46 protein-coding genes (2 of these 46 running past the window's edge) are annotated in these 57,671 nt (G+C 68.6%); 31 read left to right on the plus strand and 15 right to left on the minus strand.

Annotation, left to right across the window (positions count from 1 at the left end; translation table 11 throughout):
* Positions 1-188, minus strand: partial view of a DUF3073 domain-containing protein gene (locus tag ACWAT3_RS11030; RefSeq protein ID WP_429461679.1) — the 5' portion only. Its footprint begins 4 nt before the window's first position; the window shows 188 of its 192 coding nt (coding positions 1-188); its start codon is at positions 186-188; its stop codon lies off the left edge, out of view.
* A gap of 147 nt (positions 189-335) precedes the next feature.
* On the opposite strand from ACWAT3_RS11030, the gene ACWAT3_RS11035 reads away from it, so the two are divergent.
* Entirely contained in the window at positions 336-878 is a 543-nt protein-coding gene (locus tag ACWAT3_RS11035; RefSeq protein ID WP_460798383.1) for a universal stress protein, read from the plus strand.
* Between the two features lie 3 nt (positions 879-881).
* Here the strand turns inward: ACWAT3_RS11035 and ACWAT3_RS11040 are convergent, their stop codons facing one another.
* Complete coding sequence (locus ACWAT3_RS11040; protein WP_460798385.1) at positions 882-1,502, minus strand: PadR family transcriptional regulator; 621 nt, start codon at positions 1,500-1,502, stop codon at positions 882-884.
* Entirely contained in the window at positions 1,499-2,338 is an 840-nt protein-coding gene (locus tag ACWAT3_RS11045) for a DUF4097 family beta strand repeat-containing protein (protein WP_460798387.1), read from the minus strand. Before ACWAT3_RS11045 ends, ACWAT3_RS11040 begins: the two co-directional genes overlap by 4 nt.
* A gap of 160 nt (positions 2,339-2,498) precedes the next feature.
* On the opposite strand from ACWAT3_RS11045, the gene ACWAT3_RS11050 reads away from it, so the two are divergent.
* The 3 genes from ACWAT3_RS11050 to ACWAT3_RS11060 all read left to right on the plus strand — a co-directional run bounded on the left by ACWAT3_RS11050 (position 2,499) and on the right by ACWAT3_RS11060 (position 4,646).
* Positions 2,499-3,314 (plus strand): MerR family transcriptional regulator, encoded by an 816-nt coding sequence (locus tag ACWAT3_RS11050; RefSeq protein ID WP_460798389.1) that lies wholly within the window; start codon positions 2,499-2,501, stop codon positions 3,312-3,314.
* 148 nt (positions 3,315-3,462) lie between these two features.
* Positions 3,463-3,837, plus strand: a complete 375-nt coding sequence (locus ACWAT3_RS11055) for a hypothetical protein (protein ID WP_460798390.1) — start codon at positions 3,463-3,465, stop codon at positions 3,835-3,837.
* A 5-nt stretch (positions 3,838-3,842) separates the two neighbouring features.
* Positions 3,843-4,646: a nitroreductase family protein gene (locus tag ACWAT3_RS11060; protein ID WP_460798392.1), complete on the plus strand. Its 804-nt coding sequence runs from the start codon at positions 3,843-3,845 to the stop codon at positions 4,644-4,646.
* A 2-nt stretch (positions 4,647-4,648) separates the two neighbouring features.
* Here ACWAT3_RS11060 and ACWAT3_RS11065 read toward each other — a convergent pair whose 3' ends face one another.
* Complete coding sequence (locus ACWAT3_RS11065; RefSeq protein ID WP_460798394.1) at positions 4,649-6,175, minus strand: FAD-dependent oxidoreductase; 1,527 nt, start codon at positions 6,173-6,175, stop codon at positions 4,649-4,651.
* Between the two features lie 88 nt (positions 6,176-6,263).
* Here ACWAT3_RS11065 and ACWAT3_RS11070 point away from each other — a divergent pair, with 88 nt between their 5' ends.
* The 4 genes from ACWAT3_RS11070 to ACWAT3_RS11085 all read left to right on the plus strand — a co-directional run bounded on the left by ACWAT3_RS11070 (position 6,264) and on the right by ACWAT3_RS11085 (position 11,184).
* Positions 6,264-6,635 (plus strand): fluoride efflux transporter FluC, encoded by a 372-nt coding sequence (locus ACWAT3_RS11070; protein WP_460798396.1) that lies wholly within the window; start codon positions 6,264-6,266, stop codon positions 6,633-6,635.
* Positions 6,632-7,006 (plus strand): fluoride efflux transporter FluC, encoded by a 375-nt coding sequence (locus ACWAT3_RS11075; RefSeq protein WP_460798398.1) that lies wholly within the window; start codon positions 6,632-6,634, stop codon positions 7,004-7,006. The genes ACWAT3_RS11070 and ACWAT3_RS11075 overlap by 4 nt, the downstream gene beginning before the upstream one ends.
* Positions 7,007-7,084: 78 nt before the next feature.
* Positions 7,085-7,669, plus strand: a complete 585-nt coding sequence (locus tag ACWAT3_RS11080) for a TetR/AcrR family transcriptional regulator (RefSeq protein ID WP_460798399.1) — start codon at positions 7,085-7,087, stop codon at positions 7,667-7,669.
* 20 nt (positions 7,670-7,689) lie between these two features.
* On the plus strand, positions 7,690-11,184 hold the full coding sequence (locus tag ACWAT3_RS11085) for an efflux RND transporter permease subunit (protein WP_460798401.1): 3,495 nt from the start codon (positions 7,690-7,692) through the stop codon (positions 11,182-11,184).
* A gap of 43 nt (positions 11,185-11,227) precedes the next feature.
* Here the strand turns inward: ACWAT3_RS11085 and ACWAT3_RS11090 are convergent, their stop codons facing one another.
* Positions 11,228-12,124 (minus strand): aldose 1-epimerase family protein, encoded by an 897-nt coding sequence (locus tag ACWAT3_RS11090; RefSeq protein WP_460798403.1) that lies wholly within the window; start codon positions 12,122-12,124, stop codon positions 11,228-11,230.
* A gap of 242 nt (positions 12,125-12,366) precedes the next feature.
* Between ACWAT3_RS11090 and ACWAT3_RS11095 the strand changes: the two genes are divergently transcribed.
* Entirely contained in the window at positions 12,367-14,727 is a 2,361-nt protein-coding gene (locus ACWAT3_RS11095; protein WP_460798405.1) for a DEAD/DEAH box helicase, read from the plus strand.
* 106 nt (positions 14,728-14,833) lie between these two features.
* Here ACWAT3_RS11095 and ACWAT3_RS11100 read toward each other — a convergent pair whose 3' ends face one another.
* Complete coding sequence (locus tag ACWAT3_RS11100; protein ID WP_460798407.1) at positions 14,834-15,373, minus strand: YaeQ family protein; 540 nt, start codon at positions 15,371-15,373, stop codon at positions 14,834-14,836.
* Positions 15,374-15,422: 49 nt separating this feature from the next.
* A complete protein-coding gene (locus ACWAT3_RS11105) occupies positions 15,423-16,487 on the minus strand; it encodes an Rv2578c family radical SAM protein (RefSeq protein WP_460798409.1) in 1,065 nt (354 codons plus the stop codon).
* A gap of 110 nt (positions 16,488-16,597) precedes the next feature.
* On the opposite strand from ACWAT3_RS11105, the gene ACWAT3_RS11110 reads away from it, so the two are divergent.
* The 6 genes from ACWAT3_RS11110 (at position 16,598) to ACWAT3_RS11135 (ending at position 21,617) form a co-directional block, all read left to right on the plus strand.
* Entirely contained in the window at positions 16,598-17,518 is a 921-nt protein-coding gene (locus tag ACWAT3_RS11110) for a M15 family metallopeptidase (protein ID WP_460798410.1), read from the plus strand.
* A 485-nt stretch (positions 17,519-18,003) separates the two neighbouring features.
* Positions 18,004-19,167: an acyl-CoA dehydrogenase family protein gene (locus ACWAT3_RS11115; protein ID WP_460798412.1), complete on the plus strand. Its 1,164-nt coding sequence runs from the start codon at positions 18,004-18,006 to the stop codon at positions 19,165-19,167.
* Between the two features lie 164 nt (positions 19,168-19,331).
* Complete coding sequence (locus tag ACWAT3_RS11120) at positions 19,332-19,691, plus strand: PadR family transcriptional regulator (RefSeq protein ID WP_460798414.1); 360 nt, start codon at positions 19,332-19,334, stop codon at positions 19,689-19,691.
* A gap of 2 nt (positions 19,692-19,693) precedes the next feature.
* A complete protein-coding gene (locus tag ACWAT3_RS11125) occupies positions 19,694-20,065 on the plus strand; it encodes a DUF1048 domain-containing protein (RefSeq protein ID WP_460798416.1) in 372 nt (123 codons plus the stop codon).
* Positions 20,062-20,856 (plus strand): ABC transporter ATP-binding protein, encoded by a 795-nt coding sequence (locus ACWAT3_RS11130; RefSeq protein ID WP_460798417.1) that lies wholly within the window; start codon positions 20,062-20,064, stop codon positions 20,854-20,856. Before ACWAT3_RS11125 ends, ACWAT3_RS11130 begins: the two co-directional genes overlap by 4 nt.
* Positions 20,853-21,617, plus strand: a complete 765-nt coding sequence (locus ACWAT3_RS11135; RefSeq protein WP_460798419.1) for an ABC transporter permease — start codon at positions 20,853-20,855, stop codon at positions 21,615-21,617. The genes ACWAT3_RS11130 and ACWAT3_RS11135 overlap by 4 nt, the downstream gene beginning before the upstream one ends.
* Positions 21,618-21,733: 116 nt before the next feature.
* Here ACWAT3_RS11135 and ACWAT3_RS11140 read toward each other — a convergent pair whose 3' ends face one another.
* The 4 genes from ACWAT3_RS11140 to ACWAT3_RS11155 form a co-directional block, all read right to left on the minus strand.
* A complete protein-coding gene (locus ACWAT3_RS11140) occupies positions 21,734-22,609 on the minus strand; it encodes a siderophore-interacting protein (RefSeq protein WP_460798421.1) in 876 nt (291 codons plus the stop codon).
* Positions 22,610-22,618: 9 nt separating this feature from the next.
* Positions 22,619-23,446, minus strand: coding sequence for an energy-coupling factor transporter transmembrane component T (locus ACWAT3_RS11145; RefSeq protein ID WP_460798422.1), 828 nt, complete (start codon positions 23,444-23,446; stop codon positions 22,619-22,621).
* Positions 23,443-25,164: an ABC transporter ATP-binding protein gene (locus ACWAT3_RS11150; protein WP_460798424.1), complete on the minus strand. Its 1,722-nt coding sequence runs from the start codon at positions 25,162-25,164 to the stop codon at positions 23,443-23,445. The genes ACWAT3_RS11145 and ACWAT3_RS11150 overlap by 4 nt, the downstream gene beginning before the upstream one ends.
* A gap of 73 nt (positions 25,165-25,237) precedes the next feature.
* The gene (locus ACWAT3_RS11155) at positions 25,238-25,783 is read right to left on the minus strand and encodes an ECF transporter S component (RefSeq protein WP_460798426.1); all 546 of its coding nucleotides are present in this window, start codon (positions 25,781-25,783) and stop codon (positions 25,238-25,240) included.
* A 148-nt stretch (positions 25,784-25,931) separates the two neighbouring features.
* Between ACWAT3_RS11155 and ACWAT3_RS11160 the strand changes: the two genes are divergently transcribed.
* The 7 genes from ACWAT3_RS11160 (at position 25,932) to ACWAT3_RS11190 (ending at position 35,355) form a co-directional block, all read left to right on the plus strand.
* A complete protein-coding gene (locus tag ACWAT3_RS11160; protein WP_460798428.1) occupies positions 25,932-28,214 on the plus strand; it encodes a carbon starvation CstA family protein in 2,283 nt (760 codons plus the stop codon).
* A 1-nt stretch (position 28,215) separates the two neighbouring features.
* On the plus strand, positions 28,216-28,461 hold the full coding sequence (locus ACWAT3_RS11165) for a YbdD/YjiX family protein (RefSeq protein ID WP_460798430.1): 246 nt from the start codon (positions 28,216-28,218) through the stop codon (positions 28,459-28,461).
* 25 nt (positions 28,462-28,486) lie between these two features.
* Positions 28,487-29,674 (plus strand): sensor histidine kinase, encoded by a 1,188-nt coding sequence (locus ACWAT3_RS11170; protein ID WP_460798432.1) that lies wholly within the window; start codon positions 28,487-28,489, stop codon positions 29,672-29,674.
* Between the two features lie 4 nt (positions 29,675-29,678).
* Entirely contained in the window at positions 29,679-30,395 is a 717-nt protein-coding gene (locus tag ACWAT3_RS11175) for a LytR/AlgR family response regulator transcription factor (RefSeq protein WP_460798434.1), read from the plus strand.
* The gene (locus ACWAT3_RS11180) at positions 30,392-30,778 is read left to right on the plus strand and encodes a heavy metal transporter (RefSeq protein WP_460798436.1); all 387 of its coding nucleotides are present in this window, start codon (positions 30,392-30,394) and stop codon (positions 30,776-30,778) included. Before ACWAT3_RS11175 ends, ACWAT3_RS11180 begins: the two co-directional genes overlap by 4 nt.
* Positions 30,775-32,232, plus strand: a complete 1,458-nt coding sequence (locus tag ACWAT3_RS11185) for a sodium/solute symporter (RefSeq protein WP_460798438.1) — start codon at positions 30,775-30,777, stop codon at positions 32,230-32,232. The genes ACWAT3_RS11180 and ACWAT3_RS11185 overlap by 4 nt, the downstream gene beginning before the upstream one ends.
* 90 nt (positions 32,233-32,322) lie before the next feature.
* Positions 32,323-35,355, plus strand: a complete 3,033-nt coding sequence (locus tag ACWAT3_RS11190) for a S8 family peptidase (protein ID WP_460798440.1) — start codon at positions 32,323-32,325, stop codon at positions 35,353-35,355.
* 204 nt (positions 35,356-35,559) lie between these two features.
* On the opposite strand, the gene ACWAT3_RS11195 is transcribed toward ACWAT3_RS11190, so the two are convergent.
* Both ACWAT3_RS11195 and ACWAT3_RS11200 read right to left on the minus strand, forming a co-directional pair.
* Positions 35,560-36,468, minus strand: coding sequence for a pirin family protein (locus tag ACWAT3_RS11195; RefSeq protein WP_460798442.1), 909 nt, complete (start codon positions 36,466-36,468; stop codon positions 35,560-35,562).
* Positions 36,465-36,767 carry a GNAT family N-acetyltransferase gene (locus tag ACWAT3_RS11200; RefSeq protein WP_460798444.1) on the minus strand — a complete coding sequence of 101 codons (303 nt, stop codon included), beginning with the start codon at positions 36,765-36,767 and terminating at the stop codon, positions 36,465-36,467. The genes ACWAT3_RS11195 and ACWAT3_RS11200 overlap by 4 nt, the downstream gene beginning before the upstream one ends.
* Before the next feature lie 84 nt (positions 36,768-36,851).
* Between ACWAT3_RS11200 and recQ the strand changes: the two genes are divergently transcribed.
* Positions 36,852-38,855: a DNA helicase RecQ gene (recQ, locus tag ACWAT3_RS11205; protein WP_460798445.1), complete on the plus strand. Its 2,004-nt coding sequence runs from the start codon at positions 36,852-36,854 to the stop codon at positions 38,853-38,855.
* Between the two features lie 36 nt (positions 38,856-38,891).
* Here the strand turns inward: recQ and ACWAT3_RS11210 are convergent, their stop codons facing one another.
* Entirely contained in the window at positions 38,892-40,160 is a 1,269-nt protein-coding gene (locus tag ACWAT3_RS11210; RefSeq protein WP_460798447.1) for a TetR/AcrR family transcriptional regulator, read from the minus strand.
* A 140-nt stretch (positions 40,161-40,300) separates the two neighbouring features.
* On the opposite strand from ACWAT3_RS11210, the gene ACWAT3_RS11215 reads away from it, so the two are divergent.
* The 5 genes from ACWAT3_RS11215 to ACWAT3_RS11235 all read left to right on the plus strand — a co-directional run bounded on the left by ACWAT3_RS11215 (position 40,301) and on the right by ACWAT3_RS11235 (position 49,974).
* Positions 40,301-41,599, plus strand: a complete 1,299-nt coding sequence (locus ACWAT3_RS11215; RefSeq protein WP_460798449.1) for an MFS transporter — start codon at positions 40,301-40,303, stop codon at positions 41,597-41,599.
* Positions 41,599-43,353 carry a glycoside hydrolase family 3 protein gene (locus ACWAT3_RS11220; RefSeq protein ID WP_460798450.1) on the plus strand — a complete coding sequence of 585 codons (1,755 nt, stop codon included), beginning with the start codon at positions 41,599-41,601 and terminating at the stop codon, positions 43,351-43,353. The genes ACWAT3_RS11215 and ACWAT3_RS11220 overlap by 1 nt, the downstream gene beginning before the upstream one ends.
* A 321-nt stretch (positions 43,354-43,674) precedes the next feature.
* Positions 43,675-48,021, plus strand: a complete 4,347-nt coding sequence (locus tag ACWAT3_RS11225) for a choice-of-anchor G family protein (RefSeq protein ID WP_460798452.1) — start codon at positions 43,675-43,677, stop codon at positions 48,019-48,021.
* Between the two features lie 73 nt (positions 48,022-48,094).
* Positions 48,095-48,916, plus strand: a complete 822-nt coding sequence (locus ACWAT3_RS11230) for a DUF5819 family protein (protein WP_460798454.1) — start codon at positions 48,095-48,097, stop codon at positions 48,914-48,916.
* Positions 48,913-49,974 (plus strand): HTTM domain-containing protein, encoded by a 1,062-nt coding sequence (locus tag ACWAT3_RS11235; protein ID WP_460798456.1) that lies wholly within the window; start codon positions 48,913-48,915, stop codon positions 49,972-49,974. The genes ACWAT3_RS11230 and ACWAT3_RS11235 overlap by 4 nt, the downstream gene beginning before the upstream one ends.
* A 34-nt stretch (positions 49,975-50,008) precedes the next feature.
* Here ACWAT3_RS11235 and ACWAT3_RS11240 read toward each other — a convergent pair whose 3' ends face one another.
* Positions 50,009-50,428 carry an OsmC family protein gene (locus tag ACWAT3_RS11240; protein ID WP_460798458.1) on the minus strand — a complete coding sequence of 140 codons (420 nt, stop codon included), beginning with the start codon at positions 50,426-50,428 and terminating at the stop codon, positions 50,009-50,011.
* Positions 50,429-50,591: 163 nt separating this feature from the next.
* On the opposite strand from ACWAT3_RS11240, the gene ACWAT3_RS11245 reads away from it, so the two are divergent.
* The 3 genes in view from ACWAT3_RS11245 to ACWAT3_RS11255 are tightly spaced (at most 45 nt apart) and all read left to right on the plus strand, a layout consistent with a single transcriptional unit that may run on beyond the window.
* Positions 50,592-52,646, plus strand: coding sequence for an acyl-CoA dehydrogenase family protein (locus tag ACWAT3_RS11245; RefSeq protein WP_460798460.1), 2,055 nt, complete (start codon positions 50,592-50,594; stop codon positions 52,644-52,646).
* Positions 52,647-52,665: 19 nt separating this feature from the next.
* Positions 52,666-53,235: a DNA-3-methyladenine glycosylase I gene (locus ACWAT3_RS11250; protein WP_460798462.1), complete on the plus strand. Its 570-nt coding sequence runs from the start codon at positions 52,666-52,668 to the stop codon at positions 53,233-53,235.
* Between the two features lie 45 nt (positions 53,236-53,280).
* Positions 53,281-57,671: the 5' portion of an Ig-like domain-containing protein gene (locus ACWAT3_RS11255; RefSeq protein WP_460798464.1), read on the plus strand. 1,801 nt of this gene lie beyond the right edge of the window; the window shows 4,391 of its 6,192 coding nt (coding positions 1-4,391); it begins with the start codon at positions 53,281-53,283; its stop codon lies off the right edge, out of view.

Below are 57,671 nucleotides of genomic sequence, written 5' to 3' on the forward strand. Positions count from 1 at the left end.
GCCTTTTCGAGTTCGTCCTCGTCTTCGTCTGCGTACTCGTCGGCCCATTTGTCGACGTAGGCGTTCTCGTCCGAGTCGCTCGGATGACCCAGCTCGCGCTCCAGCGCAGAGTAGTTCACCGAAGGACTGTACGCCTTGAGTTCGCGGGCGATCTTGGTGTGTTTCGCCTTCTGACGGCCACGGCCCATGCGCGAGACCCCCTCACGATCTAAGCTGCGGGCGGCTGAGACCCGCGCATTCACGACACCGGCTGAGGGCCGGTAAGAGTAGCATTCAGGATAGCACGATGGCCAGAGCCACTGGCCGTTCGAGACCCGGGGAGGGGAACGATCCGCATGTCAGATGCCGGTTCCACGTCGTCCGAAGAAGTCGTCCAGAACAGTGAGCTGCAGAATGCCGTGATCGTCGGCGTGCAGCCGGAGCAGAGCCCGCGTGTTCTGCAGCAGGCGGTCCACTACGCCTCAATTCTCGGGGCGCCACTTGTGGTGGTCCACGTCGATGTCACGCGCTTCGTGACGTACGAGGACCCGGACGGCTACGTGCATTCGGCCCCGATCGACATGAATATCGAAACCGGTGCCGCGGAGTTCCAGCATGTCACCGAGACAGCGACGAAGGCGCTGGAGGGCACCGGACTCACGTGGACCGCACGTCAGCTCGTCGGCGACCCGGCCCTCGCGATCAAGCAGCTCGCGGGCAAGCTCGACGCGCAGCTCATCGTCATCGGCACCCGCAAGCGCGGCTTCGGCGAATCGATCCGGGAGTTCTTCACCGGTTCGGTCGCCGCGCGTCTCGCGCATCGGCAGCACCGCTCGATCCTGGTCGTCCCGCTGGACGAGCCGGTGCCGGACGACCAGGCCGAGATCTGGGCCGAGTAGGACTCAGCCGTTCAGTGCGCGGGTGACGCCCTTCGCGGCGGCATCCAGAGCGCTCTCCAACTCGCTGACGACGGATGCCGAGAGTGCGCCGCCACGGGCGACGTGCGTGCGCAGATCGCTGCGGATGCGCGCCCGGAAGGCGTTGACCACGGCATCCGCTCGGCCGAGCTCTTCGCGGCTCGCGACGCGCGGATCATCGGGGCCGGTCGCTCGCTGACGGGATGCGGAGCCCTTGCGCTCCTCGTTCGCGGCGGCGGCGAGATCAGCGCGGAGGCTCTTCATCGCCTCCTGCACGCTCTGGCGCACCTCGTTCGCGATGAGCCGGACGGAATCGGCCAGGTCGTTCTCGATGCCGGCGAGATCGTCTTCGCGGGAGGAGAGCTCGGCGCGTCCGGCATCCGTGATCGCGTAGATGGTGGTGCGGCCGTCGACCGTCTTGGTGACGAGGCCCTCTTCCTCGAGCTTGGCGAGCCGGGGATAGATGGTGCCGGCGCTCGGGGTGTAGGTGCCTCCGGTGCGGTCGGTCAGCGCCTGGATGATCCCGTAGCCGTGCTGCGGAGACTCCGCGAGCAGCGACAGCAGGTAGAGGCGCAGATCGCCGTGGGAGAAGACCGCGGGGCTCATGCTTCCCACTCCGCATCGTCGGCGACGGTGCGCACGGGCTGACGGAGCACCGTGATGTCGCCGGAGACCGAGTTGGTGCGGATGTCGACGAAGCGGCCGGCCAGCTCGCCGGCCGAGCCTGTGTAGTTCGTGGGTCCGCTGGAGCCGCGGTCGATGCCGTCGATCAGCACGCGACCGCTCATGGAGCGCATCACGTAGTTGGCGGGCAGGGTCTCCTCGAGCCGGATCGTGCTGTTGCCGGCGACGGTGTTCAGGTTGATCGTGTTGACGTTGCCCGTGGCATCCGCCCAGATCGCGCCCGAGACGGTGTCGACCGTGATCTTGCGGACCGAACCCGTCACCGCGACGTCACCGGAGACGCTGTTCGCGCTGAGGGAGCCGGTCAGTTCACGGATCTGGACGTCACCGGAGACCGTGTTCACTGACAGGTCGCCGGTGTGGGTGTCGACGATGATGTCTCCGGAGACGGTGTTGAGCTTCGCGTCATTGGCGAGGCCCGAGACCAGGGCGCCGGCGTTGACGACGCCGAGGTTCAGGGCGATTCCGCGCGGGACGGCGACGCTGATCTCGACCTTGGGGCCTCCGGAGCCGAAGTTGCGGAACACCTCGAGGAAGTTGTCCCAGCCGATCTGGGGGTGATCGATCTCGATCTGGGTGCCGTCCGATTCGATGCGCAGGTCCTTGGTCGTCACGCCGTGCACCTCGATGCGGATGCCGGGTTCGTCGTGTGCGACGACATCGACCTGACCGCCGACGAGGCCGATCTTCAGCTTGGTCGCCTGGGCGATGTCGATGACGCGTTCCTCGCCGGGGGCGATGAGCCACTTCTCGGTCATGTTCGTCTCTCCTGAGTCCGGGCGATATCGAGATATATCGCGTGTGGCGAGAATAACACGATATATCTCGAGTTTGTCAAAGTCTTCTTCCGAATCTGCTTGACCTTGACGCAACGTCAACTTCTACGGTGGAGATATCGCGAACGGAAGGGAGGATGCCGTGGGCATACGCGACTGGTCCATCCAGGAGATCGCGCGGTTGGCCGGGACGACGAGCCGGACACTGCGTCACTATGACGACATCGGACTGCTGACGCCGACGCGCATCGCGCACAACGGCTATCGGCACTACGACGAAAGCGCGCTCGTGCGGCTGCAGCGCATTCTGCTGCTGCGGGAACTCGGACTCGGGCTCCCGCAGATCGCGGAGGTGCTCGACGCCGGCTCCCCGAGCTCGTCGACGGGCGCCGAGGCATCCGCTCTCGAGACCCACCTCGCGCTGCTGCGCGAGGAGCAGAACCGGCTGACGCGGCAGATCGCGTCGGTCGAATCCACCATCGATGCATTGAGAGGAGGTGAAGAACTCATGGCAGAGGACATGTTCGACGGCTTCGACCACACCCGCTACAAGGAGGAGGTCGAGGATCGTTGGGGCAAGAAGGCCTACGCCGACAGCGACCGTTGGTGGCGCAGCATGACGGATGCCGAGCGCGCCGATTGGCGGCAGTTGGTGTCCGATCTCGGGCGCGACTGGATCGCCGCCGCCGAGAGCGGCGTCGATCCGGCATCCGATGAGGCGCAGGCGATCGCGGCCAGGCACGTGCACTGGCTGACCGGCGTGCCCGGTACGCCGGCGGCCGCCCTTCGACAGGCTCAGGGGCCGGATGACGCGGTCAAGGGTTACGTGATCGGGCTCGGCGAGATGTACGTCGCCGACCCGCGCTTCGGCGCGAACTACGCGACGCGCGACGGAGGCACCGCTGGTGCGGAGTTCGTCCGCGATGCGCTCCGCATCTACGCGGAGGCGAACCTGTAGACCCGGCTGGGCGGGCACATGGGCGGAGAAGGCTCTGGGATCGCGACAGGGCGTTCTCCGCTCCCGTCCGTCCCATTGGCTGACGCGGGAATCGGCGACGTGCGGGGCGTGCGGCGCCTGGTCGGGCTGAGAGGCCTATGGTCGAGTCATGCGCGACCGTCGTCGGGGCACCAGGATACCGCCGGTGTTCGCCGCGGCCGCGCTGAGCTATCTGCTCAACTGCCTGCTCGGCGGGGCGGTCGCGACGAGGCTCATCGACACGCGCCGGTTCCGCTGGCTGCATCACGCCCTGTTCATCCTGACCGCCGCATCCACGGTCGTCGCACTCAGCTCGGCGCTGTGGCGCATCCCCCGCAGGCCGAACCGTCGCGCGGCGGTCGCTCTGGCGCCCGCGCTCAGCCCGCTGGCCGTGATCCCGTTCGCCGGAACGCGCGGACGCCGGCATCCGCTCGTGGCGCTCTCGGCCGCGCCGTTCTTCGCTGCCGGACTCATCCTGGCGATCGATCCAGACAGAAGGAAGTGACCCGCATGGATCTGCTCGATGCCATCCGTCGCCGCAAGACCACGAACGGGGCCTTCCTTCCCGATCCGGTCTCGGAGGAGCACCAGCGGCTGCTTCTCGAGGCCGCCAGTCGTGCACCCTCTCAGCTGAACAGCCAGCCGTGGCGGTTCGTCGTGATCGAGAGCCCCGACACGATCCGCGAGATCGCTCGGGTGTCGGGCGAGAGCATGACCGATGTCATGTCCAACGGAACGTTCTTCGAACGGTACAAGCCGTATTTCCGCTTCAGTCAGGCCGAGATGGATGAGAAGCGCAGCGGCATGCTCTTCGACAAGCTGCCGGCTCCGCTGCGACCGTTCACCGGCCAGGTGTTCACGAAGCGCGGGCAGACGCTCATGAACGCGCTCGGCGTGCCCAGGACCCTCGGCGCCGAGAACCGTCGGCTCGTCGCGGGGTCGCCTCTGCTGCTCGGGGTGATGCTCGATCGCAGCGAATACCGCCCTGGGCAGTTGTCGTCGTTCTACTCGGTGTTCAGCATGGGGGCCGCAATGGAGAACGTGTGGCTCACGACCGTCGAACTCGGGATGGGCATCCAGTTCATCTCGTTCCCTATGGAGGCGCCGGGGCGCTGGGACGAGATCGTGAAGCTGTTGCGCGTTCCTGACGATCTGGAGCTCATGGCCGTGTACCGACTGGGCTACCTGCCGCCGGAACAGCGTCGCCCCGCGATCGACTGGACGAGCAGCCAGCGCAAGCTCGTCTCGCAGTACGTCTACCGCGAGACGTGCGACACTCCGCAGAGCGGCTGGGACGTCGAGCGGCAGAGCTGAGGTCACTCTCCAGGTGAACGGGGCAGGCGAGGGATGTCGCGCAGCGCCGGACCTTCGATGCGCGTGCCGTCCGCGGTGAAGCGGGAGGCGTGCAACGGGCAGTCCCACGTGCACTCGGCATCGTTCCACTCCAGAACGCCGCCCAGGTGAGGGCAGACCGCGTCGACGGCCCGCGTGACGCCGCCCACCGTGGAGATGCCCACCGGTCGGCCCCGGCGATGGGCGACCACGCCGGTGCGCTCTGCCGGGCGGATCACGGGCACGGGTCTGCTCGCCGCTCCCGCCCAGCCGACGGCGAACGAGCGCGCGACCCTGCCGGCCTCGGCGAGGCCGCGGCCGAGGTCGGCAGGGACCGTGAGGCGGGTGCCGAGTGTCCGCATCCAGGTCGACTCCTCGCGGCGAGGGGTCCCGAGGATCTCCGCTGTGAGGCGCAGAGCGGCCGCCGGCGCGTTGGACAGCCCCCATTTCCCATAGCCGGTCGCGAATCGGATGCGGCCCAGACCGCGCGGCATCGCGCCGACGAAGGGGACGAGATTGTGGGACTCGTAGTCCTGCGCGGACCAACGATGCGTCTCCTCGGCGCCGTCGAAGTGCTGCCGTGTCCACTCGACCAGATCCTCCACGGCCGCCGACTCCGCCTCCGAGCGGCCGATGGGGTGACCATTGCCGCCGACGACGAGGTTGGTTCCTGCGGGGCCATCCGCTGCCGCGACCGGACGGACGGAACGCGTCGGTCCGTCGACGGAGATGAACGTGCCCTCGGGGACGGCCCCGGGTACGCGGAACGACACGCAGTACGACCGGAGCCCGCGCGTCTTGGTGAAGTAAAGGCCCCGATCGACGATCGGCGTGCCGGTCGCCAGCACGACGTGCTCGGCGAACAGCGGACCGGAGGAGGTATCGACGCGGGGAGCGGGCAGCGCGTGCGCTCCGGTGGCTCGAGTGCGCGTACGCAGCGTTCCGCCCTCCGCGAGGAGCGCCTCGGCCATCGCGCGAGCGAGCCGCATCGGGTCGATCGCGATCTGATCGTCCAGCGCAACCGCGCCGACGAGGGGGAACAGCACCTCCGGAAGGTCGGCGGCCTCCAGCAGACGCGTGTGCAGGCCCGCCTCTCGCGCCGCGGCGTGCTGACGATGCACGGCGTCGAGCCCTTCCCTGGTCTGCGCGTACGAATGATCCGTGCGCCTCGAGAATTCGACGCCTGCGGACTCGGCGAAGGAGGTCAGCCACTGCATCCCCGCACGGTTGGCATCCACATAGGCCGCGACGAGGGCAGCGGGGTGGTGGCGCCGCAGCGCGGCGAGCCGCTCGCCCTGGAGCAACGACACCTTGCCGGTGTTCGCGCCGGACGCGAGTTCGGCGATCCCTCCGGCATCGATCACAGCGACGTCCATGCCGGCGCGCGTCAGCATCAGCGCGGTCGCCAGGCCGGTCACCCCCGCCCCGACGATCACGACATCATGGTGGCTCCCCGGTTCGAACGGCGAGCCCATCGGCGCGGTCTGATCGGTCTTCCACAACGGCATCATGGCCTCAGTCAACGGACCGCGTCCGCTCGGCTCCACAGCCTTGACATTCGTGCGGGGCGGTGGGACGCGCCGGGGATAGAGTGGCGGCGTGACCCTCCGCCGCCTGCTGCTCGTGGTGGTCGGAGGGATGCTCGGCTCCGCGGCACGATTGGCCGTCGGACTGTGGCTGCCCGATCACGGAGGCTTCCCCGTCGCGATCCTCGCGGTCAACGCGAGCGGTGCTCTGCTGCTCGGGATGCTGTCGGCGCGCGTGCCGGCGTCAACGGATCTCCGCGTGTTCCTCGGCACCGGCATCCTCGGCGGATTCACCACCTACAGCGCTCTCACCGTCGGTGCCGTCGGACTCTGGAGCAGCGCCCCATGGCTCGCCGCCGGGTATGCCATCGCGAGCCTCGCGCTCGGGATCCTCGCGGCGGCAGCGGGGACGCAGATCGCCGCCCCGCGCGGGAGGCGCCGATGACACCTCTGCTCTTCCTATGTGCTTCGCTCGCCGGGGGAGTCGGCGCCGGACTGCGATATCTCGCCGATGCCGGGGTCGCTCGCGCGCTGCGAAACACGACGAGCGGGCGCTTCCCCTGGGGGGTGCTCGTCGTGAACCTCACCGGCTCTTTTGCGCTCGGCCTCGTCACGACAGCGCTGCCGGATGCCGCATTCCTCATCGGCGCCGGCCTGCTCGGCGGCTACACGACTTTCAGCACGGCAATGGTCGACACCTTCGCCCTGTGGCGCGATGGCGAACGGCCGGCATCCGCCTTCAATGCGATCGGGATGCTCGTGCTCGGGCTGCTCTTCGCCGGTCTCGGGCTCGCGGTCGGCGCCCTCCTCGGATGATGTCGGTTCACAGCATCCTCTCAAATGCCGCCGTGTGAAACTGTACAAAAGTACAGAACCGGCAACGGGGGAGTCGAGATGAGCGCAGGCATCCGCCGCAGGCGCGACCCTGAGGCGCGCCGTCGTGCGATCGTCGAGGCCGCCGCCGAGCTCATCGTCGAGATCGGCGCCGACGCGATCACGCACCGCAGGGTCGCCGCGCGTGCCGGGGTCCCGCTCGGCGCCACCACTCAGTACTTCGCCACGCTCGACGATCTGAGGGATGCGGCACTCGACACGCTCGTGACCGAGGTCGATCTGCGCATCGACGCGACGCGGCAGACCGTCGTCGCCGAGGGCGTCACCCCGGCGGTGCTCGCGCGCCTCATCAGCGAGGCGATGGTCGAGGCGCGCAGCATCCAGGCCGAGCGCGCGGTCGTCACCGCCGCCGTGCACGACCCGCGCGTCCGCGAACTCGCACGGCACTGGTCCGACGAGGTCGTCGGATTCATCGCGCCGGTCCACGGCGTCGACCGCGCGCGGGCTGCCGCCGCCTTCATCGACGGCGTACTGTGGCAATCGCAGATCCATGACGAGCCGCTCGACGAAGAGCTCATCCGCGACGCCCTCGCCGGGATCCTCCGTTCCCCGGCGTCGACGTCTTCACCCGCAGCATCCGTCTGATCGACCGAGAGAGAACAGCCTTGTCGAAACTCGCCGTCCTGAGTCTGAAGAACCGCGCGCTGATCGCCCTGATCACGATCGTCGCGGCCGTCTTCGGCGGTCTCGCGCTGAACAGCCTCAAGCAGGAGCTCATCCCCTCGCTCGAGCTGCCAGCGCTCATCGTCATGACGAGCTACCCCGGTGCATCGCCCGAGGTGGTCGAGAATGACGTGTCCACGCCGATCGAGACGGCCATCCAGGGGGTGCCGGGGCTCGAATCGACCACCGCGACGAGCACGACGAACGCCTCGATCGTGCAGGCGACATTCACGTACGGCGAGAATCTCGCCACCGCTGAGCAGAAGATGCAGCAGGCGATCAACCGCATCTCGCAGCAGCTGCCGGAAGAGGTCGAGCCGCAGGTGCTGTCGGTGTCGATCGACGACCTGCCGGTGATCCAGGTCGCCGTCACCGGGTTCGACGATGCCCAGACGATTCAGGCCGATCTCGAGAACGTCGCGGTCCCCGACCTCGAGGACGTGGACGGGGTCAACGCGGCGGAGATCGTCGGCGGCGTCGGCGAGCGCGTCACCATCACCCCTGATGACGCGGCTCTCATGGAGCGCGGTGTCAGCACCCAGTCGATCACCGATGCGCTGCAGCAGAACGGCGTGCTCTTCCCCGGCGGCGAGATCACCGAGGGCGACGACACCTTCACGGTGCAGACCGGCGCCAAGCTCACCTCGGTCGACGAGATCGCCGCGCTGCCGCTCGTCGGAACGGAGGCCACGATCGGCGACGTCGCGACCGTGGCGCTCGACACCGATCCGGTCACGTCGGTCTCGCGCGTCGACGGCGAGGACGCGATCACGCTGTCCATCACGAAGCTCCCTTCGGCCAACACGGTCGAGGTCTCCACGGGAGTGATCGCGGCGCTGGACGACATCTCCGAGTCGTTCCCGGATGCCGAGTTCACGGTCGTGTTCGACCAGGCGCCGTTCATCCAGCAGTCGATCGAGACGCTCGCGACCGAGGGACTGCTCGGCCTCGTGTTCGCGGTCATCATCATCCTGGTGTTCCTGCTGTCGATCCGCTCGACCCTGGTGACGGCGATCTCGATCCCGACCAGCGTGCTGATCACCTTCATCGGTCTGCAGGCCTTCGGATACACGCTGAACATCCTCACCCTCGGCGCGTTGACGATCGCGATCGGGCGCGTGGTGGACGACTCGATCGTCGTGATCGAGAACATCAAGCGGCACTACGTCGGCGACGCCGACAAGATGAGCGCGATCGTGCTCGCCGTGCGCGAGGTGGCCGGTGCCATCACGGCATCCACCATCACGACCGTCGCGGTGTTCCTGCCGATCGTGTTCGTCGGCGACATGGTCGGCGAGCTGTTCCGGCCCTTCGCCATGACGGTGACGATCGCGATGGCCGCGTCGCTGCTGGTGGCGCTGACGATCGTGCCGGTGCTCGCGTACTGGTTCCTGCGTCCGGGCAAACCTCTGCTCGACGAGCACGGCGAGCAGATCGACCCCGAGCACCCCGATGCCCCGCCGACGGCGCTGCAGAAGGGCTACCGCCCGATCCTCAACTGGACGCTCAAGCACTCCGGCATCACGGTCGTGATCGCCGTTGTCGTGCTCGGTGCGACGCTCGCGGCCGCTCCGCTGATGAAGGTGAACTTCCTCAGCGACTCCGGGCAGAACACCATGACGGTCACGCAGGATCTCGGCCCGACCGCGAGCCTGCAGTCGCAGGACGAGGCGGCCGTCGTCGTCGAGGACGCGCTCATGGACGTCGACGGCATCGAGACCGTGCAGGTCTCGATCGGGTCCAGCGGCTCGTCGCTGCGTGACGCGTTCTCCGGTGGTGCAGGCATCAACTACTCGATCCAGACCGACCCCGACGTCGACCAGGAGCAGCTGCGCGCCGACGTGCAGGATGCCGTCGACGATCTCGGGGGCGTGGGCGACATCACGGTGGCCGCGTCTGCCGGATTCGGCAGCAGCGACATCGAGGTCGACATCACGGCTCCGAGCGCCGAGGCGCTGCAGGAGGCGACGGATGCCGTGACGGCCGAGCTCGACGGCCGCGACGGCCTCGGTACGGTCACCGACAACCTGGCTGCGTCGTTGCCGTACATCGGTGTCGTCGTCGACCGGGGCGCCGCGGCGGCCGCCGGGCTCAGTGAGGTCGCGGTCGGCTCGATCGTCTCGAGCGCCATGCAGCCGCAGCAGGCCGGATCCATCGAGCTGGACGGCACGTCCCTCACGATCTACCTGGCCGACCCCGAACCGCCGACCACGGTCGAGGCGCTGCGCGAGCTGGCCATTCCGACGCCGGTCGGCATGATCCAGCTGCAGGATGTGGCGACGGTCGAGGAGCGCGAGGGCCCGACGTCGATCACGACCCAACAGGGACGCCGGACGGCCACGGTCACGGTGCCGCCCGCATCCGACGACCTCGCCGTGGCGACCGCCTCGGTGAACGAGGCTCTGGAAGAGGTCGACCTCCCCGACGGAGCGAGCGCCGAGGTGGGCGGCGTCGCCTCGCAGCAGGCCGACTCGTTCTCTCAGCTCGGGCTGGCGATGCTCGCCGCGATCCTCATCGTGTACGTCGTGATGGTGGCGACGTTCAAGTCGCTGCGTCAGCCGCTGCTCCTGCTCGTCTCGGTGCCGTTCGCGGCCACCGGTGCGATCCTGCTGCAGATCATCACCGGGGTGCCGCTCGGCGTCGCCTCGCTGATCGGCGTGCTGATGCTGATCGGCATCGTGGTGACGAACGCCATCGTGCTCGTCGACCTTGTGAACCAGTACCGTGAGAAGGGCCTGTCGGCACGCGATGCCGTGATGGCGGGTGGCGAGAAGCGTCTGCGCCCGATCCTCATGACGGCGCTGGCGACGATCTTCGCGCTCACGCCCATGGCGCTCGGCATCACCGGACACGGCGGGTTCATCTCGCAGCCGCTGGCGATCGTCGTGATCGGCGGACTCGTCTCGTCGACGATCCTGACGCTGATCGTGCTGCCGACGCTCTACAACCTCGTCGAGGGCGCCAAGGAGCGTCGTGCGGCCAAGCGCGCCGCGCGCGGCGGTGACGACGACGGCCCCGCAGGCCCTGCGCCGGAGACGGGTCCGGATGCCTCAGGGCCTGCGGCCGGTGCCGAGGCCGATCCGCTCGTGAGCGCCCTGGCCGTCGTCGGCGCGGGCGCCACCGCCACGGCCACGGCACAGGATGCCAGGGCGGAGGAGGCTCCGGCCGCGGCTCCCGTGCCGCAGCCGTCGCAGCCGTCGACCGAGCTGGAGCGTTCCGAGCGGACCCACCACCTCACCCACTACGAGGAGGAGCCGTCCTACTCGGCGCATTCGGCAATGGCGGCCGCGGCCTCGGCTGCGGCGGCTGCTGCTGCTGCGGCGGCGGCTGCCGCTTCCGCGGTGGCGGCATCCGTCGACCAGAGCGAACAGGCGCGCACCCGGCGCGAACTGCGCGAGCGCCAGTCGGGCTTGCCGCCGGCGAACCCGCTGCACTGAGGCCGGCCACTCGGTCCTGGTACGGCGAACCAGGACCGAGTGCTCAGCCGAGCTCGATGCCCCAGCGCAGGGTCCAGCTCTCGCCGGGAAGGAGACGCCGGATGCCGAGGCCGCTGTTCAGCGCATCCGCCGGCGCGGTCATCGGCTCGATCGCGACCGCGAGAGGCTGACCGGGGTACGACGTGGTCGTGTAGACCTGCACGTAGTCGAACCCCTCGCCCTGCCACAGGGTGACGCGGCGCCCATCCGGTGCCGTGAGGGTGTGACGCGCGGTGCCGTCGGCATCGCGGAGCAGATCGGCGAAGCCGGTGTCGAGCACGACATCACCCAGCCGAATGCCGTCGCGCAGCTCGGCCGGAGCGGGCGACGTCCCGGTCGGAAGCATGCGGTCGTCCACATCGATCTGCGTCGCTGCCGCGACGGCGAGCACCAGGTCGTGCGGGTCGGCGTCGCCGATCGTGACGAACGGGTGCGTGCCGAGGGCGACAGGGGCCGCGGCATCCGATCGGTTCTCGAGCACGTGCTCGACGATGATGCCGCTGTCGGTGAGCGCGTACGTCACGCTCGTGGCGATCTCGTACGGCCATCCGGTCTGCGGCACGATCGTCGTGCGCAGCGTGGCGCACGACTGCGCCTGCGCGACGTCGTACGCGGCGAAGCGCAGCAGCCCGTGGCTGGCGTTGGAGAACTTCGGCTCGGTGATCGCGAGCTGACGGGCGGTGCCATCGTCGTCCCAGATCCCGTCGCGGACCCGGTTCGGCCACGGGGCGAGGACGACGCCGGAGCACGACGGCGTCGGCTCCCCGAGCGGGTACGGCGGAACGAGAGCGGAGCCGCCGACGGTCAAGGACCGAAGGGATGCTCCGACCTGCGCGATCTGCGCGGTGACGGCGCCGCGCTGCAGATGGATCTGAGTACCGGTGGGGGAGAGTGAGGTCACCACGACATCGTACGGGGGACCTTCCCAGCCAGGCGCGGTATCCTGGGAAGGTCGGCTTCGGACAGCCGCGCATCGGCGCGGGCGTTTTTGTGTGAAGTGTGAGTCCAGGGGCCGATGGTGAGCGTCGATCGACGCGCATGAACCATCACATGAATGGCCCCGGCCGACGGATGTCCGGATCTGTCTGCGCGTGCGCGCCCAGACGGCTGTTCTCGTGGCGAGAACCCCAAAGGATCCACACCATGCCCAAGAACACGTCCCCCAAGGGCGGTCGCCCTGCTCGCAACTTCGAGCCGCGATACGCCAAGAAGACCTCCTTCCACGATCGTCACAATGACGGTCGTCCCTCGCGTTCGGATGCCGGTGATGACCGTTCCGGTTACCGCCCCGCAGGCCCCGGTCACAAGAGCCCGAAGCACCGCGGCTACCGCGCCGAGGCCGAGTCCGGAGCCCCGAAGCGCCGCTGGACCGAGCAGGAGCGCGCCGGCCGCGACGAGGCTCGGTCGATCCGCGGCCGTGCCGAGTCCGGACGCCGCGACGCCCCGCACCACCGCGACGAGCGCGGCGGGTCTGGCGAGCGCCGGTTCACCGGTGGCGAGCGTCGCTTCGACGGCGGCCGTCCGCGGTACGACAACGACCGTGCGGGCGAGCGTCCTCGCTACAACCGTGATGGTGGTTCGGAGCGTCCTCGCTACAACCGTGATGGTGGTTCGGAGCGCCCTCGGTACAGCAATGACCGTGGCGGCGATCGTCCGCAGTACAACCGTGAGGGTGGTTCAGACCGTCCCCGTTACAACCGCGACGGTGGAGCCGGCCGCCCCCAGCACAACAACGACCGTGGCACCGACCGTCCGCGCTACAACCGCGACGGCGGTTCTGACCGTTCCCGTTACAACCGTGATGGTGGTTCGGAGCGTCCTCGGTACAGCAATGACCGTGGCGGCGATCGTCCGCAGTACAACCGTGAGGGTGGTTCAGACCGTCCCCGTTACAACCGCGATGGTGGTTCTGAGCGCCCGCGCTACAACCGCGACGGCGGATCCGACCGCGGCGGTTACAGCAACGACCGTGGCACCGACCGTCCCCGCTACAACAGCGACCGCGGCGCCGAGCGTCCCCGCCGTGACGGCGACCGTCCGGCGTACAACGGCGACCGCGGCAGCAGTCGTGGCGCAGACCGTCCCCGGTACACCAACGATCGCGGCACCGACCGCCCGCGCTACGACGGCGACCGCAACGAGCGCCCTCGGTCCAACGACAACCGCCCGCGCCGCGACGACCGCCGCACCGAACAGCGTCCGAGCCGCGCCGATTGGACCGCGAAGAGCTCGGTGAACGCTTCCGTCGAGCCGGCGCAGGACGTCGTCCACGAGCGTCTCGAGGCCAAGACGGTGCAGGCCGCCGAGGTCGAGAACGTGACCTTCGGCGACCTGGGCCTCGGCTCCAACATCGTCGAGACGCTGCAGAACATGGGTGCGGTGTCGCCGTTCCCGATCCAGGCCGCCAGCATCCCGGCGGTGCTTCAGGGGCGCGACGTGCTCGGCCGTGGGCGCACCGGTTCCGGCAAGACGATCGCGTTCGGCGCTCCGCTGGTCGAGAGCATCCTGAAGTCGCAGGCCGGCAAGAAGCGCGAGTTCGGTCGCTCCCCGCGGGCGATCATCCTCGCGCCGACGCGCGAGCTCGCTCTGCAGATCGACCGGACGATCCAGCCCATCGCGCGCAGCGTCGGCCTGTTCACCACCCAGATCTACGGCGGTGTGCCGCAGGGGCGTCAGGTCGGAGCCCTCAAGAAGGGCGTCGACATCGTGATCGGCACCCCCGGTCGCATCGAGGACCTCATCAACCAGGGCAAGCTCGATCTGTCGGACTGCCGGATCGCGGTCCTCGACGAAGCCGATCACATGTGCGAGCTCGGGTTCGTCGAGCCGGTGCAGCGGATTCTCCGGCACACCGCCGAGGGCAGCCAGAAGCTGCTGTTCTCGGCGACGCTCGACCGTGAGGTCGCCGCCCTCGTCGACGAGTTCCTCGTGGACCCGGCGGTGTACGAGGTCGCCGGCGAGAGCCAGGAGACCAGCACCATCGAGCACCGCGTGCTCGTGATCGAGCACCGCGACAAGGCCGAGGTGCTCAACGCGCTCGTCGACCGCGAAGGCCAGACCCTGGTCTTCGCGCGGACCCGCGCGTACGCCGACATGCTCTCCGAGCAGTTCGAGGATGCCGGGATCCCGTCGGTCTCCCTGCACGGCGACCTCAACCAGGCCAAGCGCACGCGCAACCTGGCACGGCTCACGTCCGGCAAGGTGCAGGTCCTCGTCGCGACGGACGTCGCGGCCCGCGGCATCCACGTCGACGACATCGACCTGGTCGTCCAGGCCGACGCTCCGGACGAGTACAAGACCTACCTGCACCGCTCCGGCCGCACCGGTCGCGCCGGTCGCTCGGGTCGCGTCGTGACCCTGATCACGCGTCAGCGTCAGCGTCGCATGTCCGAACTGCTCGAGCGCGCCGAGATCGACGCACCCTTCGAGCAGGCACGCGTCGGCGACGAGGTCATCGAGGAGATCGCCGGTCGCGTTCCGACCGCGGCGGATCTCACCGCCTGATCGCGCTCAGCAGTCGTCCTCGACGACGAACGCGAAGAGGCCGCCGGAACCCGATTCCGGCGGCCTCTTGGGCATTCGCTGACGAGGTGTGGAAGGCAAGCCTGGGTCACTCGATCCGGTGCTCGTACACGGCGGACGACAGGCTCGTCCCGTTGAGGTCGAGGTACAGCTGCGCCTCGGTGACCGTGAGGGTCGCGGTGTTGCGTCGTTCGATCACGCGCGTGCCGGCGTCGATGAAGCCGGGGTCGAAGCCGTAGACGCGGATGCCGTCGGCGTCGTGGATGCGCTTGCCCTCCCATGCGGAGAGCACCTTCACGGGGTCGCGGTGCGTGTACACGACCGTGCGCTCGGCGAGTCGACTGCCGTAGTGCATGCGCTCGGCATCCGGTGCGCCGATCTCGATCCACGCCGTGATGCGGCCGGTGAGATCGCGTACGACGACCGCCGGCTCCTCGGTGGAGGAGAGTCCTTCGCTGAAGGTGATCCCCTCGGTGTGCTCCAGGCAGTACGCGAGGACGCGGGTGAGCATGTAGGCGTCGGTCTCGGAGGGATGCTTCGCCACCCGCAGCGTCAGCTCCTCATAGACCCCGCGGTCCATGTCCGCGAGCTGCACCGTGAACGTGTGGATCATCGCGCCGATAGCCATAGCTCTCGAGCCTACGCGTCCATCGGGCGCCTCCCCGTCGGTCTCCGGTTCAGAACAGCATCGGCTGGTCGGTCGGAGCGGATGCCGCGGGCGCCGTGACCGGGCGAGGGGGCAGCGAGCGACTGCCTCGAGGACTGGCCGTGTACAGATCGTCCTCGTCGCGGCCGTCGAGACGGTGCATGGCGATCAGCGGACGCACCCGCTTCGCCAGCCACTGCCGATACCCCTTCGGAGCCTCGGCGGAGACGCCGGGGTAGAGCCCGCGGTAGGAGGCGACGAGGTCGGGACGATGCTCGCCGAGCCACTGCATGAACCAGGGCTTCACGCCGGGGCGCAGATGCAGGGCGCCGTAGATGACGCGAGCGGCTCCGGCCGCCTTGATGCGTGCGAGGGCTGCGTCGATCGCCGCGACCGAGTCGGTCATGTGCGGCATGATCGGCATGAGGAAGACGGTCACGGCGAACCCGGCATCCGCCAGTGCGCGCACGGTGTCGAGGCGTGCCTGTGTCGTGGGCGTGCCGGGCTCGATCGTCCGCTGCAACTCGTCGTCGTACATCGCGATCGACATTTGCACGTCGACGGGTACGCGCTTCGCCGCTTCGATCAACTGCGGGATGTCCCGGCGGATGAGCGTGCCCTTGGTCAGGATCGACATCGGCGTGGCGGAGTCCGCGAGAGCCTGGATGATCCCTGGCATGAGCCGATAGCGTCCTTCTGCGCGCTGATAGGGATCGGTGTTCGTGCCCAGCGCGACGGTCTCGTGCTGCCAGCTGCCGCGTCGCAGCTCGCGCTGCAGCACGTCGACGACGTTGGTCTTCACGACGATCTGCGAATCGAAGTCCGCGCCGCCGTCGAGGTCGAGATACTGATGCGTCCCCCGTGCGAAGCAGTACACGCAGGCATGACTGCAGCCGCGGTACGGGTTGATCGTCCAGGCGAACGGCATCCGCGATGGGCCGGGAACCTTGTTCAGCGCCGACTTCGCGAGCACCTCGTGGAAGGTCATCCCGGCGAACTCGGGCGTCGTCACCGATCGGACGACGCCGCTGCGATTCTCCATGCCGGGCAGCGCGGATTCGTCCGCGTCGTCGATCGTCTGCCCCTGCCATCGCATGAACTCATTAGAACAAAGCATCGAAAGAATCGCAAGAGCGGGCTGCTGAGAATCGAAGCCGGGCTGCCGCGCGGGTCGAGGCATCCAGCTCCACGGGTGAGAATGGACGGATGAGCGAGGCGATGGCACCCCGACATGCCGCGCCGCGACCCCGCGCCCTGGCCTTCGCGCTGCCCATCGGTGTCGCGGTGACGGCGCTCGGGTCGCTGTGGGCGCTCGCCGACGTTCCTGCTCCGTCGCAGAGCGACCCGCCGGTTCCGGCGGCCGCCGAGCACCTCCCGCCGGTGGCGGTCGAAGCCACTGTCGCCGCGGACCCGTGTGCGGATGCTGCGGTGCAGGCGGCCGTGACCGCGGGCGATGACGAGGCGACGATCGCCGCCTTCGGGGGCGGCGAGGCATTCCGTGCCGCGGTCGCCGCAGGCAACGCGCCCTGCATTTCGCTCAGTGACCCCGATCGCATCTGGGTCGTCGTCAACAAGGCGCGCCCGCTCGCGGCCGAGTTCACTCCGACCGGACTCGTCGACACCCGGTTGCAGACCACCACGACGGCCGGGTCCGTGCGTGCTGCGCCTGCGGAGGCCATCAACGCGCTCGCCGGGGCGCTGGCGGATGCCGGGGCCGGCGTCCTGGGCATGAACAACGGGTACCGGTCATACGGCATGCAGGAGAACACGTACTCCGACCATGTCCAGGCGACCGGGCAACCCGCTGCCGATGAGGTGTCGGCCCGGCCGGGGTTCAGCGAGCACCAGACCGGTCTCGCGCTCGACGTCGTGGCGTGCAGCAGCGGCTGCGGCGGCATCCATGGATTCGGCGGGACAGGGGAGAGCGACTGGGTGGACGCGCACGCCTGGGAGTACGGCTACATCGTCCGCTACCTCGACGGTGAGACGGCGATCACCGGCTATTCGCCCGAGCCGTGGCACCTGCGCTACATCGGCCCTGAGCTCGCGTCCGCCTACAACGCGGGGGGATACACCACCCTCGAGGAGTTCTTCGGGCTGCCGGCGGCGCCCGGCTACGTCGGCTGAACGGCGGCCCCCTGGAGACGCGAGGGACCCCGCACGCCGAGGCGTGCGGGGTCGGTCGAGGTCTGATCAGAGGCCGAGCAGAGCGAGCAGGTCAGTGAGCAGTCCGCCGATGGAGCCGAGCAGGTCGCCGAGGGGGCCAGAGAGCATGGAATTCACCTTTCGTCAGTGTTTTACTGCCGCGAAACCCGTGGGGTGGGCGTCGTGATCTCACCCTCGCATGCGACGCGCGTCGGACAGAAGTGCTCGTGTGTAAACTCCGCGTGACCTTTGCGGCGCGACTGTGAAGAGACGATCTCATCCGGGTCGCCTGCCGTGATGCACGCCGGATCTGTGCCAGCATGCGCCCTCGCGTCTGCTTCTGGCCACTCCCCACAATCGCGGAACCCAGTGCCACAGAATGTGGGAGCGCATTCCACAATCGACTGCTCCGGTACCCCTTGTCGGCATAGAATCGCGGCAGTAACGACGACGTTCGGGAGGACGGCATGGAACGCGACATCTACGACGAGGACCACGAGGCATTCCGCGATCTCGTGAAGGACTTCGTGAAGCGACACGTCTCGAATGAGGCCATCGAGCGGTGGGATGCCGCGGGCGAGATCGACCGCGACACGATGCGTGCCGCCGGCGAAGCGGGGCTGATCGGCCTGTCCGTGCCCGAGGAGTTCGGCGGGGCGGGCATGCTGCAGGACTATCGCTTCCGCACGATCGTGATGGAAGAGGTCATCGCGTCCGGCGCAGGGTCGCTGGCCGGTGCCTTCGGCATCCAGGACGACCTGGCCGTGCCGTACCTCGTGCACATGGGCACGCAGGAGCAGAAGGAGAAGTGGCTTCCGCGGATGGCGACCGGCGAGGTGCTCGGCGCGCTCGCCATGACCGACCCCGGTGCGGGCAGCGACCTGCGCGGAATCAAGACCAACGCGAAGAAGGTCGACGGCGGATACATCCTCAACGGGGCGAAGACGTTCATCTCGTCGGGGACGACCGCGGACATCGTGGTCACCTTCGTCAAGACCGGCGAGGGCAACCGCCCTGACGCGTTCAGCCTGCTGATCGTCGAGAAGGGCATGGAGGGCTTCGACCAGGGCAAGAAGCTCAGCAAGATGGGCTTCCACGGCTGGGACACCGCAGAGCTCAGCTTCACCGATGTCTTCATCCCCGACGAGAACCTCATCAGCGGCAAGGAGGGGCAGGGATTCATCCAGCTGATGCTGAACCTGCCGCTCGAGCGCCTGTCGATCGGCGTTGCGGCTGCCGCTGCCGCGCAGGCGGCGCTGGACTGGACCGTCGTCTACACGAAGGACCGCGAGGCGTTCGGCGAGCGCATCGCCGACTTCCAGAACACCCGCTTCCGCCTCGCCGACATGGCCGCGACCACGGACGCCATGTGGGCGTACATCGATCGCGCGCTGCTGGCGTACGCCGCGGGGAAGCTCACCGCTGAGGATGCCGCGAAGGTCAAGTTCTGGGCGACCGAGCGCGAGTGGGAGGTGCTCGACAGCGGTGTGCAGCTGCACGGCGGCTACGGCTACATCATGGAGTACCCGATCGCGCGTGCCTTCACGGATGCCCGGGTCCACCGGATCTACGGCGGCACCAACGAGATCATGCGCGATCTCGTCGGCCGCCAGATCGTCGGCAAGCGCTGACGCCCCATCCCTATCGAGAACGCCTCGAGGTCTTCGGATCTCGGGGCGTTCTCGCGTTTCGGGCCGTGCCGAGAAAGGTTTGCTATTCAGTGTTGCCAAGTACCGGTACTCAGTGTTACTTTGTACTGGTAGTCAGCGACACAGAGTAGATGGGAGGTGATCGCATGGCAAACCAGATGACCGAGATGCTGAAGGGCTCGCTCGAAGGCATCGTGCTCGCGATCCTGGCCGAGCAGGCCGCGTACGGGTATGAGATCACGGCGCGACTGCGGGATCAGGGCTTCGCGGACATCGCGGAGGGCACGGTCTACGCGCTGCTCGTCCGCATCGAGCAGAAGGGCCTCGTGGATGTGGAGAAGGTCCCGTCCGAGAAAGGCCCGCCCCGCAAGGTCTATTCGATCAACGCGCAGGGGCGAGAGCAGCTCGCCGAGTTCTGGAGGACCTGGAGCTTCCTCGCAGAACGCATCGAACAGCTCCGCCACACCGACAGCAACGACATCAGCACGACCGACGAGAGGAATTGATCATGGCATCGAAGTGGATCGAAACGGTCACCGGATCGCTCGAGCAGAAGAAGCAGTACAAGCAGGACAAGGCCCGCATGGAGGCTCTTCCCGAGCCCTACCGCACAGCGGCGACCGCGATGCACCGGTACTTCATGTACTACGGCGGCATCACCAACGGTGACACGCTCACGCAGATGTTCACGGACCTCGTCGACCTGTGGGAGCGGGCGGCCGTGGACGGCACGCCGGTGTCCGACATCATCGGCGAGGACCCGGTCGACTTCACCGAGACGTTCGCGAAGTCGTACCAGGGCAAGGAATGGATCGACAAGGAGCGCGCACGCCTGACGAAGGCGTTCGACGAAGCCATCGGAAAGGAGAAGCGATCATGACCACGGCATCCATCCAGGTCAGGGGAATCCGCAAGTCGTTCAAGGGCCTCGAGGTCCTCCGCGGCGTCGATTTCGACGTCGTCCCCGGCAGCATCTTCGCGCTGCTCGGTTCCAACGGGGCGGGCAAGACGACGCTCGTGCGCATCCTCTCCACACTGCTGAAAGCGGATGCCGGCACGGCATCCGTCCACGGCTTCGACGTCGCGTCGGCACCGAACGACGTGCGCGAGTCGATCAGCCTGACCGGACAGTTCGCGGCGGTCGACGAGGTCCTCACCGGGCGCGAGAACCTCGTGCTGATCGCTCAACTGCGCCACCTGAAGAATCCGGGGCCGATCGCGGACGACATGCTCGCCCGCTTCTCGCTCACGGATGCCGGTGCGCGCAAGGCAGCCGAATACTCCGGCGGCATGCGCCGCCGGCTCGACATCGCGATGAGCCTGGTCGGCGAACCGCCGGTCATCTTCCTCGACGAGCCGACCACGGGTCTCGACCCGCAGTCGCGCATCGAAGTGTGGGACACGGTCCGCGCGCTCGCCAAGAGCGGCACCACGGTGCTGCTCACAACGCAGTATCTCGATGAGGCGGAGCAGCTCGCCGACCGCATCGCGATCCTCCACAAGGGAACCATCATCCAGAACGGCACGCTCGACGAGCTCAAGCGCCTGCTTCCCGCGGCCACCGTCGAGTACGTCGAGAAGCAGCCGACGCTCGAAGAGGTCTTCCTCGCGCTCGTCGGTGAGGACGCCCCTTCGGCGGGCTCGGACACCAGCAAGGAGAACGCATCATGACCTCGCACGCCCTCGCAGACACCGGTGTGCTCACCGGTCGCTCGTTGCGGCACATCCTGCGCAGCCCGGACACCATCATCACCACGGCGGTCACCCCGATCGCGCTGATGCTGCTGTTCGTGTACGTCCTCGGCGGCGCCATCGACACCGGCACCGACGAGTCGTACATCAATTACATGCTCCCCGGCATCCTGCTGATCACGATCGCATCCGGCATCGCCTACACGGCGTACCGGCTGTTCCTGGACATGCAGGGCGGCATCTTCGAACGGTTCCAGTCGATGCCGATCGGGCGGTCCAGCGTCCTGTGGGCGCACGTGCTCACCTCGCTGGTGTCCAACCTCGTCTCGGTGGCGATCGTCATCGGCGTCGCACTGCTGATGGGGTTCCGCACCGGGGCATCCTTCGGGGCCTGGGTGGCCGTCGCCAGCATCCTGGTGCTGTTCACCCTGGCGCTGACCTGGCTTGCCGTGATCGCCGGTCTCTCGGCCAAGACGGTCGACGGGGCGAGTGCGTTCAGCTACCCGCTGATCTTCCTGCCCTTCATCAGCTCGGCGTTCGTCCCCACGGAAACGATGCCCGCTCCGGTGGCCTGGTTCGCCGAGAACCAGCCGGTCACCTCGGTCGTCAATACGATCAGGGCGCTGTTCGCCGAGCAGCCGGTCGGCACCGACATCTGGGTCGCACTCGCGTGGCTGGTCGGCATCCTGGTGGTCGCCTACCTCGGAGCGATCGCGGCCTACCGCAAGAAGCTGCGGTGAGGACGCAGGCCGGTCGCCCGGCACGGGGAGGAAATGCCGGTTCTGGGTCTCCAGAACCGGCATTTTCCTTCTGCGCTGCTCGGGCCGATAGCGGCTTCTTCCGGCGCAGCGCCCGCTCAGGCCAGCGGCTCAGCCGCCGCCTCGCGTGCGGCCTTGGATGCCGGGGATGCGGCGCCGATCTTCCAGTAGCCGCAGAAGCTCACCAGGTTCTTGTCGACGCCGCGTTCGGCGACGAGCTGTTTGCGCACGCCGGAGGCGAGGGCCTGTTCACCGGCGCCGTACGCGTGGAACGGCACAGCCGGAAGGTCCGTTTCGCGCAGCGTCGCCAGGGCGAGCGTTCCGGGGAGCTCATCGTGCGGCCGGACGATCCAGACGACGTCGAGTCCGGTCGGATGCGAGAACTCCAGTGCATCCTCCGCTGATGGCACCTCGATGATCGCGACGCCAGACGTCGATGCGGGCAGCGAAGCGCTGATCCCCGCGATCGCGGGCAGCGCGGTCTCATCCCCGACGAGCAGCACGCGGTCGGTGCCGCGCTCGGGATTGAACGTCAGGCCCTCATCGATGATGAGGACGTGCTCGCCAGGGCGGCAGGTCTCGGCCCACCGCGATGCCGGACCTGCCGTGCCATCGGCCGCCGAGCCGTGCAGGACGAAGTCGACGTCGATCTCGGCATCCGATGCGGCCGTCGCCGGACGATACGCGCGCACGGTGTAGTTGCGCATGACCGGGCGCTCGCCGTCCGGAATGCGCAGGAACTTCAGGTATCCGAGCGTCTTGTTCGCTTTCGCCGGCACGCGCTCGAGGCCGGCTTCTCCGCCGATGGGCAGGAACAGTCGGAACCACTGGTCGTAACCCATCGGCCGGAACCGGTCGATCTCCTCGCCGCCGAGCGTGACCCTGATCCAGTGCGGGGCCAGACGTTCGGTGCGCAGCACGGTCAGGTGGATGAGGTCTGCCGACGCGGGCTTGACCATCTTGGAGAAGGCCATGGGTTCCTCTCAGTACAGCTGCCAGGGGGTGGTCGTGATGAAGATCGCAGCGGACGCGGCGATGAACGCCACGATGAAGATGGTGTCGCGCGTGCGGAACGGCACGACGTGCCGCTCGGTGCGCGTGCGGTGCGCGCCGAACGCGCGCGAGTCCATCGCGAGGGCGACGCGCTCGGCATGCCGGATCGCTCCGGCGAGCAGCGGCACGATGTAGCCCCAACCCCGCGCGATCCGCGCGAACGGACCGCGGCCGCCATGGTGCCCTCTGACACGATGCGCCGCGCGAATGACCGCGAGTTCGTGCCCGAATCGTGGGACGAAGCGGTACGCGGCCAGTGCCGTGTAGCCGATCCGATAGGGGACGTGCAGCTGCTGGATGCTGGCGCGCACGAGATCCGGACCGGTGGTCGTGAGCCCGCCGATGAGGGCGAGCGCGAGGATCGCGCCCAGGCGCAGCGCGGTCGCGAATCCGACCTCGAGCGCCCCGGTGTAGAGCGTCCAGCCGCCGATCTGCAGGGCGGGTGCACTGGTCGCGACCGGGGCGGCATCCACCCAGAGCGAGAAGCCGAAACCCAGCGTGGTGAGTGCTGCCGGCACGCCGACGAACAGCAGCAGCGCGCGACGCCGCGTGAGACGAGCCCCGACGACGATGAGGGCGCAGCCGAGGAGCAGGAACGCCGCCGGTGTCGCCAGATCGCGCACGAACACGAGCAGCAGCATCGCGGGCAGGACGGCGGCGATCTTGGCCAGCGGGTTCAGGTGGTGCAGGAAGTGCCGCGCGGAAACCGCTGGCGCGTCCGCGATGTACGGGTCGACGCTGGAAGCCGTGATGGTCATCGGACCCCCTCGGCGACGAGGTTCCGCAGGTGCGCGGGGAGTGCACGCTGGAGGGCGGGGAGCCGTAGTCCCGCCGACTCGAACAGACCGTCGGCGGCGAACAGGTCGGCCGTCCGTCCGGCCGCGTGCACATGCCCGCCCGCGAGGATCACGGTGTGCGTCGCGCGGTCCGCGACCAGTTGCAGGTCGTGCGTGACGATGACGATCGTCGTGCCGTCGGCGCGCAGGCCGTCGAGCAGTGCGAGCAGTTCGGCCGCGCGGGCGCGGTCCTGTCCGAACGTCGGCTCGTCGAGGGCGACCACGCTCGGGCGCGTGATGAGCGCCGTGCCGACGGACAGTCGGCGCTTCTCGCCGCCGGAGAGCAGGAACGGGTGGACATCGGCCTTGTGCTCGAGATCGAACCGCGCGAGCATCTCGCCGACGCGTTCGGCGATCTCGGCCTCGTCGATCCGCGCTCCCCGAACCGGTCGAAGACGGAGTCCGTGGGCGAGCTCGTCGAAGACGGTGTGCGCGATGAACTGGTGCTCTGGGTTCTGGAACACGAAGCCGATGCGCCCCGCCAACTCGCGCGGCGATGCCGTAGCAGGGTCGAGCCCGTCGACGTCGACCTGCCGCTTCGGCGGTGGGACCACACCGGCGATCGCCTGGATGAGCGTGGTCTTCCCCGCACCGTTCGCGCCGACGATCGCGGTGAGGGACCCGGCCGGGATCTCGAGGTCGACGCCGTGCAGGATCTCCGTCCGCCCGCGGCGGACGGTGAGTCCACGGGTCCGGATCAGCGCAGCGTCGGAGATATCCCGCAGGTCGGACGCGACGGCGGCATCCGCTCCGACGGCGGGGATCTCTCCGACGGCCGAGGATGCCGCCAGCGCAGCCGAGAGCTGCTCCGGCGTCAGGGGCAGCGGCACGTCCGGGTCCAGGATTCCGCGGACCTGCAGCATCCGGCCAGCCAGCGTCGCGGACGGGAGCCAGACGCCCATCGAGATCAGCGCGTCGGTGTGCCCGCGCAGGATCTCGGCGACCGGGCCGTCGAAGGCGAGGGCGCCGCCACTGTCGAGGACGATGGCGCGTGTCGCGAAGCGCATCGCGGCATCCAGATTGTGCTCGACGAGCACGATCGCGCGCTCTCCGGCGGCGACGAGATCGCTGAGCGCGTCGTAAACGTCGTCGATGCCCTGCGGGTCGAGGTTCGCGGTCGGCTCGTCGAGCACGATCAGCGGCGACCCCATGGCGAGGGCGCAGGCGATCGCGAGGCGCTGACGCCCGCCGCCCGAGAGCCGATCCGGGTTCTCGGTGCGGCGGTCCCAGAGACCCACGCGGCGCAGTGCGGCTTCGGAGCGGGCGAGCACCTCCGGCACCGGGAGCAGCAGGTTCTCCAGGGCGAAGGCGACCTCGTCGAGCAGAGTGCCGGTGACGAGCTGGGCATCCGGGTCCTGGAAGACCATGGCGACGTCCGTGCTGAGCTCGGCCACGGGGGCGCTCGTCGTGCTGCGACCCTTCACCTCGACGACGCCGGTGATGTCGGCGGGGACCGACTGCGGGATGAGCCCGTTCAGCGCGAGCGTCAGCGTCGACTTGCCCGACCCGCTCGGGCCGAGGACGAGCACGACCTCGCCTGGGGCGATGTCGAACGACGCATCTCTCGGCGATGCGTGCGCGGCACCGGCGTGCGTGAGCGAGAGGTCACGCACGCGGAGCAGGGGCGCTGATGTGCGCACGGATGACCCCCGGGTCGGCGATCGGTACCCCTTTAACTTAGCCGAGCCTTACCTGACTCGCACGCCAGGGGTGTCAGCGTCGCTCGGCGACCCCGGCCCGACGCAGCGCCGCCCCGATCGAGAGACCGATCGCGGTCCAGGCCACTGGCCCAAGGATGCTGATGACGAGGTAGGTGATCTGCGCCCAGGGCGGCAGCTTTCCGAGGTCGACGGCGAAGAACACCGCGACCGCGACGATCACGCCGATCGCGCCGGCCGAGAGGAAGAAGCGCCACGCACCCCAGGCCCGGTAGCGCGTGAGCGCGGCGACGCCCTCCTGGATCGCGCCGAACAGGAGCGCGGTGCCGAGGAAGCGCAGCGTCCACATCGGAGCGAACGCGCTCGAGATCAGGGCTGCGAAGACGTGCGTGAGCAGGGCGACCAGCGGGCGCCGCAGCACCTCCTGCGCGATGATTCCCGGCAGCACGTGCGACCCGAGCACCAGGCCGTACGCCCAGGGTGCGGCGAGGATCACGACCGGCGTGAGGAGCCCTGCGACACCGCCGATGATTCCCGTCGCGACCCCGATCGCCGCGCAGACGAGCAGCAGACGCGTGGACAGGGCGGAACTCTTCGGCACCGAGCAAGCCTATCTGCGCGCAGGTGGCGATGCGCCGCTCGTCGCCCCGCCTGCGCCGCTCGTCGCACGCTTCGCACGGCGGGCGCACGCGGCAGCAGCTCTGTTCCTAACGTGGGGTCACGCAACGACGCGTACCCAGAGGAGAACCATGTCTGCATCCCCGCCGCGCGGCAGCGGCCCTGGCATCGTCGACGACGAACCCGAGATCGTCACCGATCAGTCCCTTCCCCCGGTCTCTCTCACGGAAGAGCAGGACGAGAAGGCGCAGCGGTGGACCTGGCCGAAGATCGTGCTGTGGTCCGCGATCGCGCTGCTCGGCGCGGTCGCCTGGACGATGCTGGCGATCGTCCGCGGTGAGACCGTCAACGCGATCTGGTTCGTGTTCGCCGCGGTCTGCACCTACTTCATCGGCTACCGCTTCTACTCGAAGGTCATCGAGCGGTACATCACCCGCCCCAACGACAAGCGGGCGACCCCCGCCGAGGTCCGCCAGGACGGCAAGGACTACGTCCCCACCGACCGGCGCGTCCTCTACGGGCACCACTTCGCCGCCATCGCCGGCGCCGGCCCCCTGGTCGGCCCCGTGCTCGCCGCGCAGATGGGCTACCTGCCCGGCACCATCTGGATCATCGTCGGAGTCGTGCTCGCCGGCGCGGTCCAGGACTACACGGTCCTGTTCTTCTCCATGCGCCGAGGCGGACGCACGATCGGTCAGATGGCGCGGCAGGAGCTCGGCAAGATCGGCGGGTCGGCGGCCATCATCGCCTCGCTGCTGATCATGCTGATCATCGTCGCGATCCTCGCTCTCGTCGTCGTCAATGCGCTGGGCGAGAGCCCGTGGGGCGTGTTCTCGGTCGCGATGACGATTCCGATCGCCCTGTTCATGGGCGTCTACCTCCGCTTCCTGCGTCCTGGTAAGGTCACCGAGGTCTCGATCATCGGCTTCGTGCTGCTGATGGGCGCGATCATCGCCGGCGGCTGGGTCGCCAGCACCGACTGGGGCGTCGCGATGTTCCACCTCGATCGCGAGGTGATCGCGTGGGGCATCATCGTCTACGGCTTCATCGCCGCGATCCTGCCGGTGTGGCTGCTGCTCGCTCCGCGCGACTACCTGTCGACGTTCATGAAGATCGGTGTGATCGTCATGCTGGCCGGTGCGATCGTGCTGGTGCGGCCCGAGATCACGGTCCCCGCCGTCTCGATCTTCGGCGAGAACGGCATGGGGCCGGTGTTCGCAGGCCCCCTGTTCCCGTTCCTGTTCGTGACGATCGCGTGCGGGGCGCTCTCCGGGTTCCACGCGCTGATCTCGTCCGGGACGACGCCGAAGCTCATCGAGAAGGAGCGGCAGTCGCGGTTCATCGGGTACGGCGGCATGCTCATGGAGTCCTTCGTCGCGATCATGGCGCTGGTCGCCGCGATCTCGATCGACCAGGGCATCTACTTCGCGATGAATGCGCCGGCCGCCCTGACCGGCGGCACGGTCGAGGGGGCGGTCGCCTTCGTGAACTCGCTCGGTCTCACCGGGGTGAACATCACACCGGAGCTGCTGACGAACACGGCTGCGGCCGTCGGCGAGGAATCGGTCGTCTCGCGCACGGGTGGGGCGCCGACGCTCGCCCTCGGACTCGCGACGATCATGCAGGAGGCCCTCGGCGGCCAGGCGCTCATGGCGTTCTGGTACCACTTCGCGATCATGTTCGAGGCGCTGTTCATCCTCACCGCTGTGGACGCCGGAACCCGCGTCGCCCGCTTCATGCTGCAGGACACCATCGGCGCGTGGGTGCCGAAGTTCCGTGACGTCTCGTGGCGTCCAGGCGTATGGATCTGCACGGCGATCATGGTCGCCGGCTGGGGATGGATCCTCATCCTCGGTGTGACCGATCCGCTCGGCGGCATCAACACGTTCTTCCCGTTGTTCGGCATCGCCAACCAGCTCCTGGCGGCGATCGCGCTCGCCGTGGTGCTGGCGATCGTGGCCAAGCGCGGCAAGAGCTACGTGAAGTGGCTGTGGATCATCGCGCTGCCGCTGGCCTTCACCGCGGTCGTCACGATCACGGCGTCGATGTACAAGATCTTCTCCCCGGTTCCGGCGATCGGATACTGGGCGAACCACTTCAAGTACGTCGCCGCCCGCGACGCCGGAGACGATGCGCTCGGCGCACCGGAGGTCGTGGATGCCGTCATCCGCAATACCGCGGTGCAGGGCACGCTGTCGATCATCTTCGTCGTGCTGACGATCATCGTGATGGTCGTGGCGATCATCACGACAATCAGGGCGATCAGGAACGGCGGAGGGGAGAACACCGAGGACGCCCCCGTCGCATCGCGCCGGTATGCGCCGGCCGGGTTCATCCCGACGGCGGCGGAGCGCGAGCTCGAGAAGCAGTGGGAGCCGATCCTCGCCGAGGACCGCAAGGCGGCGCATCACTGACATGGTCGACTCGACTCAGCGAACGGGCGCCGTCGACCGCCCGATGACCGCGATCCTCGCGTTCATCGGGCGGGCCGGCCGCGGCATCCGCTGGTATGTCACGACGCTGATGGGCGACAGCGCCTATGCGACGTACGTCGCCCATCAGCGCCGACAGCATCCGGATGAGGAGCCGATGACGGAACGGCAGTTCTGGCGGCAGAAGATGGACGATCAGGATCGCAATCCAGGGGCCCGCTGCTGCTGATCCGGCACGGATCTAGGCTGGTGCCATGATCGACGCCGTGGTCCTCGCCGCCCTCCTGGGCGTCGTCGGCGGCATCCTGCTCACGGTGCTGCTCGTGCTGGCCCGCAGGCTCGCGCGGGGTGGTGCAGACCTCGGCAGCGAGGCGGATCGGGCCGCTCACCAGGCGCTGCACCAGGCGAGTCTGGCAGCCCGCCATCTGCGCGGCGGCCTCACCGCACCGGATGCCGCCCGTGCCGCACGGCACCTGCGGGTGCTGCTCGGCAGTGCGGCGGTCGCGCTGGTCGACGATGCGGATGCCGTGGCCTTCGACGGTCCATCGGACGGACTGGAATCCGCTGCGATCCGGATCGCCCAGCGCGTGCGCGACACCGGACGTCGTCAGGTGTTCCCGAAGCGGGACGACGTCGACGACGACCTGGAGGCGGTCGGTGCTCCGATCGTCGTCGATGGTCGGGTCATCGGCGTCGTGGTGGCGTTCGCCGCGCCGGTGCGCGCCGCGCTCGTCCGTGCGGCCGCCGAGGTCGCCGACTGGTGCGCCGCGCAGGTCGAACTGGGCGGACTGGATGCCTCGCGCACGGCCCTCGCCGAGGCGGAGCTGCGCTCGCTGCGGGCGCAGATCTCGCCGCACTTCATCTACAACGCGCTCACCGCGATCGCATCGTTCATCCACGCCGATCCGGACCGCGCACGCGACCTCGTGCTCGACTTCGCCGACTTCACGCGGTACTCCTTCCGTCGCCAGGGCGAGTTCACGACCGTCGCCGAGGAGTTGGGGAGCATCCACCACTACTTGACCCTCGAGCGGGCGCGTTTCGGCGACAGACTCGAGGTGACGCTGCGCATCGCTCCGGAGACGCTCACCACCGTCATCCCGTTCCTGTCGGTCCAGCCGCTCGTCGAGAACGCGGTCCGACACGGACTCGAGCCGGGGGAGGGCGGCGGCACGATCCGCATCATCGCGAACGACGTCACGACCCATACCGAGATCACGGTCGAGGACGACGGCATCGGGATGGACCCCGAGTCGCTGCGCGCGCTGCTCGACTCGGCGGACGACGGAGCGCACGTCGGGCTGCGCAACGTCGACACGCGGCTGCGTCAGCTGTACGGACCGGACGGCGGCCTGGTGGTCGAGACCAACATCGGCGCCGGTACCCTGGTGCGCATGCGGATCCCGAAATCGCAGCCGCTGCACGATCCGGAATCGGGGTGAAGCCATGATCGACGTGCTCGTCGCGGATGACGAGCGTCCGGCGCTCGACGAGATCGTCCATCTGCTGCGCGCGGACGGCCGGATCGGCGAGATCCTGACCGCATCGTCCGGAGCGCAGGCGCTGGCGTCCCTGTCCGAGCGGGCGGTCGCCATCGCGTTCCTCGACATCCACATGCCCGGACTCGGCGGCATGGATCTCGCTCGCGCCGTGTCTGCGCTCGCCGATCCGCCGGCAATCGTCTTCGTCACGGCGGACGAGGCCAGAGCGGTCGACGCGTTCGAACTGCGCGCGGCGGACTACCTGCTCAAGCCGCTCCGCGCCGAACGGCTGCGCCGGGCGATCGATCGCGTGATCGAGTTGGGCGAGACCGCGCGCCCGGACGACGAAGTGCTGCCGGTGAGCGTCGGATCGGCGACCCGGTTCATCCACCGCTCCGACGTGCGCTGGGTGCAGGCACAGGGCGACTATTCGCGCCTGCACACCGGTGACGGCATCGGACATCTCGTGCGCATCCCGATCTCCGAGCTCGAGCAGCGCTGGTCGGATGCCGGATTCCTGCGGATCCACCGCTCCTACCTCGTGGCTGCCGGCGCGGTCACCGAGGCGCGTCTGTCCGGGGCGGAGCCGTCCGTCTCGGCAGGGGCGATCGTGCTGCCCGTCTCCCGGCGGCTGCTGCCAGGTGTGCGCGACGCTCTCGTCCGGCAGGGCATGTCGAGATGACCCCGCACGAGCAGCCTCGTCGCGTCCGCGTCACCGGGAATCCGGACGCTCGCTCGACGCGCTGGGCGTCGGCGACGCGGGGGATCGCGCTTCCCGGCGCTGCCGCGGACGATGCGGATGCCGTGTACGCCCGTGCTCTGCGGCGCAGCCAGCTGCGACTCGCGCTCGGCACGGTGGCCGGGTTCGTGGTGGTGGCGACCGCGCTCACGCTCGTGCTCGCGCTCGTCCCCGAGCTCGAGGAGATCGTCGTGGTCGGGCTGCCGTTGTCCTGGCTGCTGCACGCGTTCGCGTTCTATCCGATCATCGCGATCTTCGGCATCCTGTACGCCCGCGGCGCCGCCCGCAACGAGCAGCGCTACCGCACCCTGCGGGACCGCGCATGAATGCCGTCCTCGACCTGATCGGCGTCGCTTTCATCGTCATCGCGACCCTGATCATCGGCGTGTACGGTCTGCGGGTCTCGCGCACGACGAGCGACTTCTTCGTGGCGTCGCGCACAGTCAGACCGGTGTGGAACGCGTCGGCGATCAGCGGCGAGTACCTCTCGGCCGGGACGTTCCTCGGATTGTCCGGACTGGTGCTGCTCGACGGATCCCGCGGCTTCTGGTTCCCGATCGGCTATGCGGCGGGGTATCTGCTCGTGCTCGTGTTCGCCGCCGCTCCGCTCAGACGCAGCGGCGCGTACACGATCCCGGACTTCGTCGAGGCGCGGCTGGAATCCAGACGAGCGCGGCGGGTCACGAGCCTCGCCGTCCTCCTCATCGGCTGGCTGTACATCGTGCCGCAGCTGCACGGCGCCGGCATCACCCTCGTTGTCGTGGCCGGCCTTCCGCAGTGGGTCGGCGAAGTGGCGATCGCGGTGCTCGTCGCCGCATCCGTCGCCGCAGGAGGCATGCGTGCGATCACCTACGTGCAGGCGTTCCAGTACTGGCTGAAGCTCGCGGCGCTGCTCATCCCGGTGTTCGTCATCGCCTTCGCGCTCACCGGCGGACCGCACGACATCGATCCGGCGATGGTGTTTCCCGCCGAGGCGGGCCCGGCAGGGCTCGATGCGTACGAGACCGTGTCGCTCATGGTCGCTCTGCTGCTGGGGACCATGGGCCTTCCGCACGTGCTCGTCCGCTTCTACACCAGCCCGACCGGGGTCTCGGCGCGGCACACGACGGTGCTCGTGATCGTGATGGTGAGTGTCTTCTACGCGGTGTCGAGCAGCATGGGGCTGCTGGCGCGCATCGCAGCGCCCGACCTCGCGCAGCCGGGAGTCGCCGACACGGTCGCGCTCGTGCTCCCGTCCCGCGTGATCCCCGGTCTCCTCGGCGAGCTGCTGACCGCGCTGATCGTCGCCGGCGCGTTCGCCGCGTTCCTCGCGACGTCGGCGGGGCTCGTCGTGTCGCTGGCCGGGGTCGTGAGCCAGGACCTCTTCTCCGGATCCGTGCGCTCGTTCCGGTTGTCTGCGGTGCTCTGCAGCATCGTGCCGCTGGCGTTCGCGCTCGCGACGATCCCGGCGGGGCTTGGATCCAGCGTCGGAGTGGTCTTCGTTTTCGCGGCATCCTGCCTGTCGCCGATCGTCCTGCTCGGCGTGTGGTGGCGGCGTCTGACCGCGCGCGGGGCCATCGCCGGGATGGTCACGGGAGGCGTCTCGTGCGCTCTCGCGTTCCTCACCCACGCCGCCATCGATGGCGTGGGAGCGGCCGCGCCGCTGCTGGCGCAGCCAGCGGCGTGGACGATCCCGCTCGCCACGGGGGTCGCCGTGGCGGTGTCGCTGCTGGATCCGCGGGGAGCGCCGCCGCGCGCCGACCGATATCTGGATCGGTTGCACACGCCGGAGCGAGTGTAGCCATTGGTCACTGGTGTGTTGTCCCCGAGCCTCACTATCGTGAGCGGCGGTGCGGCAACGATGTCGCACCACGACCATCAGGAGAGACCCATGGGACGAACCCCTCTCCGACTGGCAGCGGCCGCAACCCTGGCCGTGTTGTTCGTCGGATCAACCGCCACCGCAGGCTTCGCGACCGAGGAGGTGACACCTCCCGCGCCCGTCGGCGGAGCGCCCGGTCATTACATCGTCGTGATGAAGGGCGACCCCCTCGCCACCTACACCGGTGACGTCGCCGGTCTCCGCTCGACCAAGCCGGACACCGGTGACCAGCTCGACGCGCAGTCCGCGAACTCGCAGAAGTACGTCGCGCACCTGAAGAACGAGCAGCGCAAGCTCGCGAAGGATGCCGGTGTCGCCCCGGATGCGACCTACCAGGTCACGCTCAACGGCTTCAGCGCCGATCTCACGGGCGCCCAGGTCGACGAGCTCCGGACGTCGAAGGAGGTCCTCGGCGTCTTCCCCGACGAGATCCGGCATCCGGATGCCGTGTCGTCCACCGACTTCCTCGGGCTCGGCGACGACAGCACCGGCTCCGGCGGGCTGTGGGAGCAGACCGGTGGCGTGGATCACGCGGGCGAGGGTGTGGTGGTCGGCGTGATCGACACCGGCATCGCACCGGAGAACCCGTCGTTCGCCGGCGACAAGCTGAAGAAGAAGGACCACAAGAAGAGCGCGGGCCAGCCGTACAGCGACGGCTCCCACGTGTTCTACGAGAAGTCCGACGGCGGCACGTTCCGCAGCGCGATCGTGCAGGGCCAGGAGTGGGACAAGCACGCCTATTCGACGAAGCTCGTCGGCGCGCAGTACTTCTCCTCCGGGGCTGAGGCGGCCGGGTTCGACTTCCAGTACGACTACCTCTCGCCGCGCGACGGCGATGGTCACGGTTCGCACACCGCGAGCACGGCGGCGGGCAACTTCGGCGTCCAGGCATCCGTCTCGGGTGTCGACTTCGGCACGATCTCCGGTGTCGCCCCTGCAGCCAAGGTGTCGGCCTACAAGGCCTGCTATGTCGGGCCTGACCCTCTGGTCACGACCGACGACATCTGCGCGCTGAGCGACCTGATCGGCGCGATCGATCAGGCCGTCGCCGACGGCGTCGACGTGATCAACTACTCGATCGGTGGCGGTGCGGCGACGACCGTGCTCGCGCCGGACGACATCTCGTTCTTCAACGCGGCGGCGGCAGGCGTCTTCGTCTCGGTGAGCGCGGGCAACGACGGTCCCGATGCCGCGACCGCCGACCACGCGTCGCCTTGGTACACGACGGTCGCGGCTTCCACCATCCCGACGTGGGAGGGCACCGTCACCTTCGACGGCTTCGCCGAGGCCGGTGCCAGCGTGTCCGTGCCGTTCGGCGAGAGCGTCACAGGTCCGTCGATCTACGCGGGGGATGCCGCTGCGGCCGAGGGCGCTGCCCTCTGCCTCCCCGGGAGCCTGGACGCGGCCAAGGTCGCCGGACACATCGTGGTCTGCGACCGCGGTGAGAACGCGCGCGCCGAGAAGTCGCAGGTCGTGAAGGATGCCGGCGGCATCGGCATGGTGCTCGTGAACGTTCCTGGTGGGGCCGACTCGCTCGACAACGACTTCCACGTCGTGCCGACCGTCCACCTCGCCTCGGTGCACCGCGAAGCGGTCCTCGCTTACGTTCAGGGCGGGACCGACCTGCCGGTCACCCTGATCGGCGAGAACACCACCGGCGAGGAGACCCCGACGCCGCAGATCGCCGGCTTCTCGAGCCGCGGCCCGACGTACGCCGACGGCACCGACGTCATGAAGCCGGATATCGCGGCTCCCGGCGTCGCGATCCTCGCGGCGACACACAACGCCCGCAAGGAGGCGCCGACATACGGCATCCTGTCCGGGACCTCGATGGCGGCACCGCACATCGCCGGCCTCGGAGCGCTGTACCTCTCGGAGCGGCCCAACGCCGCACCGGCGGAGATCAAGTCCGCGATGATGACGACCGCGTCGAGCACCGTGCTCCCGGATGGTTCGGAGAACACCGACCCGTTCGAGCAGGGGGCAGGCCAGGTCGAGCCGACCCGGTTCTTCGAGCCGGGGATGCTGTACCTCAACGGCCCGACGGACTGGGCGGCCTTCCTGGAGGGCAAGCAGCTCGCCGAGTTCGACGGCGTCGAGCCGATCGACGGCAGCGACCTGAACCTCGCGTCGATCTCGATCGGCACGCTGACCAGCGAGCAGACGGTGACCCGCACGGTCACGTCGACCGCGGCAGGCACCTATACGGCATCCGCTGAGGTCGCCGGTCTCGACGTCACGGTCGAGCCGTCCACGCTCACGTTCGCCGCCGCCGGTGAGACCGCGACCTTCACGGTCACGGTCGACAACGTCAGCGCTCCGGTCGAGCAGTGGGCGACCGGCTTCCTCACCTGGACCGGCGAGGACCGCGAAGTCCGTTCGCCGATCGCGGTGTTCCCGGTGACGGCAGACGCTCCGGCCGAGGTCACCGGCACGGGTGTCGACGGCAGCGCGACGGTGGAGGTCACACCAGGCCTGACCGGCGAGCTTCCGCTCGGCCTGTCCGGTCTGACGCCCTACCAGCTGCTGGTCGACGAGGCGAACCCCGTCGACGGGCACTCCGGTGACGAGAACTCGGGCGACGAGAGCAAGAACGTGTCGTGGATCGTCGACGTGCCGGAGGGTGCGACCCTCGCGCGCTTCGACCTGGACTCGTCGGATGACGAGGGCAGCGACCTCGACCTCACGGTGTACCGCGTCGTGAGCGCGGACGACCTGCGCTACTACCAGGTGTGGCAGTCCGCCACCGGATCCGCGGACGAGCAGGTCACGGTGGCAGCACCGACGGCCGGCACGTACCGCGTCGTCGCGAACATGTACTCCACCACCGGCCCGATGACGTGGGACATGTCCTACGCTTCGGTTCAGCCGGCCGGTGAGGGTGCGTTCACGGCGACGCCGAATCCGCTGGATGCCGTGCGCGGCGAGCAGACGAGCTACGACCTGTCGTGGTCCGGTCTGACCGCAGGATCGCGTTATCTTGGCGTCGTGCAGTACGGCGATTCCGCGGTGCGGTCGGTCGTGACGGTCGACGCGCGCTGAGAGCACGAGAGAGGCGGGGCGGATGCTGCGGCATCCGCCCCGCTATCCCGACCTGCTGGACCGACATCGATGGACGGCCACCCAGCTCCCGGCCGGCGTGATCGCCTGGACGAGTCCCGCCGGGCGCACCTGCATCGACGAACCACCACCCCGCGTGATGGTCGTCTGATCATGCCTGGGCGTCCGTGCCCCGCACGGACGCCCTCAGATCCGTCGACGCCGTGGCATGAGCCGCACATGCGGCAGCTCTGGGGCGGGGATCCGCTCGTCACCGTGCGTGACGACGTGGCCGAAGCGGGTCGATCCCGCCTCCCACGCGTCGCGGGCGTCGACGATCTCCTCGTGGGTGCGCGCGGCGAAGTTCCACCACATCACGAGGTCCTCCTCGAACGGCTCCCCGCCGAGCAGGAACAGCAGCGCGCCCGTCTCGCTCGTGACCGAGACGGCGTCTCTGGAGTCTCCGAGATACAGCATCAGGTCGCGCTCCATCACGACGTCCTCGACGGTCACGTCGCCATCGACGAGCACGATCGCATGCTCCCACTCCCGATTGAGCGGCAGCGCGACCGTGCTGCCCGCCGGCACCGAGATCTCGGCTCCGACGATCGGCGTGTAGACGGTGGCTGGCGAGCGGACACCGGCGAATTCGCCGAGTACGACGGTCGCCGAGGCATCCTGATCCAGCGACACGGTGGGAAGCGCCGTGTGCTGCTCGAAGGCGCCGGCGTCACGTCGAGCGGAATCGGGCAGGACGACCCAGAGCTGCAGGGCGTCGAGCGGGATCGGATCCTCACCCAACGAGTACTCCGAGTGCGAGATGCCGTCTCCGGCCGTCATCAGGTTGAGCTGACCGCGGCGCAGCGTCACGTCGCTGTCGACCGAATCACGATGCCGCATGTCGCCGACGAGCGGCCAGGTCACCGTCTGCAGACCGATGTGCGGGTGTGGCTCAACGCGCATGCGCACAGGTCCTGGCCCGAACCGGTCGAGGAAGCACCAGGCACCCACTGTGGGGAGGTCCTTGTGCGGCAGCGTCCGCAGCACGTTCATCGCGCGGACGCCGCCGAGCGGCACCTCGCGCGGTTCGAGCGGGATGCTGCGCCTGCCGATCATGCGCCTGGCACCTGCGGCCATCGGATCGACGCGCCTTCGACGTCGTGCTTCTTCAGATAGGCGGCGATGTACGGGCAGTACGGCGCGATCGTGTCACCGGACGCCGCGGCATCCGCCAGCGCCTCGGACGCGAGGACGCCGGCCAGACCCTTGCCCTGGAACGCGGGATCGATCTCGGTGTGCGTGAACCGGATCTCGCCGGTGCGGCGATCGAACTCGGCGAATCCGGCGAGCGTGTCGCCGACGCGGATCTCGTAGCGGGACGCCTCATCGTTGCGGGTGACTGCGGTGTCGGTCATCGCGGGTCCTTTCCGTCTGCGTCCACCCTAGGACGCCTGTGGACGGCTCGGGCGGGTGTCGGCCAGGCCGGTTACGCTGGAGGGATGCCGCAGACTCCCCGTGACCCCTACGAGGATCTGCCGTACGCGGACGAGCCGTGGGACAACGCCTACCCGCCAGAGCCCATGGACTTCGAGCCACCGGCGGACGGCTGGGAGCCGCCGCTGGATTGGGGTCCAGGACCGTCGACCCCGGTGGGCGCGCCCGCACAGCCCTCCGCTCCGGCGGCCACGCCGTCGCGCTTTCCGACGGCGCTGGATGCCCTGCACACCGTCTTCGGGTACGACGCGTTCCGCGGCGACCAGGCCGCGATCGTCGAGCAGGTCATCGCGGGCGGCGACGCCGTCGTCCTGATGCCGACCGGCGGCGGCAAGTCGGTGACCTATCAGGTGCCCGCGCTCGTGCGCGAGGGCACCGGACTCGTGATCAGCCCGCTGATCGCCCTCATGCACGATCAGGTCGACGCGCTGCGCGCCAACGGCGTGAACGCCGCGTACCTGAACTCGACGCAGTCGCCGTCCGAACGCGCACAGGTCGAGCGCGACTACGTCGAGGGCCGTCTGGATCTCATCTACGTCGCCCCCGAGCGCCTGTCGAGCCCCGCGACGACGGCGCTCCTGCAGCGCGGAACGCTCAGCGTCATCGCGATCGACGAGGCGCATTGCGTGTCGCAGTGGGGCCACGACTTTCGTCCCGACTACCTCGCGCTCGGCGACCTCGGCGAACGGTTCCCCGGGGTGCCGCGCATGGCGCTCACGGCGACGGCGACGCACGCCACGCACAAGGAGATCACCGAGCGACTGGATCTCGGCCGCGCCGAGCACTTCGTGGCGAGCTTCGATCGCCCCAACATCCAGTACCGGATCGTCCCCAAGGTCGAGCCGCGCAAGCAGCTCGTGGCGTTCATCCGCTCTCTGGACGCCGGTGCTGCGGGCATCGTCTACGCGCTGAGCCGAAAGTCGGTCGAGCAGACCGCGGACCATCTCGCCGCGCAGGGCTTCGACGCCCTGCCGTACCACGCGGGCCTCCCTGCCGAGGTGCGGGCGGCGAACCAGGCGCGGTTCCTGCGCGAGGACGGCATCGTCATGGTCGCCACGATCGCGTTCGGGATGGGCATCGACAAGCCGGACGTGCGCTTCGTCGCCCACATCGACCTGCCGAAGTCCGTCGAGGGCTACTACCAGGAGACCGGTCGCGCCGGCCGTGACGGCGAAGCATCCGTCGCCTGGATGGCCTATGGGCTGGGCGACGTCGTCCAGCAGCGCCGCATGATCGATCAGAGCCCCGGCGATCGCACGTTCAAGATGCGCCTCGGCCAGCACCTCGACGCCATGCTCGCCCTGTGCGAGACCGTCGAATGCCGACGGCAGAACCTGCTCGGCTACTTCGGGCAGGACTCCCAGCCGTGCGGCAACTGCGACACCTGCCTCGATCACCCCGAGACCTTCGACGGGCTGATCCCCACGCAGAAGCTCCTGTCGACGATCGTCCGCCTCAAGCGCGAACGCAACCAGGCCTTCGGGGCCGGGCACCTCATCGACATCCTCCGCGGGGCGTCGAACGACCGCATCCGCAAGTTCGGCCACGATCAGCTGACGACGTACGGCATCGGTGCCGACCTCTCCGACCAGGATTGGCGCAGCGTCGTCCGTCAGCTGCTCGCCCGGGGCATCCTCGTCGCGCAGGGCGACTACGGCACACTCGCCCCGGGGGATGCCGCGGCTGGCGTCCTGAAGGGCGAGACGCCCGTGCCGCTGCGCAAGGACACGATGGGCCGTGCGAGCACCGCCAGGGTGCGCAAGTCCTCCGCGGCGGCATCCGTCGCCGAAGGCGACCAGGGGCTGTTCGAGTCGCTGCGGGCATGGCGGGCCGAGACGGCGCGCGAGCAGGGCGTGCCCGCCTACATCGTGTTCGGCGACGCGACGCTGCGTGCGCTCGCCGAACGCCGTCCGGCTTCGCTCACGGATCTCGACGGAATCACCGGCATCGGCGCCAAGAAGCGCGACGCCTACGGGGACGCCGTGCTCACCGTGATCGCCGCCGCCTGACGCGCTCTCGATCGGATGCCACGAGCAGGTCCCGGCTCAGCGCCCCGGCAGCACGTCCTTCAGATGCGCTTCGAGGTGCTCGGCGATGTCGACGGCATCCCGGTCGTACAGCCACTGGTACTGCAGGCCGTCCCAGAGCGCGGTCAGCCAGATCGCCTCGTGCTCTGGGTCCCGATGCGAGGGCATCGAGCCCTCGGCCTGCGCGGCGCGGAAGAGGTCGGCGAACTGGTCGATCACCCGGGTGAAGCGCGCCTGGAAGTGGTCGTGCGCGGGATGCGACGCCGGCACGGCCTCGCACGACAGCACCGCGTACACCTCGATGAGACCGGGCGCGGTGGTGGCGTTATCCGCAGCGCCCATGGGCAGGGCGAGCAGCTCGCCGGTCGCGGAATCGGCCGGGACGTACGACTCCCGTGACTGGATCGTCCGGTCGCGCTCGGCGAGTACGGCACCGAGGAGCGCTTCTTTCGTCGGGTAGTGGTGCATGAGCGAGGACTTCGACACGCCCACCTTCTCGGCGATCTCGCGCAGGCTGGTGTCGCCGTAGCCTTCGGCCGCGAACAGCGCCATCGCGTCGGTGACGATCTTCGCGCGTCGCCGACGACCGGAGGCGTACCCGGCCTCGTCGTCGGCGGCGAAGTACTCTGCCAGCGGATGATACGCGTCGGACGCAGACGCCGGCGGCGCGTCCTCGGGGTCGCGCCACCCGATCGGGTGCGCCCAGGATGCCTCGTGCTCCTCCAGCATCGTCACGACGTCGACCCGATCGGGCAGGTACTGCTCGAGCAGCTGCAGGCCGTCCCACGCCGCGATCGACCGCACGGTCTCGCCGTGCGGGTCTCGGTCCTCGGCGACCGTGCCGTGCAGAATCGCGTCCTCCATCGCCTCGGTGGACAAGGTCGTGATTCGGGCATAGCGCTCGCGCATGATGTCGTGCGCCGGATGCTGAGGTGACGACGCCTCGCCGGTCAATGCGGCGTACAGCGCGAGGTAGCCCCGCGTGCGCTCGTTCTGCTGCGCGATCTCGGCGAAGGGCAGCGACCCAGGCTCACCGGCGGCCACCACTTGTTCGTAGAGCTCGGTGTTGGAGCTCTCCAGACTCTCGACCACGGTCGCGAGCAGCTCGTCCTTCGAGGCGAAGTGCTTGAGGAGGCCGGGATGGCTGACGCCGGCCGTCACCGCGATGCCGCGCAGCGATGTCGAGCGGTAGCCGTAGGCGATGAACATCTCGCGTGCGGCGAGGACGATCCGGGCGCGCGTCTGCTCGGTGCTCGCCTTGCGAGCTCGCGGTACGGCAACGATCATCGGGTCCTCCTCCGGCATCCTATCGATCCCGAGTTACCAACCAGACGGATTTCAGTTACCAAACGGACGGGTTTCATGTATTCTTCTGGATGCAGCCGCGTCGCAGAGGACAAGCGGCACACCCGAGAGGACCCACTTCCATGACAGAGATGTCATCCGCCGCGAACGTCGCGGCTGTCGGCACCACCGGTTTCAAGGCACCAGGGACCACGCCGTCGAAGACGCCGCGCGGCTACACGTCCGCGCTCGCCGGCGTGAACTTCGGCGTCTATCTGGCGCTGCTCACGCCGGTCATGGTCGCCATGGCGTTCAAGATCCAGCGCCTGGATCCCACGAACGCCGACGCGAGTCTCGGTCTCGTCCTCGGTGTCGGTGCGTTCTTCGCGCTGATCTGCAACCCGCTCGTCGGCCGGCTCTCCGACCGCACGACGTCGCGCTGGGGCATGCGTCGGCCGTGGATCCTCGGCGGCGCGATCGTCGGACTCGGCGGCTTCGTGGTCATCGGAGCGGCGACCTCGGTCTGGGTCGTCCTGCTGGCCTGGTGCCTCGTGCAGGGCTCGATGAATGCCGTCCTCGCCGCGGCCAACGCGACCATTCCCGACCAGAGCCCCGTCGCCAGCCGCGGCAAGGTCTCCGGCGTCGTCGGCATCGCGACGCCTCTCGGCATCCTCGCCGGCAGCTTCATCGTCAACTTCCTCCCCGGCGACTTCGAGCGATTCGTCGTCCCCGCGGCGATCGCCACGGTTCTCGCGGTGATCTTCGTGCTGGTCCTCAAGGACCGCCGCCTCGACCACAAGCCGGCCGAGAAGTTCACGATCGGAATGTTCTTCGGCTCATTCGTCTTCAACCCGCGCAAGAACCCGGACTTCGGCTGGACCTGGCTCACCAAGTTCTTCGTCATGTTCGGCTACGCCGGCATCGCCACCTACCTGCCCTACTTCCTGCAGGACCGGTTCGCACTGGGGGAGCAGGAGGCCGTCACCACGATCCTGTTCGCCAACATCGCGTCCACACTCGCGATGGTGTTCTCGTCGCCGATCGCCGGCGTGCTGTCCGACAGGTTCGGCAAGCGCCGCCCGTTCGTCGCGATCGCGGGCGTCGTGATGGTGGTCGGCCTCGCCATGCTGGCCTTCGCGCCGAGCATCGCCGTCGTGATCGTCGCACAGGCCATCATCGGCTTCGGTGCCGGATCGTTCCTCTCGGTGGATCTCGCCCTCGCGACCCAGGTGCTGCCGAACCCGGACGACACGGCCAAGGACCTCGGCGTCCTGAACATGGCGAATGCGCTGCCGCAGTCCATCGCGCCCGCCATCGCTCCGTCGATCATCGCGATCGGCGCCCTGACGCCGCTCGGCGGCTACACCACCTGGTACCTGTTCGGAGCGCTCGTGGCGCTGGCCGGAGCCGTGCTCGTCTACCGGATCAAGGGAGTCAAGTGATGACGGATGCTGTGAACGACCGCCCCTGGCTGGATGCCTCGCTCGCGATCGACGACCGCGTGCAGCTGCTGCTAGACGCCATGACGATCGAGGACAAGGCGGGTCTCTTCTTCCACACGATGATCGCGATCGCCCACGTGGACGAGGCGAACCCCGCGTTCGGCCTGCCGTCGGCGCGCGAGTTCGTCGAGGGTCGGCGGATGACCCACTTCAACCTCCTCGGCGCAGCCCCCACAGGGCGCGAGATCGCGGCGTGGCAGAACGAGATCCAGCGGCTCGCGGCATCCACCGGCCTGGGCATTCCGGTGACCCTCTCGACCGATCCCAGGCACTCGTTCAGCGACAACCCCGGTGCCGCGATCATGGCGGGGCCGTTCTCGCAGTGGCCAGAGACGCTCGGTCTCGCGGCGATCCGCGATGAGGGGCTCGTGGAGCGCTTCGGCGACATCGCTCGCCAGGAGTACACCGCGGTCGGCCTCCGTGTCGCGCTTCATCCGCAGGTCGATCTCGCCACGGAGCCGCGCTGGGCGCGTCAGACGGCGACGTTCGGTGAGGATGCCGAGCTCGCCGGTCGCCTCGGCGCCGCGTACATCCGCGGCTTCCAGGGGGCGTCGTTCGGACCCGGTTCGGTGTCGACCATGACGAAGCACTTCCCCGGTGGCGGTCCGCAGAAGGACGGCGAGGATCCGCACTTCGCGTACGGACGCGAGCAGGTTTACCCCGGTGATCAGTTCGAGCTGCACCTGAAGCCGTTCGAGGCGGCGTTCGAGGCCGGCACCCGCCAGATCATGCCGTACTACGGGATGCCTGTCGGCACCGAGTACGAAGAGGTCGGGTTCGGCTTCAACAAGTCCGTCATCACGGGCTTGCTGCGCGAGCGGTACGGCTTCGACGGGCTGGTCTGCACCGACTGGGGTCTCATCACGGATGCCGAGATCTTCGGCGACCTGCATCCCGCGCGTGCGTGGGGAGTGGAGGAGCTCTCGCCCAAGGAGCGCATCGCCAAGGTCCTGGATGCCGGAGCGGATCAGTTCGGCGGGGAGGCGTGCCCTGAGCTGCTGCTCGAGCTCGTCGCTGACGGCACGGTGTCGGAAGCACGCGTGGATGCCTCCGCTCGCCGGATCCTGCGCGAGAAGTTCGAGCTCGGACTGTTCGAGAACCCGTTCGTGGATGAGGATGCGGCGGACGAGATCGTCGGTCGTGCGGACTTCCGCGCTGCGGGTGAGGCGGCTCAGCGCGCGTCGATCACGGTGCTGACGAACGACGGCACGCTGCCCTTCGCGCGCGGCCGCAAGATCTACGTCGAGGGGATCGCGCCGGAGATCGCGGCATCCTATGGCGAGGTCGTCGCGACGCCGGCCGAGGCCGACATCGCGGTGCTGCGCCTGCAGGCCCCGTACGAGAAGCGCGCCACGGCGTTCGAGAACTTCTTCCATGCAGGGTCGCTCGCCTTCGGCGACGACGTGATCGCGCACGTCCGCTCGATCGCGGCCTCCGTCCCGACCGTCGTGGACGTGCTCGTGGATCGTCCGGCGATCCTGACAGAGATCGCGGATGCTGCGGCATCCGTCACGGTCAACTGGGGTGCATCGGCCGAAGCGCTCCTCGATGCGCTCACGGGTGCGGCGGCGCCGAAGGGGCGGCTGCCGTTCGATCTTCCGAGGTCGATGGCGGCCGTCGAGGCGTCGAAGCCTGACGTGCCGTTCGACACGGCCGATCCGCTGTTCCGCTTCGGTCACGGTCTCGATCTGTAACAATCTGATTCGTCGACGAAAGCGCACCCCCGGGATTCCGGGGGTGCGCTTTCGCCGTCTCGGGAGACAGCTGCCGTTTTCTGTGCGTTCGCTGGACAGTGTGCCGGTATACCGCAATACTGACCGGTACACGAGCTCTGTCGACGTGCGTCGACTCCTGGGGAGGGTCTTGTGGCGCGGCTTGTTCGCATCACGGGAGGGCACTGAATGAATACCAAGGGGATAACTCTGCGCAGGCGCAGAGTCGCAGGAGGGCTGGCGGGCATCACAGCCGCAGCAGTCGTCCTGGGAGGGGCGTTTGCCCCCACAGCGGCAGTCGCGTTGGACGGCGCCGATGCGACAGATCCATCGGCGGCGGAGGCGCAGATTCTGAGTCTGCCGGCCGAGCTGCTCGGTGATCTCGAGCTCGCAGATCTCGGAAACACCATCACGAGCTTCCCGAGTGCTCCAGGGCCAGAGGGTGGGGGAGCCCTGAACCTGACCGCTCTTGAGGCGCTCAGCGTCGACATCGGCGACATCAACCTCCCGCTGCTGTCCAACGGGGCGAACGACGGCCTGTTGCAGCTCGGCGACCTGGGGGCGATGGGAAGCTACAGCTCTTCGCCGAACACCGTCACTTCGAGTGCCTCGTCCGGACTCATCGCTTCCGGCGGCGGAATCGATGCTGGTGCGATCGATGCCAGCACGGACCCCGCGACGCTGGAGCTGACGAACCTGTTCGACCAGCTCGACGTCGCCGGTCTGACCGATGCGATCCTCGATGAGGCCTCGGTTTCTCTGGGCGCTCTGGCCTCCGAAGCCTCTGAGGAATCAGGAACCGTCGACAGCGCGTACCGGATCGCCGGCCTGGGCCTCGACCTCCACAGTGATCTCGTAGGGGATCTGAGCGCCGGATTGACCTCGACGACGAACGAGATCGTCGCGCCGATCAATGGCCTGGTCGGCGAAGACGGACTTGTGTCCGATGTCCTGGCAACCCTGAGCGGGGTCGTCGACACATTCGATCTCACGATCCTCGGCATTGGCGTGGAGCTCGACTCCGATCCGGCCCAGAGCACCGCGGCGATCACTGGTCTCGACGATCTTGTCAATGACGTCGTCGCGGATCTGCTCACGCAGCAGATCGCAAATGAGAACGGCTCCGTGACGGTCGATCTGTCGACCGGCACGATCAGCGTCGACCTCGCCGAGCTGGTCATCGGTGACAACGGTCTCGACCCGGCGGATCTCGAGAATCTGAACGCGCTCCCGGCGAACACTTCGGTCCTCACCCCGGACGTTCTTTCGGCTATCACGGCTGGTGTCACGGATTCCCTGGTCGGCACTGGTCCCGACTCGCTTGGGACCAAGCTTCAGGTTGCCCTGGACACGCGCATCTGGAACGAGGTCGGGATCGAAATCGGTCTCGACGCGTCCGGGCAGCTCTGTGTGCTCGTGTGCTCGCCGCTGGCGGATGCAGAAGTAACGATCACGGGCACGCTGGCAGAGTTCACGGGCAAGGACGGTGCGACGCTCGACAACGACAACATCGACACGACCCTCGACCTGCTCGGCCTGCTCGATCTCGGCGACCTGATCGACGTGCTCGCGCCGTTGCTGATCGCTCCGATCACCTCTACGGTCACCGGCCCGTTGCTCGATCTCATCACGGACGACGTGCTCGGCAACGTGCGAGCGATCGTGCAGACCGGGCTCGTCGAAGGAACTCTCGCCCCGCTGCTCGGCGTCTTGTCGCCTGTGATCAGCCAGCTTGTCGGCATCACCATCAACGAGCAGCCCACGGAGCCGCCACTGAACGGAGACGGCGACCTCGGTGCCGGCAGCTTCACGGTTCGCGCCTTGAGCGTCGATCTTCTTCCTCTCGTCGGCGGCGGCGTGAGCCTCGATCTCGCCGAGGCTTCCGTCAAGGCGCTCGACGCACTGGCGCCGACGGTCGACGCTCAGGATCCGGTCACCGCGGGCACCAACCTGCCGGTCACGGGAAGCGGGTGGATCCCGGGCAGCACAGTCACCCTTCAGCTCACGGACGGCGCAGATGTGCCCGTGGGTGAGCCTGTCGAGGTCACAGTCGGGGCGGACGGGACTTTCCCCGTCGGCACGGTCTACGCCATCCCCGCGGATGCGCCGGCCGGAACCGACTACACGCTGACGGCGACCGACCCCGACGACAACTCGGCCACGGACGCAGTCGAGGTCACGGCCGCCGACCCGGGCGACGTCAACACCAACGCGGCCGCTTCGGCATCCGCGTCGGCGGACGCGACGGCCGACGGCGATCCCTCAGCACAGGCGGCAGCCGAGGCTGCAGCGCTGGCGGATGCCACGTCGGCAGCGACGGCGGCAGCGAACGGCGACGCGAGCATCGCGGCACAGGCGGCAGCGACCGCCGACGCTTCGACGGCTGCTTCGGCGGACTCGACGACCGACGTCAACGCTCAGGCCGCAGTCGCGGCCCAGGCTGCGGCTCAGGCCGATGCCTCCGATGACGTCGAGGCTGCGGCCACGGCGACGGCCGAAGCCAACTCCTCGGTCGCCGCGCAGGCGGCAGCCACGTCCGACTCCTCGACCGACGCCTCCTCCGAGGCCTCCACGAACGCGAACGCGGCAGCCTCGGCATCCGCTTCCGCGAACGCGGACGCCACGACGGATGCTGTGGCAGACGTCGCTGCTCAGGCGGCGGCGTACGCTGACGCCACGTCCGAGGCGACGGCTGCTGCGGATTCCACGGCGCAGGCTGCGGCTGCTGCGGCGGCCACGGCGACGTCGTCGGCCACGGCGACGTCCGACGCCACGTCGGCCGCCAACGCGAATGCCGCTGTCGCAGCTCAGGCTGCGGCTCTGGCCGACGCGTCGTCCGACACGGCAGCAGAAGCATCCTCCGCAACGAACGCCAACGCCTCGTCGGCGGCTGAGGCGGCGGCGATCGCCAACTCGTCCACCGATGCTTCGGTGGACGCCACGGCGGACGCCGACCCGGCAGCTGCGGCGGAGGTCAACACGAATGCCACGGCTTCGGCTGCGGCATCCGCTCAGGCAGACGCCGACAACGACGCCGCGGCTCAGGCTGCTGCGGTGGCTGCGGCTCTGGCCGACGCCTCGACGGCTGCTGACGCTGCCGCGACGCCGGATGCAGAGGCTGCTGCGGCATCCGCTGCGACGGCCGATGCGACCAGCGCGGCTTCGGCTGACGCGACGACCGACGTCAACGCCTCGGCTGCTGTGGCCGCTCAGGCTGCGGCTCAGGCCGACAACTCCGCGAGCACGACCGCGGACGCGACCGCTGCTGCGGATGCCGACGCGGCCGCCGCCGCATCGGTGGCTGCAACCGCGACGTCGTCGAACGACGCATCCGCGACGGCTGCGGCCGACGCGGACGCGACGGCCACGGCGACGGCTGACGCAACGGCGGACGCCGAGGTCAACACGAATGCCACGGCTTCGGCTGCGGCATCCGCTCAGGCAGACGCCGACAACGACGCCGCGGCTCAGGCTGCTGCGGTGGCTGCGGCTCTGGCCGACGCCTCGACGGCTGCTGACGCTGCCGCGACGCCGGATGCAGAGGCTGCTGCGGCATCCGCTGCGACGGCCGATGCGACCAGCGCGGCTTCGGCTGACGCGACGACCGACGTCAACGCCTCGGCTGCTGTGGCCGCTCAGGCTGCGGCTCAGGCCGACAACTCGTCGAGCACGGCCGCGGACGCGACCGCTGAGGTGGACGCTGCTGCTGCCGCCGAGGTCGCTGCGACCGCGGACGCGTCGAACGATGCATCCGCAACGGCGACGGCTGACGCAACCGCAGACGCCGAGGTCAACACGAACGCCACGGCTTCGGCCTCGGCTTCGGCTCAGGCGGACAGCGACCAGAACGCCGCAGCTCAGGCTGCTGCGGTCGCCGCTGCTCTGGCTGACGCGTCCACGGCTGCTGACGCTGCGGCGACGGCCGACGCTGAGGCTGCTGCGGCATCCGCTGCGACGGCTGACGCGACGGCGGATGCCACAGTCGACGCGACCTCCGAGGCGAACGCCGCAGCGGCTGTCGCCGCTCAGGCCTCGGCTCAGGCGGACAACTCGGCCAGCGCGGCCGCGGACACGTCGGCTGCGGCCGACGCGAGCGCGAACGCGGCGGCTGCAGCATCCGCGTCGTCCACGGCGACCTCCTCGGCCTCGGCTTCGGCCAACGCCGCAGCGGACTCCTCGGCCACGGCGGATGCGACGGCTGCGGCCGCTGCGACCTCCTCGGCCTCGGCGAACGCTTCGGCGGACGCGGACCCGGCCGGCCAGCTCGGCATCACGGTCACGGTTCCGAAGCTCGAGCGCGGAGACCAGCAGACGGCCATCGGCACCGGTTTCACGCCGGGCGAAGTCGTCACCGGTGTGATGTCGTCCGAGCCTCTCGCGCTGGGGACTCAGGTCGCCAACGCCGACGGCACGGTCACGTTCACCTGGACGATTCCTGCCGGCACCGACCTGGGCGCGCACACCGTGACCCTGACGGGTGCGGAGTCCGGAAGCGTCGCGGGTACGTTCGAGGTCGTCGCCGATGGTCTGGCCACGACCGGATCGGACGTCCCGTCCGGCTGGATCGCGCTGGGAGTCCTGCTCCTCATGCTCGGTCTCGGCACGGCGCTGGTCGCCCGATCACGGCGAGCGGTCACCGCGGCGGAGTAAGAGCACGGCACACTGTCAAGGTCGGGGTCGTCCTGCGGACGACCCCGACCTTCAGTGATGAAATGGATGAGGCATGAGCACGAAGATCGATGAGCCGAACGAAACGCGGAACGCGGCGCCGGCGGATGCCGCAGCGGCTGCTGCGTCACGACCACGTCCCACGTGGTGGGTGAGGCTCATCGCGTTCGCCGCGTGCCTGCTCACGCTCTGGCACATCTTCGCGTCCTTCCTCTGGATCGCGCCGTACTCGGCGCTGCGCGAGATTCCCTCGCAGGAGGTCCTGTCCGGCTACATGCTCCCGCTGTTCGGCCAGTCGTGGAGCGTCTTCGCGCCGGAGCCCATCAACGGCGACTATCACTTCAACGTGCGCGCGGTCATCGAGAAGGACGGCGAAGAGGTCGAGACCGGATGGGTCAGCGCCACCGACGTCGAGCTGTCGATGATCCGGTACAACCTGTTCCCGCCCCGAGCCGGCATCCAGTCCAGCGAGGTCGCGAGCGGGCAGATGAACGCCTACAACAAGCTCGACGAGAAGCAGCAGGCCGTCGCAGCCCTCGACTTCGCCGCGGAGGACTGGGAGGAGTGGATGGTGCGCTCGTTCGATGAACTCGACGAGGGGGCGTCCACGGAGGCCTACATGCGCGAAGAGCATCTCTCGACGGCCTACGCGACCCAGGTGGCCTACGCGATCTGGGGCGACGACGTGGTGAAGGTGCAGTACCGCGTCAGCCGTCAGAACGTGGTGCCCTACGCCGAGCGCAACGACCCCGGTGCGCAACGACCCGATCCGACGTTCTCCACGACGGGCTGGCGGGGCCCGATCGAGGAAGACGGGCAGAGCCGAGACGCCTTCGGCGACACCTTCCGTCACCAGTTCGAGAGCACGCAGAAATGAGCGCGTCTGTGCCCGCCCGCATTCTGACCTTCGCCGGCTCCATGATCTCCGGCCTGTGGGCGATGATCATCTCGGCCATCGACCGGATCTCCGCTTTCGTGGACAGCTGGCTCTTCCATGGCAAGAAGGCCCTGTACGGTCTCGCCGTCACCCGCATCCTGTTCGGGATCACCGCGCTCGGCCTGCTGATCTCGAACTTCGCCACCCGGCTGTACACGTTCGGGCCGGGCTCGGCCTGGAACGGCGAACTGGCGGCGCCGGTGAGCGACTTTCCCCAGATCTGGATCTTCAGCGCGTTCCATGCCGTGATGGGCGATGCCGTCCTCTACACGCTCCTGTACCTGCTGCTGATCGCTCTCGCCGTGCTGTTCACGATCGGCTGGCGCTTCCGCATCGTCCTGCCGATCTTCTTCTGCCTGTGGGTCGGCTTCATCGAGGCCAACGACATGGTCGGCGACCAGGGCGACAACATGTTCCGCATCGCCCTCATCCTGCTCTTCTTCGCCGACCCGGCAGCGCGCTGGTCGATCGACGCCCGGCGGCGCGCCAAGAAGGGCGAGTGGTTCGCTCCGGGCAGCCAGCCCGCGCTGATCGGCACGATGCTGCACAACCTCGCACTCGTCGCGCTCACCGCGCAGGTGTGCTTCGTCTACGCATCCGGCGCTCTCTACAAGGCCGGCGGCGACCCGTGGGCGAAGGGCTGGGCCGTCTACGACCCGCTGCACACGGCCCGATTCGGCACCTGGCCGGTCCTGAGCGAACTGGTCACGACGTGGGGGCCGATGGTCGTCGCCGCCACCTGGGGATCCATCCTGCTGCAGGTGGCGTTCCCTCTGATGCTGCTGACCCGCCCGACGCGTCTCATCGGGCTGATCGGCATCCTGTCGTTCCACATCGGCATCGCGGTGCTGATGGGGCTGCCCTGGTTCTCGCTCACGATGATCGCGATCGACTCGATCTTCATCAGGGACCACACCTGGTTGCGTCTGAGCACCGGGGTCGTCCGGCGGTGGGATGCTGCGAAGGCGGGGCCGCCACGGCAGACCGCGCTGAGCTGACCCCGCCAGGCTGACCGCGCTGAGCTGGCCGCGGTCAGTCGGTCGCGTACGCCTCGACGTGCACCCGCACGGTGGCCGCGTCGCGCAGCAGCTTCGACACCGGGCAGCGTGCATGCGCGGCATCCAGGATCTCCTGCGTCTCGGCCGGTGAGCAGCCTTCGGCGGACAGGTGCGCGTGGACGTCGAACTCGTAGCCGGGGCCGGGAACGGCCTGGCGCAGTTCGACCTCGACGCGTACGGCCGTCCGCCGCGCGCCGGCGACGATGACCTGCGCCGTGCCGTTCAGGCACGTCGCCCACGCGAGAGCCAGCAGCTGCTCCGGGTTGGTCGCCGCGGCATCCGGATCTCGACCGAGCGGCGACGAGACGGCGACGGACAGGCCGCCGGGGACGAAGCTGACGCCGTCGGCGCCCGTGCGATTGATCGCTGCCGTCCGGTAGGTGGTGCCACGCATGCCTCCACCGTACGCCGCCAGGAGCGGGCCGAATGTGGGGAAGGGACAACCGCAGAGCAGCACGCCCGCCCTCGGGGTTGGCGGATGGTCACACACCGCTTTGCGCGTCATTGGAGGAGTCCTACCATCGAATCACTCCTGATTCCCTCTGAGAGGAACACCAATGGTCGACGCTGCCGTCCGCCCCCAGGGCGCTCCTGCCACCGAGAGCACGCCCCGCATCGACATCGAGCAGGTGAACGATCTGCTGCTCGGCACGTGGGCCGACACGCGTCGCAGCGCGCGCGAGATGATCAAGGACTCGGCGTTCTGGCGCAGCGACGAACTGGGCAAGGACGAGCACCGCGAGCGCGTGCTCAGCCAGATGCACCTGCTCGTGGACAACAAGGCGGTGCACCGCGCCTTCCCGAAGCGGTTCGGCGGCGACGACGACAACGGCGCCAACATCGCCGGGTTCGAGGAGCTCGTCGCTGCGGACCCCAGTCTGCAGATCAAGTCCGGTGTGCAGTGGGGGCTGTTCGGTTCCGCGATCCTGCAGCTCGGCACGACAGAGCACCACGAGAAGTGGCTGCCGGGTGTCATGGACCTCTCGATCCCCGGCGCTTTCGCGATGACCGAGATCGGACACGGTTCGGATGTCGCCGCCGTCGGCACGACCGCGACGTACGACCCGGACACCGAGGAGTTCGTGATTCACACGCCGTTCCGCGCGGCGACCAAGGAGTACCTCGGCAACGCGGCACTGCACGGCATCGCCGCCACGGTGTTCGCCCAGCTCGTCACCGACGGCGTCAACCACGGCGTGCACTGCTTCTACGTGCCGCTGCGCGGCGAGGACGGCAACGACCTCCCCGGCATCGGTCGTGAGGACGACGGGCTCAAGGGCGGGCTCAACGGCATCGACAACGGCCGTCTCAGCTTCGACCACGTGCGCGTCCCCCGCACGAACCTGCTGAACAAGTACGGCGACGTGGCCGCTGACGGCACCTACACAAGCTCGATCGACAGCCCTGGCCGCCGCTTCTTCACGATGCTGGGCACCCTGGTCCAGGGCCGGGTGTCGCTGGACGGCGCTGCATCCTGGGCATCCGCACTGGCGCTGAAGATCGCGATCACGTACGCGACCCAGCGTCGTCAGTTCGACGGAGCCGACGGGCAGGAGGTCGTGCTGCTCGACTACGGCAAGCACCAGCGCCGTCTGCTCCCGCGGCTCGCGACCACGTACGCGCAGATCTTCGCTCATGACGAGTTTCTGCAGAAGTTCGACGGGGTCTTCTCCGGCCGGACGGACACCCCCGACGACCGCGAGGACCTCGAGACCCTGGCCGCCGCTCTCAAGCCGCTGTCCACGTGGCACGCGCTGGACACGCTGCAGGAGGCGCGCGAGGCCTGCGGCGGTGCAGGGTTCATGTTCGAGAACCGTTTCGTCGGACTCCGGGCTGACCTCGACATCTACGTCACCTTCGAGGGCGACAACAACGTCCTGCTGCAGTTGGTCGGCAAGCGCCTGCTCACCGACTACGCCACGCAGTTCCGGGGCAAGGATGCCGCCGCACTGGCGAAGATCGTCGCCACGCAGACCGCGGGGAAGCTGTTCCACGGTGCGGGGCTCCGCCGGCTCGGACAGACCGTGGCCGACCTCGGCTCGACCGCGCGTTCCGTCGAGAACGGGCTGCGTGAAGAGCAGCAGCACGAGCTGCTGGCCGATCGCGTTCAGCAGATGGTCGCCGACATCGCGGGGCGGCTGCGCCCGGCGGGCAAGGACAAGGTGCTCGGCGAGAAGCTCTTCAACGAGAACCAGGCCGAGCTGATCGAAGCCGCACGCGCGCACGGCGAGCTGCTGCAGTGGGAGGCGTTCACGGATGCCCTGCGCGACGTCGAGGACGCGGAGACGAAGCAGGTGCTCACCTGGCTGCGCGATCTCTTCGGCCTGCAGCTCATCGAGAAGCACCTCGCCTGGCACATCATCAACGGTCGGCTGTCCACGCAGCGCGCTGCCGCCGTGTCGAGCTACATCGACCGGCTGTGCCGGCGACTGCGTCCGCACGCTCTCGACCTCGTCGACGCCTTCGGCTACGAGCAGGAGCACCTGCGCGCGCCGATCGCGAGCGGCATCGAGCAGAAGCGCCAGGACGAGGCCCGTGCGTACTACGCCGAACTCGCGGCATCCGGTAAGGCACCCGTGTCCGAGAAGGCGCTCAAGGCGAAGCGGTCCTGACCTCGGTAGCGTTGGGGGCATGACCTCCCTCGCCACCGGCTCAGACGGCCGCATCCGATGCGCCTGGGTCGGATCGGATGCCGAGTACGAGCGCTATCACGACGAGGAGTGGGGTCGGCCGCTGCGCGGCGACCGTGCGCTGTTCGAGAAGATGGCGCTCGAGGGATTCCAGGCCGGACTCAGCTGGATCACGATCCTGCGCAAGCGGCAGCGGTTCCGCGAGGTGTTCGCGGGTTTCGAGCCCGAGGTCGTCGCCCGGTTCACCGAGGACGACGTGGAACGGCTGATGGCGGATGCCGGGATCATCCGCAACCGCGCGAAGATCCTGGCAACCATCGGCAACGCCGCACTCGTGGTCGAGATGGCCGAGGGCAAGCTCGACGCGCTGATGTGGTCGTTCGCTCCGCCCCGCGGTCCGCGCCCGCGCAGCTTCGCCGACGTGCCGGCGGTCACGGCGGAGTCGACCGCGATGAGCAAGGAGCTGCGTCGGAGGGGGTTCCGCTTCGTCGGGGCGACCACGATGTACGCGCTCATGCAGTCCGCGGGGATGGTCGACGATCACATCGAGGGATGCTGGCGCGCGGACTGAGATGGGGACTGCTCCCCATCGAGGCTTTCAGGTCGCCTGGTTAGGATGGCCCGGGCAGGCCCCGCTCCCACGCCCGCGGTGCTGCGTCTGAGAGCATCCGCTGTGCGGAGGGGGATCGTCGTGAAGGTGTTGAGCTGGGCCCGGCAGCGGCCGAAGGCGCTTGCCTCCGTCGCCGCCGTCGTGGCGGGCGCGCTCACGATAATGACTCTCGCGCTGGCCTACGACGGCAACCCGACGACCGAGGTCGATCTGCACGACGGCGGCGTATGGGTGACGAAGTCGTCGAACCTGCTGGTGGGGCATTTCAACAACGAGTCCACGGTGCTCGACGGCGGTCTTCGGACGACCGGTGAGAACTTCGACATCCTGCAGGACGAATCGACGGTCGTCGTCGTCAACCGGGACGACGCGACCGCCACGCTGGTCGACCCCGCCGAGGTGAAGCTCGGCGACAGCGCCGCGATCCCCGGCGGCGGCAGAGTCGCACTCGGCGACAAGACGACCGCGATCCTCGACGGCAGGACCGGCGACCTGTGGGTCGTGCCGGTGAGCGGTCTGGCAGGGTTCGAGGTCGCGTCTGAGAAGCCGCTGCTCGAACTCGGCAAGAACGCCGATGCGACCGTCGGCGAGGACGGAACGGTCTACGCGGTCTCGGCGGCCGAGTCGACGGTCTACACGGTTTCCGTCGACGCTCAGGGCGAGCCGGACGAGCCTTCCCTCGAGCCGGTCGAAGGGCTGAAGAAGGAGAGCACGCCGACGATCACGGCTGTCGGAGACGTTCCGGTGGTGCTCGATCCGGCGGCCGGGGTCGTAATGGCTCCTGGCGGTCTGCGTGTGGAGATCCCGGGGGCGGAGGATGCTGTCCTGCAGCAGGCATCCGGGGCGTCTGACGCGGTGACGATCGCGACCGGCACGCAGCTGCTGCGGGTGCCGTTCGACGGCGGCGATGTCGTGGCGACGGAAGCAGGTGGCGAGGGTGCGCCTTCAGCTCCGGTGTCGTTGCTGGGCTGCTCGTACGGGGCATGGGCGGGTTCGGCGCGCTTCGTGCGCGAGTGCCCGGGGGACGAGTCGGATCTGACGGAGCAGATTCCGAATCTTAAGCCGACGACGGGCCTGATGTTCCGGGTGAATCGGGACGTGATCGTGCTGAACGATGCGGTGTCCGGTGCGGCATGGGTCGCGACGGACAGCCTGCAGCAGGTGGACAACTGGAACGACATCACACCTCCTGAGGGCGAGGATCAGGACGAGGAGGAGAACACCACCGAGGAGACGGTGGAGACGTCTCTTCCCGAGCGCAGCGAGCAGAACACGGTTCCCGTGGCCGAGGACGACTCCTTCGGGGTGCGTCCAGGGGGAACCACGTTCCTCCCGGTGCTGGACAACGACACGGATGCCGATGGGGATGTGCTGGTCGCGGCCGTGAAGGGCGATCAGCCGTCGCTGGGCGAGGTGCAGCCGATCAACAACGGCAGTGCGCTGCAGATCGCGGTTCCGGAGGATGCCGCGGGTTCGGCGACGTTCGTGTACGAGGTCGATGACGGCAGGGACGGCACGGCGACGGCGAAGGTCACGGTCTCGGTGCACGACTGGACCGTGAACTCCGCTCCCGAATCGAAGCGCAAGAGCACGATGGCGGTGGAGGCGGGCGGCACCGTGTCGTACAACGTGCTGCCCGATTGGATCGATCCGGACGGCGATGACGTCTACCTCAAGGACGTGGTTCCTGCCCAGGGCGACGAAGTCGATTTCACCACGGACGGGCAGATCACCTACCGGGCCGTGGCCAGCGCGCCAGGCCGTCAAGAGGTCCAGGTGTCGGTCGCAGACGCTTCGGGCGAGCTCACGACCGGCGTCATCCAACTCGACGTCCGTCCACTCGGATCGACCCTGCCGAAGACGAACGCCGACCACGTGGTCACCACGGTCGGCACCCAGGTCACGGTCTCACCGCTGTCCAACGACACGTCCTCCAGCAACGAGCCGCTGCGTCTCAACCGCGTGGACGACACGGACGGCGCGACGATCACACCCGACTACCAGAACAAGACCTTCACGTTCTCGGCCGATCGCGCCGACGTCTACTACGTGCAGTACCTCGTCACCGCCGGGGTCCCCTCGGCGAACGGCCTGGTGCGCATCGACGTGCGCGAGCCCACCGATGAGGACCTTGCACCGATCGCGGTGCGCGATGTGGCGCTGCTGCCGACGGGCGGCGAAGCGCTCGTCGGCGTGCTGAACAACGACACGGACCCCGGCGGCGGCATTCTGGTCGTGCAGTCCGTGACCGTGGAACCGGGCAGCGGCGTGTCGGTGTCGGTGCTCAATCACGAGACGCTCCGCATCGGCGACCAGGGCGGACTCGACGAGCAGGTGCGGATCAGCTATCGCATCTCCAACGGCACGAAGACCGCGGAGGGGGATGTCGTCGTGATCCCCATCGCGGCACCGGACAAGCAGCTGCCCCCGGTGGCGAACGATGACACCGCGGTGGTGCGGGCAGGCGACGTCGTGACCATCCCGGTGCTCGACAACGATGTGCACCCCAACGACCTCGCCATGCACGTGGAACCCGAGCTCGTCGAGCCGTACATCGATCCCGAAGACGGCGAGGCCTTCGTCACGCAGGACCAGATCCGCTTCCGTGCGGGTCCGGAGGCCAAGACGGTCTACGCCACGTACAACGTGGTGGACGAGAACGGCCAGGTGGATGCCGGCTACGTGACGATCCAGATCCTCGCTGTCGATGAGGAGAAGAACGCCGCACCGCGTCCGCGGGACGTCACGGCGCGCACGCTCAGCGGCACGACGACGAACATCGCGATCCCTCTCGACGGCATCGACACGGACGGCGATTCGGTCGAGCTGCTCGGCCTGGACTCCAATCCGAAGAAGGGCCTGGTCACCGTCGAGCAGGACTATCTGGTCTACGAGGCATTCGAGGATGCCAACGGCGTGGACACGTTCACCTACAAGGTGCGCGACAACCTCGGCAAGGAGGGGCTCGCGACCGTGCACGTGGGCATCGCGCCGAGCGAGGAGGCCAACCAGGCGCCGTACGCGGTCAAGGACTCCGTCGTCGTGCGGCCGGGGCGCGAAGTCGCCGTTCCCGTGCTCGTCAACGACTCCGACCCCGAGGGCGACAAGGTCGCCCTCGTGAAGAACGGGATCACGCCACCGGACGGGGTGCCGGGCTTCGAAGCGCGCGTCTCGGGGGATCGGGTGCTGGTTCAGGCGCCGGATGCCGAGGTGGAGACCTCCCTGCGGTACACGATCGTGGATGAGCGCGGAGCCGAGGCATCCGCAGTTCTCCAGGTGACCGTGGACGAGGACGTGCCGCTGCTGGTCCCCATCGCGCGCGACGACCGCGTCAAATCGGAGGACGTCGTGGACGAGCTCACGATCGACGTCGACGTGCTCGCGAACGACGAGGACCCGGACGGCACGACGGAATCGCTGGAGCTGGATGTCGAGACCGGGGGGACGGTGCTCGAGAACCGTCGGGTGCGCGTGACGGTCGGCGAGGAGCGACAACTCATCCGCTACACGCTCACGGATCAAGACGATCAGGAGACATCGGCCTTCATCTACGTCCCGGCGCAGGCGGATCTGCGCCCCTCGATCGACGCCGCGAAGTCGATCGAAGTGGTGAGCGGCGAGACGATCGAGGTGCCGCTGAGCGAATACGTGACGGTGTCCGGTGGCGGGTCCGTCGTCATCACCGAGGCGGAGAAGGTCAGTGCCGCGCATGCGAACGGTGCGAACCTCATCAAGGACGAGCGCACGCTGGTCTACACATCAGCGGATCGCTACTTCGGCTCGGACGCGCTGACCTTCGAGGTCACCGACGGCACGGGGCCCGACGATCCGGAGGGGCGCAAGGCCACCCTGTCCATTCCGATCACGGTGCTCCCGCCGGCCAATCAGCCGCCGACCTTCACGCGCGGTCAGGTGAACGTCGCCCCCGGAGAGGATGCGGTCTCGATCGATCTGGCCGAGTTGACGGACGACCCGGATCCTGAGGATGCCGGCGCGCACACGTTCACGGACATCAGGGGTGCCTCAGAGGGGATCACAGCACGACTCCACGGGTCACAGCTGTCCGTCGAGGCGTCGTCGAACACCCCGAAGGGCACAGCGGTGACGCTGACGGTGCGCATCACCGACGGGCACACCGACCCGATCGAGGGCACCGTGGACGTGACCGTCTCGGCATCCACCCGCGAACTGCCCACCGCCAACACCGACACCTTCGACGAGGTCGACCAGGGCGAGACCATCACAGTCTCGCCGCTCGAGAACGACGTGAACCCGTTCGTCGGCGAAGGCGAGCTGACGCTGCTGCGCGCCGAACGCGAGACCGGCGAGGGCACGACGGAGATCGCCGGCGATCAGGTGCAGGTCACCCCGGCACCCGACTTCGTCGGAACCATGGT

The organism is Microbacterium sp. GXF0217 (assembly GCF_054798195.1).

Coding starts and splice junctions, on each gene's coding strand:
- ACWAT3_RS11035 (WP_460798383.1), top strand. CDS start 336: ATGTCAGATGCCGGTTCCACGTCGTCCGAAGAAGTCGTCCAGAACAGT.
- ACWAT3_RS11040 (WP_460798385.1), bottom strand. CDS start 1,502: ATGAGCCCCGCGGTCTTCTCCCACGGCGATCTGCGCCTCTACCTGCTG.
- ACWAT3_RS11045 (WP_460798387.1), bottom strand. CDS start 2,338: ATGACCGAGAAGTGGCTCATCGCCCCCGGCGAGGAACGCGTCATCGAC.
- ACWAT3_RS11055 (WP_460798390.1), top strand. CDS start 3,463: ATGCGCGACCGTCGTCGGGGCACCAGGATACCGCCGGTGTTCGCCGCG.
- ACWAT3_RS11060 (WP_460798392.1), top strand. CDS start 3,843: ATGGATCTGCTCGATGCCATCCGTCGCCGCAAGACCACGAACGGGGCC.
- ACWAT3_RS11065 (WP_460798394.1), bottom strand. CDS start 6,175: ATGATGCCGTTGTGGAAGACCGATCAGACCGCGCCGATGGGCTCGCCG.
- ACWAT3_RS11075 (WP_460798398.1), top strand. CDS start 6,632: ATGACACCTCTGCTCTTCCTATGTGCTTCGCTCGCCGGGGGAGTCGGC.
- ACWAT3_RS11080 (WP_460798399.1), top strand. CDS start 7,085: ATGAGCGCAGGCATCCGCCGCAGGCGCGACCCTGAGGCGCGCCGTCGT.
- ACWAT3_RS11095 (WP_460798405.1), top strand. CDS start 12,367: ATGCCCAAGAACACGTCCCCCAAGGGCGGTCGCCCTGCTCGCAACTTC.
- ACWAT3_RS11100 (WP_460798407.1), bottom strand. CDS start 15,373: ATGGCTATCGGCGCGATGATCCACACGTTCACGGTGCAGCTCGCGGAC.
- ACWAT3_RS11105 (WP_460798409.1), bottom strand. CDS start 16,487: ATGCGATGGCAGGGGCAGACGATCGACGACGCGGACGAATCCGCGCTG.
- ACWAT3_RS11110 (WP_460798410.1), top strand. CDS start 16,598: ATGAGCGAGGCGATGGCACCCCGACATGCCGCGCCGCGACCCCGCGCC.
- ACWAT3_RS11115 (WP_460798412.1), top strand. CDS start 18,004: ATGGAACGCGACATCTACGACGAGGACCACGAGGCATTCCGCGATCTC.
- ACWAT3_RS11120 (WP_460798414.1), top strand. CDS start 19,332: ATGGCAAACCAGATGACCGAGATGCTGAAGGGCTCGCTCGAAGGCATC.
- ACWAT3_RS11125 (WP_460798416.1), top strand. CDS start 19,694: ATGGCATCGAAGTGGATCGAAACGGTCACCGGATCGCTCGAGCAGAAG.
- ACWAT3_RS11130 (WP_460798417.1), top strand. CDS start 20,062: ATGACCACGGCATCCATCCAGGTCAGGGGAATCCGCAAGTCGTTCAAG.
- ACWAT3_RS11135 (WP_460798419.1), top strand. CDS start 20,853: ATGACCTCGCACGCCCTCGCAGACACCGGTGTGCTCACCGGTCGCTCG.
- ACWAT3_RS11140 (WP_460798421.1), bottom strand. CDS start 22,609: ATGGCCTTCTCCAAGATGGTCAAGCCCGCGTCGGCAGACCTCATCCAC.
- ACWAT3_RS11145 (WP_460798422.1), bottom strand. CDS start 23,446: ATGACCATCACGGCTTCCAGCGTCGACCCGTACATCGCGGACGCGCCA.
- ACWAT3_RS11160 (WP_460798428.1), top strand. CDS start 25,932: ATGTCTGCATCCCCGCCGCGCGGCAGCGGCCCTGGCATCGTCGACGAC.
- ACWAT3_RS11165 (WP_460798430.1), top strand. CDS start 28,216: ATGGTCGACTCGACTCAGCGAACGGGCGCCGTCGACCGCCCGATGACC.
- ACWAT3_RS11170 (WP_460798432.1), top strand. CDS start 28,487: ATGATCGACGCCGTGGTCCTCGCCGCCCTCCTGGGCGTCGTCGGCGGC.
- ACWAT3_RS11175 (WP_460798434.1), top strand. CDS start 29,679: ATGATCGACGTGCTCGTCGCGGATGACGAGCGTCCGGCGCTCGACGAG.
- ACWAT3_RS11180 (WP_460798436.1), top strand. CDS start 30,392: ATGACCCCGCACGAGCAGCCTCGTCGCGTCCGCGTCACCGGGAATCCG.
- ACWAT3_RS11185 (WP_460798438.1), top strand. CDS start 30,775: ATGAATGCCGTCCTCGACCTGATCGGCGTCGCTTTCATCGTCATCGCG.
- ACWAT3_RS11190 (WP_460798440.1), top strand. CDS start 32,323: ATGGGACGAACCCCTCTCCGACTGGCAGCGGCCGCAACCCTGGCCGTG.
- ACWAT3_RS11195 (WP_460798442.1), bottom strand. CDS start 36,468: ATGATCGGCAGGCGCAGCATCCCGCTCGAACCGCGCGAGGTGCCGCTC.
- ACWAT3_RS11200 (WP_460798444.1), bottom strand. CDS start 36,767: ATGACCGACACCGCAGTCACCCGCAACGATGAGGCGTCCCGCTACGAG.
- recQ (WP_460798445.1), top strand. CDS start 36,852: ATGCCGCAGACTCCCCGTGACCCCTACGAGGATCTGCCGTACGCGGAC.
- ACWAT3_RS11210 (WP_460798447.1), bottom strand. CDS start 40,160: ATGATCGTTGCCGTACCGCGAGCTCGCAAGGCGAGCACCGAGCAGACG.
- ACWAT3_RS11215 (WP_460798449.1), top strand. CDS start 40,301: ATGACAGAGATGTCATCCGCCGCGAACGTCGCGGCTGTCGGCACCACC.
- ACWAT3_RS11220 (WP_460798450.1), top strand. CDS start 41,599: ATGACGGATGCTGTGAACGACCGCCCCTGGCTGGATGCCTCGCTCGCG.
- ACWAT3_RS11230 (WP_460798454.1), top strand. CDS start 48,095: ATGAGCACGAAGATCGATGAGCCGAACGAAACGCGGAACGCGGCGCCG.
- ACWAT3_RS11235 (WP_460798456.1), top strand. CDS start 48,913: ATGAGCGCGTCTGTGCCCGCCCGCATTCTGACCTTCGCCGGCTCCATG.
- ACWAT3_RS11240 (WP_460798458.1), bottom strand. CDS start 50,428: ATGCGTGGCACCACCTACCGGACGGCAGCGATCAATCGCACGGGCGCC.
- ACWAT3_RS11245 (WP_460798460.1), top strand. CDS start 50,592: ATGGTCGACGCTGCCGTCCGCCCCCAGGGCGCTCCTGCCACCGAGAGC.
- ACWAT3_RS11250 (WP_460798462.1), top strand. CDS start 52,666: ATGACCTCCCTCGCCACCGGCTCAGACGGCCGCATCCGATGCGCCTGG.